Origin of the sequence: Duganella rivi (genome assembly GCF_009857435.1) — a bacterium.
Lineage (GTDB): Bacteria > Pseudomonadota > Gammaproteobacteria > Burkholderiales > Burkholderiaceae_D > Rugamonas > Rugamonas rivi.
In genome coordinates, this window is record NZ_WWCK01000008.1 from 57,672 (window position 1) to 115,342 (window position 57,671).

Here is a 57,671-nt window from a genome sequence, read left to right on the forward strand (position 1 = left end):
GTGCGGCCGGTGCTGACAAACTGAGCGGCGGTGTCGGCGACGATACCTACTACATCCAAGACGCGGGCGACCTGGTTACCGAGCTGGCGGGCGAAGGCAAAGACACAGCACTGGTGTCGATTAACAGCTACACGCTGGCCGCCAATGTGGAGAACTTGAGCAGCACTGGTAGCCTTGCCTTTACCGGTATCGGCAACACGCTGAACAACGTAATGGAAGGCGGCGACTACAACGCCAAGTTGGACGGCGGCGCCGGCAACGATACGCTGATCGGCGGCGACGGCAGCGACAGCCTGACCGGCGGCCTCGGCGACGACCGCTTCGAGTCTGGCGGCGTCGGCAAAGACACCGTGGACGGCGGCGACGGCATCGACACACTGGTGCTGGAAAGCGGCTTTGACGACTACACCATCACCCGCCCAACCGCTACCGACACCGTGCTGACCGACGGTAGCGGCAACAGCATCACCGTGCGCGGCGTGGAGAACTTTAGTTTTGGCGGCGACATCAAGACGCTGATGCAAGTGCAGGACAACATCGCCAGCATCGGCAACGACAGCCTGTTCGGCGAAGCCGGCAATGACACGCTGAACGGCGGTGCCGGCGCCGACACGCTGACCGGCCGCGAGGGCGACGATACCTACGTGGTGGATGTGGCCGGCGACACGATCATCGAAAACGCGGAAGAAGGCATCGACCTCGTACAAGTCGCTTTCACCGCAGCCGGCACTTATGTGCTGGGCGCGAACGTGGAAAACGCTACGGTGACCGCAGCGGCAGCCATCGCCGCCAGCATCACCGGCAATGCGCTGAACAATGAACTGACTGGCAACGCCGCCATCAACACCCTGACTGGCGGCGCTGGCGACGATACGCTGGACGGTGGTGCCGGCGCGGACAAACTGATTGGCGGCACCGGTAATGACATCTACTACGCCGACAACAGCGCCGACTTGGTAACCGAAGCCGCGGGCGAAGGCTACGACATGGTGCGCACCACCGCCGCCAGCTACGTGCTGACCGCCAACGTGGAAGCGCTGAGCTACTCCGGCACGGCCGCCTTTACCGGCACCGGCAACGCCAGCAACAACACCATTGCGGGCGGCGAATTCAACGCCAAGCTCGACGGTGGCGCCGGCAACGACACGCTGCTGGGCGGCGCCGGCAACGACAGCCTGATGGGTGGCCTCGGCGACGACTACATTATCAGCACGGGTGGCAAAGACACCATCGATGGCGGCGACGGCAATGACGAACTGCATGGCCTGGATACCTTTGAGAGCTACACCATCACCCGTCCGACCGCGGCCGACACCGTGCTGACCGGCACTGACGGCAAGGTCGTCACCGTGCGCAACGTTGAGAAATTTGAATTTAGCGGCGTTACCATGACGCTGGCGCAGGTGCAGGACAACATCGTCAGCCCCGGCAACGATAGTCTGCATGGCGGCGAGGGCAGCGAGAACGACACCCTCGACGGCGGCGTCGGCGCCGATACGCTGAGCGGTGGCAAGGGCAATGACACCTACGTGGTCGACAACGTGGGCGACGTGGTCATCGAAGCAAACAACGCCGGCACGGATCTGGTGCAGGTGGCGTTTGCAGCAGCCGGCACTTACGTGCTGGGCGATAACGTTGAAAACGGCACGGTCACCGCAGCGGCAGCGATTGCCGCCAACATCACCGGCAACGCGCTGGACAACAAACTGACCGGCAACGCCGCCGCCAACACCTTGCTCGGCGGTGCAGGCAACGACACGCTGGACGGCGGCGCCGGTGCCGACAAGCTGACCGGCGGCACCGGCGATGACACTTACATTGTTGACCTGGCCGGCGACACCATCACCGAGCTGGCTGGCGAAGGCAACGACACGGTACAAACCACGCTGGCCACCTACCTCTTGGCTGCCAATGTGGAAGCGCTGGTCTACACCGGTTCGGCGCTGTTCACCGGCACCGGCAACCTGCTGGACAACACCATCACCGCCGGCAGCGGCGGCAGCAAGATCGATGGCGGCGCCGGCAACGACAAGCTGATCGGCGGCGCTGGCGCGGACAGCCTGATCGGCGGCCTCGGCAACGACACCTTGGTCAGCGCGGCAGGCAAGGACACCATCGACGGCGGCGACGGCACCGACGTGCTGCAAGGCCTGGGCGCCTATGCCAACTACACCATCACACGCCCAACGGCGCTCGATACGGTGCTGACCGACAAGAGCGGCAACGTCATCACTGTGCGCGGCGTGGAGAGCTTTGTGTTCGACGGCGTCACCAAGACGCTGGAGCAAGTGCAAGACAACATCAGCAGCCCCGGCAACGACAGCCTGCACGGTGGTAGCGGCAATGACACCATCAATGGCGGCCTCGGCAACGACACCATGGCCGGCGGCAAGGGCGATGACACCTACGTGGCCGAGAGCGTTGGCGACGTGGCGGTTGAAGCCAGCAACGAGGGTACGGACCTGGTGCAAGTCGCACTGACAGCGGCGGGCACCTACGTGCTGGGCGATAACCTTGAAAACGGCACCGTCACCGCTGCTGCAACGATAGCCGCCAACATTACCGGAAATGCACTAGACAACAAACTGATCGGCAATGCGGCCGCCAACACCTTGCTCGGCGGCGCAGGCAATGACACGCTGGACGGCGGTGCTGGCGCAGACAAGCTGACCGGCGGGGTAGGCGACGACACCTACATCGTTGACGTGGCTGGCGATACTGTTACCGAGCTGGCCGGCGAAGGCAACGACACTGTGCAGACTTCGCTGACCACTTACCTCTTGGCCGCCAATGTGGAAGCACTGGTCTACACCGGCTCGGCGCTGTTCACCGGTACCGGCAACGCGCTGGACAACACCATCACGGTCGGCAGCGGCGGCAGCAAGATCGATGGCGGCGCCGGCAACGACAAGCTGACCGGCGGCGCTGGTGCAGACAGCCTGATCGGCGGCTTGGGCCATGACACCTTGGTCAGCGCGGTAGGCAAGGACACCATCGACGGCGGCGACGGCATCGACGTGCTGCAAGGCCTGGGCGCCCTCGCCAACTACACCATCACGCGTCCAACGGCGGCCGACACCGTGCTGACCGACAAGAGCGGCAACGTCATCACCGTGCGCGGCGTGGAGAGCTTTGTGTTCAACGGCGTCACCAAGACGCTGGCCGAAGTGCAAGACAACATCAGCAGCCCGGGCAACGACAACCTGCACGGCGAAGATGGCGATGACCTGCTCAACGGCGGTCTCGGCAACGACACCATGGCCGGCGGCAAGGGCGACGATATTTACGTGGCCGAAAGCGTGGGCGACGTGGTGGTTGAAGCCAGCAACGAGGGCACGGACCTGGTGCAAGTTGCGCTGACGGCGGCGGGCACCTACGTGCTCGGTGATAACGTTGAAAACGGCACCGTCACCGCTGCTGCAACGATAGCCGCCAACATCACCGGTAATGCGCTCGACAACAAGCTGGTCGGCAACGCCGCCGCCAATGTTTTGATCGGCGGCGCCGGCAACGACACGCTGGACGGCGGCCTCGGCGTCGACAAGATGAGCGGCGGCACCGGCAACGACCTGTACTACGTGCGCGACGGCGGCGACGCGGTGGTTGAACTGGCGGGCGAAGGCAAGGACGTGGTGCAGACCACGGTGGCCGCGTACACGCTGACCGCCAACGTGGAAGAGTTGCGCTACACCGGCTCGGCCATCTTCACCGGCACCGGCAACGAGTTGGACAACACGCTTTACGGCGGCACCGGCAACAACAAGCTCGACGGCGGTGCCGGCAATGACACGCTGTACGGCGGCATCCTCAACGATGCCCTGATCGGCGGCGCCGGCGATGATGAATTCCATGCCGGTACCGGCACCGATGATGTGGACGGCGGCGCCGGCTACAACACCATCGTGCTGGACAAGGCTTACAGCAAGTACACGGTGTCGCGCCCGACCGCCAACGATACCGTGCTGACCGATGACGTCGGCAACCGTGTCACCGTGCGCAATGTGCAGAAGTTTATCTTCGCGGACGATGAGCGCGGACTCGAGGAACTGCAGTACAACATCGCCAGCCCCGGCAACGACTCGCTGACCGGCGACTCGGGCAATGACACCCTGGATGGCGCGGCTGGCGCCGATACGCTGGTGGGCAAGGGCGGCGACGATGTCTACTACATCGACAACGCCGGCGACGTGGTGGTCGAGGGCGAGGAGGGCGGCGACGATACGCTGCTGATCACCGCGCCGGGCAACTACGTGATGGCGGCCAACGTGGAGACTGCCATCGGCAATTCCACGCCAAGCGGCGTGGTCAACATCACCGGCAATGCGCTCAACAACAATATTCAGGGCAATAGCGCGGCCAACTTGCTGATCGGCGGCGCCGGCAATGACTCGCTGGTTGGCTACGCCGGCAACGATACCTTCAAGGGCGGCGCTGGCGACGATTTCTACTACGTCACCGACGGCGGCGATGTGGTGGTGGAGGATGCCAACGAGGGCTACGACTCCATCTCCACCACGCTGACCACTTACCTCATGACTGCCAACACCGAGCGGCTGCAAGCCAGCGGCACGGGAGTATTCACCGGCACTGGCAACGCTGGCGACAACTACATGCTGCTGGGATCGGGCGGCGGCAAGCTGGACGGCGCGGCAGGCAACGACACGCTGTATGGCAGCAGCACTGCTGACACGCTGCTCGGCGGCCTTGGCGACGATGAAATCCGAGGCAACGGCGGCAAGGACTCGGTGGACGGCGGCGACGGCAACGACGTGCTGGTCATGGCCGGCAGCTTGAGCGACTACGCCATCACCCGCGCCAATGCGACCGACTGGACCTTCACCGGCACCGGCGCGTTCGCCAGCATCGTGCTGAGCATGCGCAATGTGGAAGTGCTGAAGTTTGGCGACACCGAGGTTGCACTCGCCTCCCTGCAGCTCCTGTACGGCGCGCCAACCAATGACGTGGTCAACGGCACCGAGCTGAACGACACCATCAACGGCGGCCTCGGTAACGACACCATGAATGGCGGCGTGGGCGACGACACTTACATCCTTTCCGCCGCCACCGACGTGGTGGTGGAGCAGGCTGGCGCCGGTAATGACACGGCGCTGCTGGAGTTCACGGCGGCAGCCACCTACGTGATGGCGGCCAACCTGGAAAACGCCAAGGTCACGGCGGCCAATACGGTAGCGGTGAGCATCACCGGCAACGACCTCGACAACACACTGACCGGCAACGGCGCGGCCAATACTCTGCGCGGTGGGCTGGGCAACGATACGCTGGATGGCAACCTCGGCAACGACACCCTGATCGGTGGCGCGGGCGACGACCACTATACCGTCAGCAACGCCGGCGTGACCGTGACCGAGCTGGCCAACGAGGGCACGGACACGGTGCACACGACGCTGGCGGCCTACACGTTGGGCGCCAATATCGAGAAGCTGATTTACGAGGGAGAAGGCGCCTTCGCTGGCACAGGTAATGCCTTGAATAACGAGCTGCGTTACGAGGGCAGCGCCAATGTCGTTTTCGACGGCGGTGCCGGCAACGATACGCTGGTGGGCGGCTCCGGTAACGACCGCCTGGCGGGTGGCGCGGGCGATGACCGCATCAATATCGCCCTCGGCGGTGTCGATACGGTGGACGGCGGCGACGGCGCGGATGTGCTGGAGCTCGGCGGCGCCCTAGCCGGATACACCGTGGTGCTCCTCAACGCCACCGATGTGCTGCTGACGGCTGCCTACGGCGAAAGCGAAACGTCGGTCGTGGTGCGCAAGGTCGAAACCTTCAAGTTCGGCAATAGCGCGCCGCTGGATCTGGCCACGCTGACGGCCAACGCTTTCGGCCCGGGGGGCGACAGCGTGGAGGGTACGTCGGGCAACGACCTGCTCGACGGCGGTCCCGGCGCCGACACCCTCGCCGGTGGCGCCGGCTACGACATTTACTTTGTCGATAACGTGGACGATGTGGTGGTGGAGCTGGACAACCAGGGCTACGACACCATCCGCGTGAACCTGGCAGCAGGCAGCACTTATACCGTGCCGGCGCATATCGAAGACGCGAGACTGTCCGGCCACAACGCCGTCAACCTGCTGGTCGGCGCCGATAACACCGGCTGCACCCTGACCGGCAATGATGCTGCCAACCTGTTGACTGGTGGCAGCGCCGGCGATTACCTGCGGGGCGGCGGCGGCGCCGATACGCTGGACGGTGCGGGCGGCTTCGATATCGTGGGCGGGCTGGATAACGTTGGCGATTACACGATCGTGCAGGGCGAAGATGGTGCGTTCTTGCTGACCAGTGTGTTCAGTGGTGCGACCATTACGGCCCGCAATATCGAGAGCTTCCAGTTTAGCGATGCGACCTACCTGGCGGCAGACTTGGCAACAATGATTGGCGTGCAACTAAGCTGAATTTGGGGGCGCGCGGTGGTTGCGTAACTGCCGCGTTTGTAACGGCTTTTTAGCGAATTGTATCTAAATGTGACAGGAAGTGAATTTTTAGGATTGGCGCCATGATAGGATAATCCGTTATCAAAATTGCCAGAGGTGCCGATCATGAGCAACACTGTTGTTTCGACAAAAGCCCGCATCGTCAGCGCCCTGCAAGCCATCGGCAACGATGGCGATGACACGCTCAACGGCAGCACCACGGCCGATACGCTCGATGGCGGCCTCGGCAACGACACGCTGGATGGCAAGGCCGGCGCTGACAAAATGACCGGCGGCCTCGGCAACGACGTCTACTACGTCGACAACACCGGCGACCAGGTGATCGAGCTCGCCGACCAAGGCTCGGATACGGTCAACACCACGCTGGCCACCTACACGCTGGGCGCCAACGTCGAGAACCTGAAATACACCGGCACGGTGGCCTTCACCGGCACCGGCAACGCGCTCAACAACAAAATCACCGGCGGCAACGGCGGCGCCAACAAGCTCGACGGCGGCGCCGGCGACGACTTGCTGCAAGGCGGCTGGGGCGACGACAGCCTGCAAGGCGGGCTGGGCGATGACGGCTTCATTGTCACCGTCGGCAAGGACACCATCGACGGCGGCGCCGGCAACGACGGCGCGCTGATTCTCGGCCTGACCCGGGCCGCATTCAGCGTGCACCGCCCGAACGCGACCGACATCGTGCTGACCTACGTCGGCGGTGACACGGAAATCCCGCCCATCGTGACGACCTACCGCAACGTTGAGAGCATCACCTTTTCCGATGGCACCTACACGCTGGCCGAGTTGCAAGCCAAGAGCTCGACCACCGGCAACGACAGCCTGACCGGCAGCGACGGCAACGACATCCTGAACGGCTACGCCGGCGTCGACACCCTGGCCGGCGGCCTTGGCGACGACAGCTACGTGGTCGACGTGCCGACCGACGTGGTTACCGAGGCGGCCGATGAAGGCACGGATACAGTGCAGGTGGCGCTGGCGGCGGCCGGCACTTACACGCTGGGCGCCAACGTCGAAAACGGCACGGTCACGGCGGCCGCCGCGATTGCGGCCAACATCACCGGCAATGCGCTGGCCAACAAGCTGGTCGGCAACGCCGCCGCCAACACCCTGCTCGGCGGCGCAGGCAACGACACGCTGGACGGCGGCGCCGGCGCCGACAAGCTCAGCGGCGGCACCGGCGACGATACCTACATCGTGGACAACGCCACGGACGTGGTGACCGAGGCGGCGGGCGAGGGCACGGACACGGTGCTGACCGCGCTGGCCACCTACACGCTGGGCGCCAATCTCGAAGGCCTGACCTTTACCGGCACGGCCGCCGTGACCGGCACCGGCAATGCGCTGAACAACACCATCAAGGCCGGCAGCGGCGGCTCCAAGATCGACGGCGGCGCGGGCAATGACAGCCTGTACGGCGGTGCGGGGGCCGACAGCCTGGCCGGCGGCTTGGACAACGACACCGTCTACATCAGCGCCGGCAAGGACACGATCGACGGCGGCGCCGGCACCGATACCGTGACCGGCTTTAGCGCGTTCGAAAATTACACCGTCAGCCGCCCCAACGCGGCCGACACCGTGCTGACCGACAAGAGCGGCAACGTGACCACCGTGCGCAGCGTGGAAGCGCTGGTGTTCGACGGCGTTGAGCTGTCGCTGGAACAAGTGCAGGACAACGTCGCCAGTATCAGCAACGATAGCCTGATCGGCACGGATCTCAACGACACCATGAACGGCGGCCTCGGCGCCGACACCATGGCCGGCGGCCTCGGCAACGATACCTATGTGATCGACAATCTGCTGGACGTGGTGGTGGAGCAGGAAGGTTCAGGCACCGACTTGCTGCAAGTCGGGCTGACCGCAGCGGGCACTTACACGCTGGCCGCCAACGTGGAAAACGCCACCGTCACGGCGGCCGCCGCGATCGCCGTCAACCTGACCGGCAATGCGCTTGATAACAAGCTGGCCGGCAACGCCGCCGCCAACACGCTGCTGGGCGGCGCCGGCAACGACACGCTGGACGGCGGCGCCGGTGCGGACAAGCTGACCGGCGGCATGGGCAACGACACCTACATCGTGGACGTCGCCGGCGACGTGGTCACCGAGGCCGTAGGCGAGGGCACGGACAGCGTGGAAACCAGCGTCGCTACCTATGTGCTGGGCGCCAACGTCGAGAACCTGACCTACACCGGCGCGGCCGCTTTCACCGGCACCGGCAACACCGGCAATAACTACATCATCGGCGGCAACGGCGGCAACAAGATCGACGGCGGCGCCGGCAACGACACCGTCCTCGGCGGCAGCGGCGCCGACAGCCTGGCCGGCGGCGCCGGCGATGACTTTATCGGCGTCCAGCCGGGCGGTAAGGACACTATCGACGGCGGCGACGGCAACGACGTGCTGCAGCTGGCGGAGTCCTTCCTGTACGTCGCCACCCGCGTCAGCGCCACCGATACCTTGCTGACCCACATCGACGGCAAGAGCAGCATCCTGGTGCGCAACGTGGAGAGTTTTGCGTTTGACGACGGCACCAAGACCTTGGCCGAGGTGCGCGACAACACCGCCAGCGGCGGCAACGACAGCATCAGCGGCAGCGACAACGGCGACATGCTTGACGGCGGCGTCGGCGCCGATACGCTTTCCGGCGGCAAGGGCGACGATAGCTACATTCTGGACAATCCGCTGGACGTGGTGATCGAGGATGTAGACCAAGGCTACGACACGGCCATTATCAAGGGCGCAGGCACTTTCGTCATGGCGGCCAACCTGGAGCAGGCCGACGCCCGCGACAGCGGCTCGCTGGCCATCAACATCAGCGGCAATGCACTCGATAACACCATCTACGGCAACGCCGGCGCCAACACCATCATTGGCGGCGCTGGTGGCGATACGCTGATCGGCGGGGCCGGTGCCGACAAGCTCAGCGGGGGCGCCGGCGACGACTTCCTGTACGTACAAGACGCCGGCGACGTGCTCACCGAGGCGGTGGGCGAAGGCACGGACACGGCGATCTTGATGACCGCCACCTATACGCTGGCGGCCAACGTAGAAAATCTGCTGTACGCCGGCACGGTAGCCTTCACTGCTACCGGCAACGCCTTGAACAACAAGATGACTGCGGTGGACTTCGCCGGCAAGATGGATGGCGCGGCCGGCAATGACACGCTGATCGGCGGTAACGGCAACGACAGCCTGATCGGCGGCCTCGGCGACGACAGCTTCGAAACCCACAAGGGCAAGGACACCATCGAAGGCGGTGACGGTACTGACACGCTGACCGTGGACGGTACGTTCGCCGCCTACACCATCACCCGCCCAACCGCCACCGACACCGTGCTGACCGACGGCGCGGGCAATAGCTACACTGTGCGCGGCGTGGAGAACGTCGTCTTCAGCGACACCAGCAAGACGCTGTCGGAAGTACAGAACAATGTCGCCAGCATCGGCAACGACGTCATCAAAGGCGGTTCCAGCGCGGACACCTTGAACGGTGGAACCGGCGTGGACACCATGATAGGCGGCGATGGCAACGACACCTACGTGGTCGATGTCGCGGGCGACGTCATCACCGAGAACCCCGACGAAGGCACGGACCTTGCCCAAGTGGCCTTCACTGCGGCTGGCACCTATGTGCTGGGCGCGAACGTGGAGAACGGCACCGTCACGGCTGCCGCCGCCATTGCCGCCAACATCACCGGTAACGCGCTGGCGAACAAGCTGGTCGGCAATGCCGCCGCCAACACCTTGATTGGCGGCGCGGGCAATGACACGCTGGACGGTGGCGCAGGCGCAGATAAACTGACCGGCGGCACCGGCGACGATACCTACGTGGTCGACATCGCCACCGACGCGATCACCGAGGCGGCAGGCGAGGGCACGGACACGGTGCAAACCGCGCTGGCCACCTACCTGCTGGCGGCCAATGTGGAAGTGCTGGCCTACACCGGCAGCGCGGCGTTCACCGGCACCGGTAACGCGCTGGACAACACCATCACCGGCGGCAATGGCGGCAACAAGATCGATGGCGGCGCCGGCGCAGACAAGCTAACCGGCGGCACCGGCGCCGACAGCCTGATCGGCGGCCTCGGCAACGACACTTTAACGGCTGGCGGCGGCAAGGACACCATTGACGGCGGCGACGGCACCGACGTGCTGCAAGGATTGAGCACCTTCGACAGCTACACCATCACGCGCCCAACGGTGACCGATACCGTGCTGACCGACAAGAGCGGCAATATCATCACCGTGCGCGGCGTGGAGAGTTTTGTATTCGACGGTGTCACCAAAACGCTGGCCGAGGTGCAGGACAATGTCACCAGCCCCGGCAACGACAACCTGCACGGCGATACCGGCCCCGATACCCTGAACGGCGGCCTCGGTAGCGATACGCTGGCCGGCGGTGAAGGTGACGACACCTACGTGGTCGACGTTGCCGGCGACGTGATCACCGAGCTGGCCGATCAGGGAACCGACCTCGCGCAAGTAGCCTTCACTGCCGCCGGCACCTACGTGCTGGGCGATAACGTGGAAAACGGCACCGTCACCGCAGCGGCGATGATAGCCGCCAACATCACCGGCAATGCGCTGAGCAACAAGCTGGTCGGCAACGCCGCCGCGAACACGCTGATCGGCGGCGCCGGCGACGACACGCTGGATGGCGGCGCCGGCGCCGACAAACTCACCGGCGGCGCCGGCGACGACACCTACGTGGTCGACATCGCCACCGACGCGGTGACCGAGGCCATGGGCGAAGGCCTGGATACGGTACAGACCGCGCTGGCTACCTACGTGCTGGCCGCCAATGTGGAAGTGCTGAACTATACCGGCAGCGCTGCCTTCACCGGCACCGGCAATGCCGGCGACAACGTCATCACCGGCGGCAACGGCGGCAATAAGCTCGACGGCGGCGCCGGCAACGACTACCTGGCTGGCGGCAGCGGCGCGGACAGCCTGATCGGCGGCCTCGGCAACGACAGCTTCGCCGGTGGCGGCGGCAAGGACACCATCGACGGCGGCGACGGCGCCGACACGCTGGGCGGCCTCGACGCTTTCGAGAGCTATACCATTACCCGCCCGACTGCTACCGACACCGTGCTGACCGGCGCGGGCGGTGTAGTGATCACCGTGCGCGGCGTCGAGAGTTTTGATTTCGACGGTCAGATGTTCACGCTGGCGGAGTTGCAAGACAACATCGCCAGCCCCGGCAACGACAACCTGCACGGCGAGGAGGGCGACGTCAACGACACCATCAACGGCGGCCTCGGCAACGACACCATGGCTGGCGGGCTCGGCAACGATACCTACGTGGCCGAAAGTGTCGGCGATGTGGTGGTTGAGCTGGAGGACGAAGGCATCGACCTGGTACAGGTTGCGCTGACGGCGGCCGGCACCTACGTGCTGGGTGCGAACGTTGAGAACGGCACGGTCACGGCGGCGGCCGCGATCGCCGCCAACATCACCGGCAACGCACTCGATAACAAGCTGACCGGCAATGCCGCCGCCAACACGCTGACCGGTGGCGCGGGCAACGACACGCTGGATGGCGGCGCCGGCGCGGACAAGCTCATTGGCGGTACCGGCAACGACACCTATTACATCGACGTGGCCGGCGACACCATCACCGAAGCCGCCGGCGAAGGCACGGATGTGGTGGTGACCACGGCCGCCACTTACACCCTGGCGGCCAACGTGGAAGGGTTGAACTTCATCGGCTCGGGGGCGTTCACCGGCATCGGTAACGCCCTCGACAACAGCCTCGACGGCGGCAACGGTGGCAGCAAGCTCGACGGCGCCGCCGGCAACGATTCGCTGCACGGCGGCGGCGGCACGGACAGCTTGACCGGTGGCGTAGGCGATGACATCGCCTACGGCTTTAAAGGCAAGGATACCTTCGACGGCGGCGACGGCACGGACGTGCTGGACGGGCTGGATAGCTTCGACCAGTACACCGTCACGCGCCCAACCGCTACCGACACCGTGCTGACCGACAAGAGCGGCAACTCGATCACCGTGCGCAACGTTGAGAACTTCAACTTTGACGGCGACCTCCTGTCGCTGGCCGAGGTGCAAGACAATATCGCCAGCCCCGGCAACGACAACCTGCATGGCAGTGACGACGGCGACACCCTCAACGGCGGACTTGGCGCCGACACCATGGCCGGCCGGCTCGGCGACGATACCTACGTGGCCGAGAACATCGGCGACGTGGCGGTCGAGCTCGAGAATGAAGGCCATGACGTGGTGCAAGTGGCGCTGACCGCCGCCGGCACCTACGTGCTGGGCGCGAATGTTGAGGACGGCGTGGTGACTGCCGCCGCCTCCATCGCCGCCAACATCACGGGCAACGCGCTCGACAACAAGCTGGTCGGCAACGCGGCCGTCAATACCCTGATCGGCGGTGCCGGCAACGACACGCTGGACGGCGGCGCCGGCGCGGACAAGCTCAGCGGCGGCCTTGGCGACGACACCTACATCGTCGACATCGCCACCGACACCATCACCGAGGCGGCGGACGAGGGCTATGACACGCTCAAGACCGGCCTGGCCACGCACACGCTGGGCGCCAACGTGGAAGAACTGCTGTACACCGGCAGCGCCGCATTCACCGGCATCGGCAATGCGCTGGACAACTTCATCGACGGCGGCAACGGCGGCAGCAAGCTCGATGGCGGCGCCGGCAGCGACACGCTGCAAGGCGGCACCGGCGCCGACAGCCTGGTAGGCGGCCTCGGCGACGATACCTTGGTCAACAGCGCCGGCAAGGACACCATTGACGGCGGCGCCGGCGACGATATCCTGGCGGCGCTCGATATCCGCGACAACTACACCGTCACCCGCCCGAACGCCACCGACGTGGTGCTGACCCACACCAGCGGCCAGGTTCTCACCGTGCGCAATGTCGAGGAATTCGGCTTCGATGACGGTCCGCTGTCGTTTGCCGAGGTGGTCGATAACATCGCCAGCACCGGCAACGATGTCTTGCACGGCGGCGATGGCGACGCGAACGACACCATCAACGGCGGCCTGGGCAACGACACCATGGACGGTGGCCTCGGCGACGACGTCTACGTGGTCGACAACCCCAACGACGTCATCATCGAGCTGCCGGATCAGGGCGACGACACGGTGCAAGTGGCGTTCACCGCTGCCGGCACTTTTGTGATGGCGGACAACCTGGACAACGCCGTCATCACGGCCGCCGCCACAGTGGCGGCCAACGTCACCGGCAATGAGCTCGACAACGCGATCACCGGCAACGCCGCCGCCAACACCCTGCTTGGCGGCGCGGGCAACGACAGCCTGAACGGCGGCGCCGGCGCCGACAAAATGAACGGCGGCGCCGGCGACGACCTCTACCTGGTCGACAATGCCGGCGACGCGGTCAACGAGCTGGAAGAGGACGGCATCGACAAGGTCGAGACCACGCTGGCCACTTATACGATGACGGCCAACGTGGAGCAGCTGACCTTCATAGGCTCGGCTGCCGTCACCGGCACCGGCAACGCGCTGGACAACGAAATCCACGGCGGCACCGGCGCCAACAAGCTTGACGGCGGGGCCGGCAACGACACGCTATACGGCGCCGACGGTGCGGACAGCCTGACCGGCGGGGCCGGCGATGACACCTTCTACGTTGCCGCCGGCAAGGACACGGTGGATGGCGGCGCGGGCCTCAACATCGTGGTGGTGGTCGGCGCGCTCGAGGACTACCAGGTCACGCGGCCAAACGCCACCGATACTGTCATCACCAACGGCAGCAATGTGGTCACCCTGCGCAGCGTCAGCGAGGTGCACTTTGATGGCGGCGACATCCAGACCATCGAGGAACTCCAGTACAACATCCGCAGCGACGGCAACGATCACCTGTTTGGCGACGACGGCAACAACACCATCGACGGCGGCCTCGGCGCCGACACCATGACCGGCAACGGCGGCGACGACACCTACGTGCTGGACAACGTGGGCGACGTGGTCATGGAGATCCCCGGCAATGGCCACGACCTGGTGCAGGTCACCAAGTCCGGTGCCTACGTGCTGGCCGATTTCGTCGAGGACGGCATCATCACCAGCACCGCCACCGCGCCGGTCAGCCTGACCGGCAACATGGAGGACAATCTGCTGACCGGCAACGCGCTGGCCAACACGCTGGCGGGCGGCGAGGGCAACGACACGCTGGTCGGCGGCGCCGGCAATGACACCCTGCGCGGCGGCATGGGCGACGATGTCTACAACGTGGATGTGTCTGCCGACAGCGTGGTTGAGCTGGAGGACGAGGGCATCGACACGGTCACCACCACGGCGGGCATTTACACGCTGGCCGCCAACGTCGAGAACCTGCACTTCATAGCCAGCACTGGCGCTTTCACCGGCACCGGCAATGCGCTCGATAACGCGATCACGGCCGCCAATGGCGGCAGCAAGCTCGATGGTGGCCTCGGCAACGACACGCTGACCGGCGGCAACGGCGCCGACAGCCTGATCGGCGGCGCGGGCGATGACTACCTGTCTGCCGGCGCGGGCAAGGATACGGTCGACGGCGGCGCCGGTGAAATGGATACCGTCGCCTTGAGCGGCGAGTTCTTCGATTACAGCATCGTGCGCGCCACGGCCACCGACTGGGTGTTTACCGATGCGGCGGGCGTCGTCACCACGGTGCGCAACGTCGAGCAGTTCGAGTTTGCCGGCATGCCGGTGTCGCTGGAAGAATTGCAGGAGTCGGTGGGTGGCAGCGGCGCGGACGAGCTATTCGGCACGCCGGGCGACGACAAGCTCGACGGCGGCCTCGGCAACGACACCATGACCGGCGACATGGGCGACGATACCTACGTCCTGTCCGCCATCGGCGACGTGGTGCACGAAGACCCGGGCGGCGGCGAGGATACCGTGTTGCTCAATTTCACCGCCGCCGCCGTCTACGTGATGGCGGACGAAGTGGAGAAAGCGGTGGTGACAGCAGCGAATACAGTCGCAGTCAGCGTCACCGGCAATGACAGCGACAACGAGATCATGGGCAACGGCGCCGCCAACACCCTGCGCGGCGGCGGCGGCAACGATAGCCTGTTCGGCACCGGCGGCAACGACACCATGTTCGGCGGCGATGGCGACGATTCCTACCAGGTCAGCGAGGCCGGCGACGTGGTCACCGAGCTGGCTGACGAAGGCATGATGGACCGGGTCTACGTGCAGGGCGTGCTGACCAGCTACACGCTGGGCGCCAATGTCGAGGAATTGTCCTTCGATGGTACGGTAGCCTTCACCGGCACCGGCAATGCGCTGAACAACTACCTGGGCACCGAGGGCGGAGTCAACGTCAAGTTCGACGGCGCAGCGGGCGATGACTTGCTGGTTGGCGGCTACGGCGACGATAGCCTGATTGGCGGCCTTGGCGACGATATGCTGGACGTCAGCCTGGGCGGCGTCGATACGGTGGACGGCGGCAGCGGCGAGGACGAACTCAGGCTGGGTCACGATTTCGGCCTGTACACCGTGGTACGCCTGAACAGCACCGACGTGATGCTGACGCTGGCCGTGTTCGAAGAAGAAACCAGCGTGGTGGTGCGCAATGTCGAGAGTTTCATGTTCTTCGACGGCACCACCAAGACGCTGGAAGAACTGACGACCGATATCCCCGGCGCCGGCGCCGACACTTTGACCGGCACGCCCGGCCCGGACTTCCTCAACGGCGGCCCTGGCGCCGACTCCATGACCGGCGGCGACGGCGACGATATCTACTTCGTCGACAATGCCGGCGACGTGGTGGTGGAGGCGGTGGAGGAGGGCGAGGACAAGGTCTACGTCACCTTGGCCAGCGGCACCTATACCGCGCCGGCCAACGTCGAGTATGTGCAGTTGCTGGGCCACGGCGCTGCCAGCCTGGTTGGCTCGGCGTTCGATGACAAGCTGGTCGGCAACGACGCGGCCAACAAGCTGACCGGCGGCGCCGGCAACGACACGCTGGACGGCGGCGGCGGGCTTGATACCTTGCTCGGCGGCGCCGGCAATGATCTCTACGAGATCAAGTCAGCCTTGGCCGTGGTCACCGAGGCGGTGGGCGAAGGGCATGACGTGATCGCCATCATGGACCTGGCCAGCTACACCCTGCCGACCAACGTCGAGGTGCTGGATTACACCGGCAACGGCGCCTTCAGCGGCACTGGCAACGCGCAGAATAACAATCTGGCGGCGATGTTTGCGAGCAGCAGTGTGCTCAACGGCGGCGCCGGCAACGACACCTTGCAGGGCGGCGACGGCGACGATTCGATACTGGGCGGCCTGGGCGACGACGAGCTGTGGGCCGGGGTGATGGGCACCGACGTGCTGGACGGCGGCGCCGGCACCGACTTGGCCATGCTGGGCATGCTCGGCGACTACGACATCAAGCAGGTCGGCACCGACCTGCAGTTCAAGCGCTTCATGGACGACTCGGTGATCACCGTGCGCAACGTCGAGAACTTTGATCTGGACGGCGAACTGTTCACGCTGGCGGAACTGATCGCGGTGATCACTCCGCCGATGTGAGCGGCTTAGGGCTCGACGAAGCGCAGCAGCGCCGGCATGCAGTGCTGCTGCATGTCGTAGCGGTCGATGATGGTCTGGCGGGCGGCGTCGCGCAGGTGTTGCAGGCTGGCGCGGCGCTCCAGCGCATCGGCCACCGTGGCCGCGAATGCTTGCGGGTCGAAGAAATCGACCAGCAGGCCGTTTTTGCCATGTTCGATCACTTCCTCCACCGGCGCGGTCTTCGAGGCCACGATCAGGCAGCCGGTGCTCATCGCCTCCATCAGCGACCATGACAGCACGAACGGGTAGGTCAGGTAGGTGTACACCGCCGATACCTGCATCAGCTGCGTCAGCACCGTGTGCGGCACCTTGCCGACGAAGTGGATGCGCTTCATGTCGATCCCGCCCTTGACCTCGTCGAGGAAGATCTGCTTCCAGCTCTTGCCGGCCGGCGGCGCCGCGCCGTAGCTGACGCCGTCGCCGCCGACGATCACCACGCGCGCATTGGGACGCTGCTTCATCAGCGCCGGCAGCGAGCGCATGAAGATGTGGTAGCCGCGATACGGCTCCAGCTGGCGCGCCACGAACACCACCACCTCGTCGCCGGGCCGCAGCGTGATGCCGGCCGTTTGCAGCTGCACATAGGCGGCCGGATCGGGACGGAAGCGCTGGGTGTCGATGCCGTCGTGGATGACGGTAATGCGGTCGCGGAACCATGCCGGATGGCGGTCGCGCTGGAATTCGGTCGGCGACAGTGCGCCGTCGGCTACCGACATCGCGTGCAGCAAGTGGGTGTTACGGATCCGCAGGCGCTGCAGGGCGGCGCTGCTGGGCTGGGAGAATTCCGGGTCGAAGAATGCATCGCCGCCTTCGCCGGCGTAGTAGTACTCGGCGTAAATCAGCAGCTTGGCCTTGGGGAACACGTCGCGCACGAACAGCGCCTCGCCCCAGCCGGGATGGACGAAGATCACGTCCGGCTCGAAACCCTGCGCCTTCAGCCATTCCATCCGTGCGGCCGCCGATTCGGCACGCAGCACCTTGCCGTACAAATCCTTGAGCTGGGCCGGCGGACGCGGGCCGTGCGGCATGGCGCCCACGTCGTGGCGGAAATAGCTCACGCCGGGCAGCGGCACGGTGGGCTGATTCATGCCCAGGCCGACCACCTCATGTCCCTGCGCCGCCAGCACCGGAGCGATGTGCTTGAATTGTCCAGGGAAGTTCTGGTGAATGAACAGGTATTTGGTGCGCGCGGTCAAGAAAACTCTCCATGTTGCTAAGAAAGTCATTGTGCCTCAAAAATACAACAGTCGGCAGGTAATTAGAGGGAATTTTCTTTTTGGCAATGTGATAGTATCGCGCATTGGTAAAAAACCATCCAAATATTCTTTCTGGCAACTGCCACCAGGATTCATACATGCCGACTACTGTCCAAGAAGTACAAAAACTCTACATTGAATATTTCGGCCGTCCAGCCGATCCTGCCGGCCTGGCCTTTTGGGCGGGCAAATTGGACAGTGGTACGGTGACAGTTGTCGCGATCCGGGCAGAACTTTCGGCGGCGGCGGAATTCACTTTCGCATTTGCCGGCCTGTCGGCCGAGGAAATGGTCGACAAAGTCTATTTGAGCTTATTCAACCGCCATGCCGACGATGCGGGGCGGATGTACTGGTCGACACAGCTTCAGGCCGGCACTATCACGCTGAACGACCTCGTCACCACTGTTGGCGGTGCCGCCCAAGGAAGCGACCACGCCGTGCTGTCGAATAAAATCGCGGCCGCGCAAGCGTTCACTGCCGCGCTGGACCGGGATGCTGAAATCCATGGCTACGGCAATGCGGAAACGGCCGGCCTGGCCAAGGCCTACATCGCAGCGATTTCGGACGATGCCTCCTTGGCTGCCGCGCTTGCGGCGCTGCCTGAAACCATCACGCAGATCACCGGCGTGCCTGCCGATCATGCGCCTACCGGGTCCGTCACCATCAGCGGCACGGCCGCTGAAGGCCAGGTGCTGAGTGCATCGAATACCCTCGCCGATGCCGACGGCACCGGCGTCATCACCTACCAGTGGCAGGCTGGCGGCGTCAACATCGCTGGCGCGACCGGCGCCACCTTCACGCTGACGGCGGCGCAGACCGGCAAGCCGATCACGGTGGTGGCCAGCTACGTCGACGGCTTCGGTGCGCACGAATCGTTTAGCAGCAATACCATTGCCTCCGGCAACGATACCCTCAAGGGCAGCGCCGGCGCCGACCAGCTGGCCGGCGGCACCGGCAACGACACCTACATCGTCAACGTGAGCGGCGACGTGGTCACCGAGAACGCGAACGAGGGCATCGATCAGGTCAATGTCGCTTACACGGTGGCTGGCAGCTACACGCTGACGGCCAACGTGGAAAACGCGACGGTAACGTCGGCGGCTGCCATCGCGGTCAACTTGACCGGCAACGAACTGGATAACGCGTTGACCGGCAACGGCGCAGCCAACATCCTGGCCGGCGCGGCAGGCAACGACACGCTGGACGGCGGCGCCGGCGCCGACAAGCTCGTCGGCGGAACGGGCAACGACACCTACGTGGTCGACCATGCTGGCGACGTGGTCACCGAGCTGCCCGGCGAGGGCACGGACACCGTGTTGACCTCGCTGGCCAAATACACCTTGGCCGATAACGTCGAGCAGCTGGTCTACACCGGCACGGTGCAATTTACCGGCACCGGCAATGCGCTGGCCAATAGCATCACCGGCGGCGCGGGCAACGACAGTCTTTCTGGTGGTCTGGGTAACGATACCCTTGCCGGAGGCTACGGCAAGGACACCATCGACGGCGGCGATGGCAGCGACGTGGTAAAGCTGGCTGGCAAGTTTTCCGACTACACGGTGACCCGCCTGAATGCGACCGACACGGTGCTGACAAGCCGGGCCGGACTGGACCTCAACGTCGTTACCGTGCGCAATGTTGAAAGCTTCGCCTTTGCCGATGGCGACAAGACGCTGGACCAGGTGCTGTACAACGTCATCAGCACCAGCAACGACAAGCTGTACGGTGGTGACGGCAACGATAGCCTGGATGGCGGCGCGGGCGCCGACACCATGGCCGGGGGCCTGGGTAATGATATCTACGTCATCGACAACGTGGGCGACACGATTGTTGAAAAGGCCGGCGAAGGCATCGACCTGGCGCAAGTCGGCCTGGCCGCCGCCAATGCCACCTACGTGCTGGCGGACAACGTCGAGAACGCGACGGTCACGTCCGCGGCCGCAGTCAACCTGACCGGCAACAGCATGGATAACACCTTGACTGGCAATGGCGCGGCCAACACGCTGACCGGCGGCGGCGGCAACGATACGCTGGATGGTGGCGCGGGCGCCGACAAGCTGGCCGGCGGCAGCGGCGATGACGTCTACTTCGTCGATAACTCGGGCGACACGGTGGGCGAGGCGCTGAACGAGGGCAATGACACGGTGAATACGTCGCTGTCCACCTACACGCTGGCAGCCAATGTCGAAACGCTGGTCTATACCGGCAAGGCCGCATTCGCCGGCACCGGCAATGCGCTGGGCAACGTCATCACCGGCGGTAGCCTCGGCAACAAGATCGACGGCGGCGCGGGCAATGACAGTATCACCGGCGGCAACGGCGCGGACAGCCTGATGGGCGGCCTCGGCAACGACACCATTGCGGCCGGCCCGGGCAAGGACAGCATTGACGGCGGCGACGGCAGCGACGTGCTGCAAGTAGTAGGCAAGTTCGGCGACTACACCATCACCCGTCCAAGCGTCACCGACACGGTGTTGACCGACAAGGCCGGCAACGTGCTTACCGTGCGCAACGTGGAGAGCTTCGTCTTCGCCGACGGTACGCAGTCGCTGGAAGCGGTGCAGTACAACATCGCCAGCGTGGGCAACGACAAGCTGTTCGGCGGTGACGGCAACGATACCTTGAATGGCGGCGCCGGTGCTGATACCTTGAGCGGCGGCCTGGGTAACGATACCTATGTGGTCGACAATGTCGGCGACACTATCATTGAAGGCAGCGGCGAGGGCGCGGATCTGGTGCAGGTAGCGCTGGCCACGGCCAACGCCACTTATGTGCTGGCCGATAACGTCGAGAACGCCACGGTGACTGCCTCGGTGGCGGTCAACGTCACCGGCAACGCCATGGCCAACACCTTGACCGGCAATGGCGCGGCCAACACGCTGACCGGCGGCGCCGGCAACGACACGCTGGATGGCGGCGCGGGCGCCGACAAGCTGGCCGGTGGCAGCGGCGATGACGTCTACTTCGTCGACAACTCGGGCGACACGGTGGGCGAGGCGCTGAACGAGGGCAATGACACGGTGAATACGTCGCTGTCCATCTACACGCTGGCAGCCAATGTCGAAACGCTGGTCTATACCGGCAAGGCCGCATTCGCCGGCACCGGCAATGCGCTGGATAACGTCATTACCGGCAGCATTGCCGGCAACAAGATCGACGGTGGCGCGGGCAATGACAGCATCACCGGCGGCGACGGCGCGGACAGCCTGTTGGGCGGCCTCGGCAACGACACCATTGTGGCCGGCCTGGGCAAGGACACCATCGACGGCGGCAATGGCATCGACGTGCTGCAATTAGCAGGCAAGTTCGGTGACTACACTATCACCCGTCCAAGCGTCACTGACACCGTGTTGAGCGACAAGGCCGGCAACGTGCTTACCGTGCGCAACGTGGAGAGTTTCGTCTTCGCCGGCGACACCTACTCGCTGGAGCAGGTGCAGTACAACATCGCCAGCGCGGGCAATGAACAATTATTTGGCGGCGACGGCAACGACACGCTGAACGGCGGCGCCGGCGCCGACACCTTGAGCGGCGGCCTCGGCAACGACACCTACGTAGTCGACAACGTCGGTGACGTTATCGTCGAGGGCGGCAACGAGGGCATGGACCAGGTGCAGGTGGCGCTGACCGTAGCCAACGCTACCTACACCCTGTCTGACAGCGTCGAGAATGCGACGGTAACGTCCACGGTGGCGGTCAACGTGACCGGCAACGATCAGGATAACGCATTGACCGGCAATGCCGCCGCCAACACGCTGACCGGTGGCGCAGGCAACGATACGCTGGATGGCGGCGCGGGTGGCGACAAGCTGATCGGCGGCAGCGGCGACGACGTCTACATCATCGACAGCGCCAGCGACGTGGTGGTCGAAGCGCTGAACGATGGCAGTGACACGGTGCGCACCTCGCTGGCCGCCTACACGCTGGCGGCCAACGTCGAAACGCTGGTCTACACCGGCAAGGCGGCCTTCACCGGCATAGGTAATGCGCTGGACAATGTCATCACCGGCGCTAACTTCGGCAACAAGATCGATGGTGGCGCAGGCAATGACAGCATCACCGGCGGCAACGGCGCGGACAGCCTGGTGGGCGGCCTCGGCGACGACACCATCGCGGCGGGCCTGGGCAAGGACACGATCGACGGCGGTAATGGCAACGACCTGCTGCAAGTGGTGGGTAAGTTTGGCGATTACGCTGTCACCCGCCCGAGCGCCACCGACACCGTGCTGACCGACAAGGCCGGCAACGTGCTCACCGTGCGCAACATCGAAAGCTTCGAGTTCGCCGATGGCACGCAGTCGCTGGAGGCAGTGCAGTACAACATTGCCAGCGCGGGCAACGACAAGCTGTTCGGCGGTGATAGCCATGACACGCTGAACGGCGGCGCCGGCGCCGATACCATGACCGGCGGACGCGGCAACGACACTTATGTGGTCGACAACGTCGGCGACACCGTCGTTGAGGGCTACGACGAGGGCGCCGACCTGGTGCAGGTGGCGTTGACCACCGCCAACGCCACCTACATGCTGGCCGACAACGTCGAGACCGCGACGGTAACGTCCGCGGCCGCAGTGAACGTGGCCGGCAACGATCTGGCTAACGCGCTGACCGGCAACGGTGCCGCCAACACGCTGACCGGCGGCGCCGGCAACGATACGCTGGACGGTGGCGCGGGCGCCGATAAACTGGCAGGCGGCAGTGGCAATGACATCTACTTCGTCGACAACACGGGCGACGTGGTAACCGAGGCGCTGAATGATGGCTACGATACCGTGTATACCTCGTTGGGCGCCTACACGCTGGCCCTCAACGTCGAGAGCGTGGAGTACACCGGCGTGTCGTCCTTCTCCGGTACCGGCAACGCGCTCGATAACCGCATCAACGGCGGCGTGGGCAACAATGTCCTGCTGGGCGGCGCCGGCAACGACACGCTGACCGGCCACGGCGGCAACGATAGCCTGAACGGCGGTGACGGCGATGACGTGCTCGCCGCTGGTAACGGCAGGGATACGGTCGACGGCGGCGCCGGCAGCGACGTGCTGATCGGGATGAGAAATTATGCCGACTACGTTATTACCCGCCCGAACGCGGTCGACACTGTCTTGACCGACAAATTCGGTAGCGTGATCACCGTGCGCAACGTTGAGTACATCAACTTTGCCGACGGCGCCAAGACGGCAGAAGAGTACCAGTCCAACATCCCGAGTGCCGGCAGCGACCACCTGTACGGCACCTCGAAGGCCGACGTGCTCGACGGCGGCGCCGGCATCGACACCATGGAAGGTGGATTGGGCAACGACGTGTATGTGCTGTCCAGCCCGGACGATGTGGTGATCGAGGGCGCCAATGCCGGCATGGACTCGGTCGGCCTGGGCTTTACCAAGGCCGGCACCTACATCATGCCCGACAACGTTGAAAACGCCGTCGTCGCGGCGGCCGACAGCATCGCGGTCAACATCACCGGCAACGAGCTGGCCAACTACTTCATCGGCAGCGGCGGCGCCAATATCATGAATGGCGCCGGCGGCAACGACACCTTGCAGGGCCTGGGCGGCGCCGACACGCTGATCGGCGGCTCGGGCGACGATGTCTACATCCTCGATGGCGCGGCCAGCAAGGCCGTGGTGATCGAAGACGCCGGCGCGGGCATCGACAGGGTCGTGACCGACTTGACATATTTCAAGCTGCCGGACAATGTCGAAAACCTGTTCGGTCGGAGCCAGACGGTCCCGATGACCTTCACCGGCGTCGGCAACGCGCTCGACAACGTGATCAACGCCTTCTTCAACGTTACCAGCGCCAAGCTGGATGGCGGCGCCGGCAACGACACGCTGATCAGCGCGAGCGGTAACGACACCTTGCTTGGCGGCGATGGCGACGACCGTATCGAAGCCAGCTATGGCAAGGACTATATCGACGGCGGCAATGGCTTTGATACGCTGGTCCTGGCCTACCCCCTGGGAGCGCTCTCGACTTTCAAAGTGAAGAAAATCAACGGCACCGATATTCAGCTCAGCGATACCAGCGGCTATTCGGCGACGGTGCGCGGCGTGGAAAGTTTTGTTTTCGCCGATGTCACGGTAACGTTGGAAAAGCTGATCCAGATCGCTACCTTGACGGGATCGCCAAGCATGGACGCCGCGGGCGAGCACTTCGCTGGTTGATGCAAGTCATTGTTTTTGCTTGATTATTTTCTGAGGCGGAAAGTTGGGCTCGGTGGCCGGGCAATATCACTGTTGGAAAATTAACAGTGATGTTGCTGGTATAATCGCCGGATTGCCTGCTTTACCCCTACACTAGAAAATACTCTTCATGGCTTCTTCCAACGAAAACGTCAGCATGGCGCTGTTCTGCGATTTTGAGAACGTGGCGCTCGGCGTGCGTGACGCTAACTACGAAAAATTCGATATCAAGCCGGTGCTGGAGCGCTTGCTGCTCAAAGGCAGCATTGTGGTCAAGAAGGCGTATTGCGATTGGGACCGTTACAAGTCGTTCAAGGCGCCGATGCATGAAGCGAACTTCGAGCTGATCGAAATTCCCCATGTGCGCCAGTCGGGCAAGAACTCGGCCGACATCCGCATGGTGGTCGATGCGCTGGACCTGTGCTACACCAAGTCCCATGTTGACACCTTCGTGATTATTTCGGGCGACTCCGATTTTTCGCCGCTGGTGTCCAAGCTGCGCGAGAACGCGAAGAAGGTGATCGGCGTGGGCGTCAAGCAGTCGACTTCCGATCTGCTGGTAGCCAACTGCGACGAGTTCATTTTCTACGATGACCTGGTGCGCGAGAGCCGCCGCGCGCGCCGCGAGGCAAGCAACGAGAAGCCGCAGGTGAAGCGTACCCCGGAAGAGGAACGCGCGCGCCGCGAGGAGATGGAGAAGCGCCGCAATCAGGCAGTGGAAATCGCCGTCAATACCTTCGAGGCGCTGGTGCTGGAGCGTGGCGATAGCGGCAAGATCTGGGCCTCGGTGTTGAAAGAGGCGATCAAGCGCCGCAAGCCGGACTTCAGCGAGTCGTACTACGGCTTCCGCACCTTCGGCAACTTGATCGAGGAATGCAAGGCGCGCGGCCACCTGGAGTTTGGCCGCGATGAGAAGTCGGGTGCGTATGTGTACCGTGGCAGCGGTGTGCCGTCGCCGGTGGTGCCGCAGGGCGAGAGCCTGGGCGCTGCTGAAGGCGCGGCTGTGCCGGCAGAAGGCGGCCAGCAGGAATCGCGCCGTAGCCGCAACCGTGGCCGTACTGCCGCCGAGCGTTTCGCCGAGCGCCAAGCCCAGCGCCTCGCGCAGCAACAGCGCGGCGCACAAGGCGGCTCCGGCGCCGATGCTGTTGGCGCTGACGCCTCGGATGCCGCCATCGTCGACGCCGGAACGGCCGCAGCCGATGCAGCGCTGCCAGCCGCCACCGAGTCCGCACCGGCCGCCGCATCGGGCGCATGGTGGGACGCCGCGCCATCCGAAACGAACGCAGGCGATGCTGCTGAAGCGGCACTAGCCGCTGCATCGGGCGAAGCGCCAGCCAAGAAGAAAAACGGCACCAAGCCGCCAGCACGCAAGCTGAAGGAGCAGGCCAAGAAAGGCAAGGCGCCAGAAGCTGCTGCCGCCGCGCCGGAAGCCGCTCCAGCCCCGGTTGAAGCGCCGGTCGCCGCACCGGTGGCGAGTGAGCCGGCCGTGGCAGCCGAGAGTGAGGCGGTCGCCAAGCCAGCCAAGGCCGCAAAAGGCAAGCCGCAAGGTAAGCCGAAAGCCAAGCCTGCCGCAGCCAAGCAAGCCGCCGATAAACCGGCGGCCGACAAGCCGGTTGATGCCAAGCCTGCTGCCGACAAGCCTGCGCGCAAGCCGCGTCCACCGAAAGCCAAAGCCGCAGCCGCCCCAACCGAGGAGTAACGATGCCCACCTTGTCCGCCATCACGCTGTACCCGATCAAATCCTGCGCCGGCCTGTCGCTGGAGGAAGCTACGCTGACTCCGCTCGGTCTGATGACCGCGCAGATTTATGATCGTGAATGGATGGTGGTGGACGAAAACGGCGTCGCACTGACCCAGCGCGAACATCCGCGCATGGCACTGATCAAGCCGACGCTGAAAGGCAGCACGCTGGAACTGCAAGCCCCCGGCATGCTGCGCCTCGAAATCCCGCTCGGCCTGCCGGATCCGCAAACTGCGCCAACGCTGCAAACCCAGGTCTGGGACGACAGCGTGCTGGCCTACGATTGCGACGCCCTGACCGCTGAATGGTTCACCAAGGCCATCGGCGTGCCATGCCGCCTCGCGCGCTTCCACGCCAACGCCGAACGGGCCGTCAGCACCACCTGGACTAAGGGCGTGCAAGCGACCACCATGTTCTCCGACGGCTATCCTATTCTGGTGGCCGGCAATGCCTCGCTGGACGACCTGAATCAGAAACTGGTCGCTGCCGGCCGTAGCGCCATCCCGATGAACCGCTTCCGCCCGAATCTCGTGATCGACGGCATCGAAGCTTTCGAGGAAGACTACGCCGAATCGTTCCAACTGGGCGACGCCGTGCTGCAGCCGGTCAAACCGTGCCCGCGCTGCCCAATGCCGTCGATCGACCAAGCCACTGGCGAATTCGGCCCGGATCCGCTCGACATCATGCAAAGCTACCGCGCCAAGCCGGAACTGGAAGGCGCGCTATGCTTCGGCATGAACAGCATCCTGGTTTCCGGCGCAGACCAGCGCGTGCGCGTAGGTCAAGAAATTGAAGTTGCATTGGCTTTTTAACACCGCCAAGCATTCACAACCGCCGCAACTTAGCGTAAGGTAAGCGTACGCAAGAAAGGGCCATCATGACGCAATCCGCAACCGGGAAACTTCCGCCTCAGACCGATCAACATGATCTGGCGGCCGAGAACCGGGCATTGCGCGCGCGCATGGCTTACCTGCTGGAGCAGGCCGAGCGCAATCACTCCATCATGACCCGCCACCAGGCGTTCGACCTGGAGATCGTCGGCGCCAGTAATTTCCCTGAATTGATCGGCACCATCTTCCGCGTGCTGCCGGTGATTTCCGAGCTCGATAGCGTGACGCTGACGCTGATCGACGAGGATGCCGATATCCGCACCGTCATGCTCAAGCTGGACGTGGTGTTTGAGGATTTCCCCGGCCTGATTTTCGTAGAAACGCTGGATGAACTGGGCTTCGACCTGGGCCGCCGCAACGTGTATTCGCCGACGCCCAAGCCGCTGCTGGGCATGTACGACAAGCAGCGTCACGCGGAATCGTTCCCGAATGCGCCGGCCGGTTTGCAGAGTGTGGCGCTGGTGCCGCTGCTGCGCAACAAGCGCATTATTGGCAGCTTGAATTTGGGCAGCTGCGATCCGACCCGTTTCACGCCTAGCCTGGGCACCGACTTTATCGAGCATATGGCGTCGATTATTGCCATCTGCCTGGAGAACGTAATTTCCAACGAGATGCTCAAGTACATTGGGCTGACTGATTCGCTGACCGGCGTGTATAACCGCCGCTACATCGACCGCCGCCTGCTGGAAGAAATTGCGCGGGCGCGCCGCCAGCAGTATCCGATTTCCTTCATGTACATCGACATTGACCACTTCAAGCGCGTCAATGACACGGTGGGCCATGGCGGCGGTGACGAAGTGCTGCGCGAGGTGGCGGGGCGCATCAAGAACGAGCTGCGGACGTCGGACGCGCTGGCGCGCTTTGGCGGCGAGGAATTCGTGGTGCTGCTGATTGATGCGAATCTGGAGAGTGCGGCGTTTGTGGCCGAGCGGATTCGCGCCAGTGTGGCGGGCAGCATGATTGCGTTGTCGCCGGAGTTGCAGTTGTCGGTGACGGTGTCGATTGGCGTGGCTTGCCTGGAGGTGGGCACGGCGGAAGGCGAGCCGGAAGCCATCGCCCGCGCGCTGATCGAGCGTGCTGACGATTTGTTGTACTACGCCAAGGAGCACGGACGTAATCGTGTGGTGAGCGTGGTTGAGGATTGATCTTGCGGGGTGAGTCGTCGCGTTGCCGCTGCGCTCGACTAATGCATCGCTATTAGTACCCCGAACGAAAGGGTCTGACCCCGTACAGGGTCAGACCCTGGCCGCAGCGGTGTGCGGGTTGGGTTGGTGCCGCGCATTTTTACGACGACACGCAGCGTCAAACCCGTTACCGCGTCAGGCGCTGCTCGGCGCGGTTGACGGCCTCGGCGCCGCCGCGCAAGACCACCACGTCGCCGGCCTGCAAGGTGGTATCCGGCGTCACTTCCACGCCGCCTTTGCCGCGGCGGATGCTGGCCACTTCGGCCCCCGATGCATTCACATCCAGCGACCCCAGCGAACGGCCCACGCACGGCGCGCTGCCATTCAGCGTGACCGAATGCAGGCGCTCCATGTCCGCTTCCTCCGCTGCATCGCTCATGCCGTGGAAGTAGCCGCGCAGCGAGGCATAACGCTCCTCGCGCGCTGCCTGTACCCGGTGCACCACGCGCCGCAGTGGCACGCCCAGCATCACCAAGGCGTGCGAGGCCAGCATCAGGCTGCCTTCCATCAATTCCGGCACCACTTCCGCCGCGCCGGCCTGCTTGAGGCGGTCCAGATCCGTATCGTCATGCGAGCGCACGATCACCGGCAGCGCCGGCGTCAGCTCGTGCACCAGGTGCAGCACGCGCAGGGCAGAGCGCGTGTCGGCATAGGTAATCACAACCGCACTGGCGCGGTAGATGCCGGCCGCCACCAAACTCTCGCGCCTTGCCGCGTCGCCGTAGGACACGCTGGCCCCGGCCAGTTGCGCTTCCTGCACGCGCTCCGGGTCGAGATCCAGCGCGTGGTAATCGATCTTTTCCTCGGCCAGCAAGGTGGCAAGACTTTGCCCGCTGCGGCCGAAACCGCATACGATGACGTGCTTGTTGGTGGCCATGGTGCGGCTGGCGATTTTGGTCAGCGCCAGCGACTGCATCATCCACTCGTTGCTGGAGACCTTCATCACGATCTTGTCCGACTGCGCGATGATGAACGGCGCCAGCAGCATCGACAGCACCATCGACGCCAGCACCACCTGCACCACGTAGGAATCCATCAGGTTGTGCCCGGCCGCGAGATTGAGCAGCACGAAGCCGAACTCGCCCGCCTGCGCCAGCGCCAGGCCGGTGCGCATCGACACGCCGTCCGAGGCGCCGAACAATTTCGCCAGGCCGGCAATCAGCGCAAACTTCATCAGTACCGGCGCGCACAGCAACAGCAGCACCAGCCACCAGTTGGCCGCCACCAGCTTCACATTGAGCAGCATGCCGATGGTGATGAAGAACAGCCCCAGCAGTACGTCGCGGAACGGCTTGATGTCTTCTTCCACCTGGTGCTTGTACTCGGTCTCGGAAATCAGCATGCCGGCCACGAAGGCGCCCAGGGCCAGCGACAGGCCGGCGCGCTCGGTGATCCAGGCCGCGCCCAGCGTAATCAGCAGCAGGTTCAGCATGAACAGCTCCTGCGAACGGCGCTTGACCACGATGGTGAACCAGGTACGCATCATTTTTTGGCCAAAGAACAGCAGCAGGGCCAGCACGATGACGGCCTTCAAACCGGCCCATGCCAGTGTCTCGACCAGCTTGTCCGGGCTCTCGCCCAGCGAAGGAATCAAGATCAGCAGCGGCACCACGGCCAAGTCCTGGAACAGCAGGATGCCGACAATTTTGCGGCCATGCTCGCTTTCGAGTTCCAGCCGTTCAGTGAGCATTTTGACCACGATGGCGGTCGAGGACATGGCCAGCGCGCCGCCCAAGGCAAATGCGGCTTGCCAGCTGATTTGCAGGTTGGCGGGCAGTTGGGTGGCGATCGTCCAGCCAAAGATCATGGTTGCGACGATAGTGAGCACTACCTGCGCCAGCCCCAGCCCGAACACGATGGCGCGCATGGCCTTGAGCTTGGCCAGCGAAAATTCCAGCCCGATGGAGAACATCAGGAACACTACGCCGAATTCGGCCAGGCCGTGGGTGGTCTCGCTTTGCTCGGCCATGCCCAGCGCATGAGGGCCGATCAGGATGCCGACCGCAAGGTAGCCCAGCATCGGCGGCAGATGCATCATGCGGAATGCAACCACGCCCAGCACGGCGCTGCCCAGTAGCAACAAGGTCAATTCGAGTGGGGAAAACGTCATTTTGTTGTGACTGGCAAGTTTTTTGCTTTCTTAATTCGGCTATACTTGGGCATGAGTGTAACCCATGAAAAAACAATGCTGAAAGCTTTTGATGCAAAAACGGCACTGCGTCTTGCCCAAGACACGCTGCAGAACGAAGCGGATGCCATCAATGCCCTGAACGCGCGTCTCGCCAATGACGATAGCGTGGTGCGGGCCATCTCCCTGCTGCTGAACTGCACGGGGCGCGTTGTCGTGTCCGGCATTGGCAAATCCGGTCACATCGGCCGCAAGATCGCTGCGACGCTGGCTTCGACCGGCACCCCGGCGCTGTTCGTGCACCCGGCCGAGGCCGCGCACGGCGACCTCGGCATGGTCACCGCCGATGATGCATTTATTGCTATTTCCTACTCCGGCGAAAGCTCGGAACTGATGACCATCCTGCCTGTGGTGAAACGCATGGGCAGCAAGGTGATCGCCATGACCGGCAAGCCGGGCTCCAGCCTGGCCACCATTGCCGACGTCCACCTGAACGTGGCCGTCGCCAAGGAAGCGTGCCCGATGAATCTGGCGCCGACCACCTCCACCACCGTCACCTTGGCCTTGGGCGATGCGCTGGCCGTGGCGCTGCTCGATCTGCGCGGTTTCAAGGAAGAAGACTTTGCCCGTTCGCACCCGGGCGGCGCGCTGGGCCGCCGTTTGCTGACCCACGTGAAAGACGTGATGCGCAGCGGCGCCGACGTACCGAGCGTGACCGCCGATGTGAAGCTGACCGATGCGCTGCTGGAAATTACGCAGAAGGGCATGGGCATGACCGCCATCGTCGATGCCGAGCACAAGCCAATCGGCGTGTTCACCGACGGCGACTTGCGCCGCATGATTGAAAAAGTGCAGGACTTCAGCAAGGTCGTGATCGGCGACGTGATGCACGCCAACCCGCGCACCATCTCGCCAGAAAAAATGGCGGTGGATGCGGTGGCGATCATGGAACACTTCCGCATCAACCAGATGCTGGTGACCGATGCCGGCGGCAAGCTGGTCGGCGCGCTGCACATCCACGATCTGACGCGCGCAAAAGTAATCTAATGAGTGATCTAATGAGCGAACTGACCTACGTGGAACGCGCCGCGCGCGTCAAGCTGATGATCTTCGACGTGGATGGCGTGCTGACCGACGGCAGCCTGCATTACGGCGCCGAGGGCGAAGCATTGAAAACCTTCAATGTGCAGGACGGCCTCGGCATCAAGCTGATCCAGGAAGCCGGCATCCAGACCGCCATCATCAGCGCGCGCACCTCGCCGCAGGTGATCAAGCGCGCGGCCGACCTCGGCATCAGCCATTTGCACCAGGGCGGCCACGACAAGCTGACGCCGTTCAACGCCCTGCTGGAAAAGACCGGCCTCACGGTGGATCAAGTTGGTTTCATCGGCGACGACGTGGTGGATTTGCCGATTCTGGCGCGCGTCGGTTTTGCCGTCGCCGTGCCGAACGGCCGCAAGGAAGTATTGGAGCGCGCCCATCACACCACGGTGGCCTTTGGCGGCCGCGGCGCGGTGCGCGAGGTCTGCGAGCTGGTGCTGCACGCGCAAGGCTTGTACGAGCGCGTGATGGCGCAATTCCTCGTTTGATGGGGATCAATCATGCGTAAAAGAACAGCACACCGTTGGCAGCTTACCCTGATCATGATGGTCGGCGTGTTCGTGGCCGTCGGCAGCTTCTGGCTGGTGCAGGTGGTCAATCAGGCCGGGCAGGAAGCCGAGGCGGATAAATTCCGCGAGGAGCCCGATTACATCATTGACCGCTTCAGCACCGTACGCATGAGCAAGGAAGGCCAGCCGGCTTACATTATTTCCGGCGACAAGCTGACGCACCATCCGGTTGAGGACACTTCGGTGATCGACAAGCCGTTTGTGCACGGCCTCGCCAGCGGCCAGCCGCCGATGAGTATCCACGCGCAGACCGCGTATGTCGATCAGGGCAATACGCGCGTCAGGCTCAGTGGTAATGTGGACGTGGTGCGACCCGCCACCAAGCAAGCGCAGGAATTGCGCCTGAAGACCAGTACGCTAACCGTGTACCCGGATGAAGAACGGATGGAGACCGACGCCAAGGTCGAGATGCTGGCTGGCCGCACGACCGCCACCGGCACCGGCATGAAGGCGAACAACGCCACCCGCCAGATCGAACTGGGCGGACGCGGAACGATTACGATGCCGCCGCGCGCGGCACACTGAAGGAACGAAACATGAAGATGACCAAACTGATTTTGTCGGCCGCACTGCTGCTGGCCGCCTGCGTGGCGCAAGCCGAGAAGGCCGATTCCAGCAAGCCGACCCAGATTACCTTCGATCAGCTGGAGTCCGACGACGTCAAGCAGATCAAGACCTTCACCGGCAACGTGGTGCTGACCCGCGGCACGCTGCTGATGAAGTCGCCGAAGGCGGTGGTGACGGAAGACCCGGAAGGCTACCAGTTCGTGGTGCTGAACAGCGCGCCGGGCGTGCAGGCGACCTTCCGCCAGAAGCTGGACGGCGCCGGCGACCAGTGGGTTGAAGGCCAGGCCGACCGCATCGAATACGATAACAAGACCGAGCTGGTGAAGCTGTATGCCAAGGCGCAGATCAAGCGCCTGGAAGGCGCCAAGGCCGCCAGCCAGGTCGATGGCGAATTCATTTCCTACGACAGCCGCAAGGAGTTCTTCGCCGTGAAGAACACGCCGAGCGGCGAGAGCAAGCCGGGCGCGGGCCGCAGCACCATGGTGATCCAGCCGTCGAGCAAGCTGGCCGTGCCGGCGCCTGCCACCCAACCAGCGCCGGGGAAATAAGATGGAATCATCCTGCGGTAGCACCCTGATCGTTAAAGGCCTGCAAAAGACTTACGGCAAGCGCCAGGTGGTGCATGACGTGTCGCTGCAAGTGGAATGCGGCGAAGTGGTCGGCTTGCTGGGCCCGAACGGCGCCGGCAAGACCACCTCGTTCTACATGATCGTCGGCCTGGTGCCGTCGGATGCGGGCAGCATCGATATCAGCGGCACCGATATCTCCTCGCTGCCGATCCACCGCCGCGCCACCATGGGCTTGTCCTACCTGCCGCAAGAAGCGTCGGTGTTCCGCAAGCTGACCGTGGAAGAAAATATACGCGCCGTCCTCGAAATCCAGAAAGTGGACGGCAAGCCTTTATCCAAGGCGGAAATTGATGAACGGCTCAATACCCTGCTGGCCGATTTGCAAATCGAAAAGCTGCGCGAGAACCAGGCGCTGTCGCTCTCGGGCGGCGAACGTCGCCGGGTCGAGATCGCGCGTGCACTGGCGACCAACCCGCGCTTCGTGCTGCTCGATGAACCATTCGCCGGGGTCGACCCGATTGCCGTGATTGAGATCCAGCGCATTGTGCGCTTCCTCAAGGAACGCGGCATCGGCGTCCTCATTACCGATCACAATGTGCGCGAGACGCTGGGCATTTGCGACCGCGCATATATCATCAACCAGGGGACGGTGCTCGCTTCCGGCCGTCCAGACGACATCATCGCCAATGAGTCGGTGCGTCGCGTCTATCTGGGTGAACACTTCCGTATGTAATCCCTAATGAAACAGTCTTTGCAACTGCGCACGTCGCAGCACCTCGCGTTGACGCCACAACTGCAACAGTCGATCCGCCTGTTGCAGCTGTCGACGCTGGAGCTGCATCAGGAATTGGAACAGCTGCTGACCGATAACCCGCTGCTGGAACGTTTGGACGATCCTTTGGATCACTCGCTGCGGCTGCTGGCCGATGGCGCCATCAGCCAGCAGGCACCGGCAGGGGAAGCGCCTGCAGAAGGCCCGCCGGGCGAGGCTCCGGCTGCCGAAGCCGACAACTACGAAGCGCCCGGCGCCGACACGGAAAGCACCACGCCCGATGCCGACATGGACTGGGGCGATTCGGGCCGCAGCAAGAACAATGACGACGAGGAATCGCGGCCGCAACTCGAAGCCCATCACTGCACGCTGCGCGAGCACTTGATGGAACAGATGCGCGTGACGGTGCTGGAGACGCGCGACCGCGCGCTGGTGGAACTGATCATCGACGCGCTCGATGAAAATGGCTACCTCGAAGAAGCGCTGGAAGAAATCCACGCGCGCTTGCCGGAAGAATTGGAAGTGGAAATCGAAGAGTTGCAGACGGCGCTGAAGCTGCTGCAAAGTTTCGATCCCATGGGCGTGGGCGCGCGCAATGCATCCGAGTGCCTGGCGATCCAGATTCGCCGCCTGCCCGGCGTGCCGATGGTGACGCGCCGCATGGCGCTGGCCATCGTTGAAAATCACCTGACGTGGTTCGCGCAGCGCGACTTCAACAAGCTCAAGAAAACCCTGCTGTGCGATGACGAAGATTTGCGTGAAGCGCAAGCGGTGATTCGCCAGTGCAATCCGCATCCGGGCGCCGCGTTTGCGTCGGACGTGTCGGACTACGTGGTGCCGGATGTGATCGTGAAAAAATCGCGCAACGGCTGGCAGGTCAGCCTCAACAACGACGTCATGCCGCGCCTGCGCGTGAACGCCATGTACGCCAACCTGCTCAAGCAGGGCAAGGGTGAAGGCGCCATGGGCGCGCAATTGCAAGAGGCCAAATGGCTGATTAAAAATATGCGCCAGCGCTTCGATACGATTCTCCGCGTGGCACAGGCGATAGTAGAAAGACAAAAGAACTTTTTCTCGCACGGCGCGGTTGCCATGCGCCCCCTTGTGCTTCGCGAAATTGCTGATACACTGGGACTACACGAGAGCACTATTTCTCGCGTAACAACTCAAAAATATATGCTGACCCCGCACGGCATGTTTGAGCTGAAATATTTCTTTGGTAGCCATGTCGCCACCGAAGCTGGCGGGGAAGCAAGTTCGACGGCGATACGCGCATTGATCGTGCAATTGACAGGAGCAGAAGACCCGAAAAATCCTTTATCCGATAGTAAGATTGCGGACATGCTGGGAGAACAAGGCATGGTGATTGCGCGGCGCACTGTTGCCAAGTATCGCGAGGCCTTAAAGATCCCACCAGTCAGTCTCCGCAAGTCTTTGTAGTTTGTTGGTTCCTGCGCGCTCGGCTGCAAGGAGCAGCGCACTAACCGGTAGAAGCGACATATCTTTAGGAGTGTGTATGAATCTGACCATCAGTGGACATCATCTCGAAGTGACCGCAGCGATTCGCGAGTACGTGCAGAATAAGCTGGAACGTGTCACCCGCCACTTTGATCAAGTGATTGATATTGCGGTCATCCTGACCGTGGATAACCTTAAAGAGAAAGATAAACGTCAAAAGGCTGAAATCAACCTGCGTATGTCCGGCAAGACCGTGTACGTGGAAAGCCTGTCGCAAGACTTGTACGCCGCTATCGATACCTTGATCGACAAGCTGGATCGTCAAGTCATGAAATACAAAGCCAAAGTCCAATCTTACGGGCACGATGCGATCAAGCATATCCCGGATAGCTACGAACCCGCTGCCGCCGCCCTATAACAACGGCGCCGGCACATCAAACTAAGGGCGCACGAGGGCGCCCTTTTTGAGGAGCATATGGTTAAACGTTTAACTTGTATTTTACTGGTGCTGGCGAGCAGCGCCTCCTACGCGTGTGACGCGCCGCCACCGGCCCGCAGCGATATCGATGCCAACAGCTACTACTCGGACAAGCACCACTCGGTGATCGACCCGGCGCTGCGGGCGCGCAATATCGCGAACACCAAACCGATTGAAGACTTCCTGTCGCAGGTGGCGCGGGACGCCAACGGGCAGGGCGATGCCGCCTGCGCGCTGACCTGGCTATCCAGCTGGGCCGAGCAGAAAGCCATGCTGGGCAAGATGTCGAGCGAGCAGGCTTACTACGTGCGCAAGTGGACGCTGGGCGGCATGGCCTTGAGCTATGCGCGCATACAGCAGCAGGCCACGCCCTCGCAGCGCGCATTGATCGAAGGCTGGTTCAAGGCGCTGGCCGACGCTACCATCGCGCACTCGGACGCCAAGCAGGGCGGGCGCAATAATCATTACTACTGGGAAGGCTTGGCGGTAACGGCAGTGGGCGGCGTCACCGGCGAAGCGCGCTACCTCGATTGGGGCCGCAAGGTGCTTTACCACGCACTGGGCCAGATGGAAGCCGACGGCGCGCTGCCGGCCGAGATGGAGCGTGCCGGCAAGGCGCTGCATTACCAGGTCTATGCGGCCACGCCGCTGGCGCTGATGGCCTCCATTCTCGACGTGCATGATGCCCGGCTTGATACGCTGGTGGCGTTCACCGTGGCCAGCTCGGCCGATCCGTCGGGCATTGCCAAGCGCACAGGCTTTGAACAGGAGCCGGTTGGCAGCCGCGAAGTGACCGTGGCCTACAACCGCCACGAGGGCAAGCCGCCGACGGTGGGCAAGGCGCTGTGGCAGCCGCGCCTGGGCGGTTCGCTCGATGTGCCGAATCCGCTCGAGCATCTGAAGTAGAATTGGAGGCATGAGCGAATACATCCACACCAGCGTAAGCAACGGCACCGGCTTGATCGTATTGGATCGGCCCAAGGCATTGAACTCCCTTTCCCTCGACATGGTGCGCGCGATTACGCAAGCGCTGCTGGCGTGGCGCGATGACGCGGCGGTCGGCGCTGTGGTCATCCGCAGCAGCAGCGAGAAAGCGTTCTGCGCCGGTGGCGACATCCGCTTCTTCTACGAAGCGGGCCGCACCACGCCGCAAAACGGCAGCGCGCTGGTGGAAGATTTCTTCACCGAGGAATATTCGCTAAATCATTTAGTTCATTTCTATCCCAAACCTTACATCGCGCTGATGGATGGCGTGGTGATGGGCGGCGGCATGGGCGTGGCGCAGGGTGGTGTGCGCATCGTTACCGATAAAACCAAGATGGCCATGCCCGAAGTGAACATCGGCTTGTTCCCGGATGTGGGCGGCAGCTACTTCCTGTCGCGCGCGCCTGGCGCATTGGGCTTTTACCTTGGTGTAACCGGCGTTACCATCAACGCTGCCGACGCGCTTTACACTGGCCTGGCCGATCACTACGCGCCGCTGTCAGATCGCACCGCCCTGGATGCCTTGCTGACCGCCACGCCGGGCGCTGGGCTGCCTGGCGCGCTGTCTGCCTACGCCGCAGGCCATAACGCCGGCGATAGCACGCTGGCCGCCAACCGCGCCGCCATCGACCGCCACTTCCGTGCCGGCTCCGTGCCCGCCATCGTCGCCTCGCTGAAAACCGATAGCAGCGACTTTGCTGTTAAAACGCTGGAAGTGATGGCGACCCGCTCGCCGTTGATGATGTGCGTCACCCACGAACTGATCAAGCGCGGCGCGGCACTGGACGTCGCCGACTGCCTGCGCATGGAACGCGCGCTAGTCCGCCGCAACTTCGAAAACGGCGAAGTCATCGAAGGCGTCCGCGCACTGGTGATCGACAAAGACAACCAGCCCAAGTGGAATCCCGCCACACTGGAAGCCGTCACCGAAGAAATGGTGCAGGCCATGTTCGCCCCGGTGTGGCCGGACTACGCCCATCCACTGCGCCACCTGGGGTGAGCGAGGGTAAAGCTTACTGCTCGCGGTGGCGCAGGACGACGCGTTCGTTGGCGTTGAAGTAGGCCGCGAGTTTTTCGGCCATGTAGACGGAGCGGTGCTGGCCGCCGGTGCAGCCCAGGGCCACGGTCAGGTAGCTGCGGTTGTCGCCCTTGAAGGACGGCAGCCATTTCTCCACGAAGGCGCGGATGTCGTTCAGCATTTCGCCGGCGCTCGGCTGGGCGTCGAGGAATTCGATTACCGGCGCGTCGCGGCCGGTCAGCGGCCGCAGGGTCAGATCGTAGTAGGGATTCGGCAGCGCCCGCACGTCGAACACGAAGTCCGCATCCATCGGCACGCCCAGCTTGAAGGCGAACGATTCAAAGAACAGCGTCAGCGGCGCATGTTCAGTTACCACCAAGTCCTTGACCCAGCAGCGCAGTTTATTGGCGCTTAGCTCGGAGGTGTCGATCACGTGGCCCAGCTGCTCAATTGCCGACAGCCGCTCGCGCTCTTCCATGATGCATTCGATCAGGGTGCGGCGCGCCGCTGGATTTTGCCCCGGACGCAATTCGTGCGACAGCGGATGGCTGCGGCGCGTTTCCGAAAAACGCGCCACCAGCGAGTGGGTATTGGCGGTCAGGAACATGACTTTCACGTCATGCCCCTCGGCGCGCAGGCGTTGCACGTCGGCCGGCAGCGTGGCCAGCGACTCGGCGCTGCGCGCATCGACGGCGACAGCCAAGGCCTGCAAGCCTTCCTCCGTCAAGGTCTTGACCAAGCTGGAGAGCAGGGCGGGCGGCAGATTGTCGACGCAGTAGTGGCCTGTGTCTTCAAGCACGTTGAGGGCGACGGATTTGCCGGAACCGGAGATGCCAGTAATGATTACGATGCGCATGACAGCGATGATACCATCGACAGATCAATCCCCGCTCATGGCTTGTCTTTGTCGCTCCATGAATTCTTGCAGGGTGTCGATGCCGCGCAGTTGGAGGATGGTGTTGCGCACGGCGGCTTCCAGCAGCACCGCGATGTTGCGGCCGGCGGCGACGGGGATCACGACTTTGCGGATCGGCAGGCCCAGCACGTCCTCGGTCGGGAACTGGAACGGCAGGCGCTCCACTTCCTCGTCAGCCGCGCCGCGGCGCACCAGGTGCACGATCAGTTTCAAGCGCATCTTGCGGCGCACTGCGGTCTCGCCGAAGATGGCCTTGATGTCCAGCAAGCCCAAGCCGCGCACTTCCAGCAGGTTTTGCAGCAGCGCCGGGCAGCGGCCCTCGATCATGTTCGGCGCGATGCGCGAAAACTCCACCGCATCGTCGGCCACCAAACCATGCGAACGCGAAATCAGTTCCAAGCCCAGCTCGCTCTTGCCTAGGCCGGAGTCGCCGGTAATCAGCACGCCCACGCCCAGCACGTCCATGAACACGCCGTGCATGATGATGCGCTGTGCCAGCTTCTTGGACAAATACACGCGCAAGAAGTCGATCACTTGCGCGGCGGGCAGCGGGGTGGAGAACAGCGGGATATTTTTCTCGTCGCAGATGGCGAGGATGTCGGGCGGCGTTTCCAGCCCCTGCGCAATGATCAGCGCTGGCGGGCCGCCGGCAATCAGCTCGCCGATCACATGCGCGCGGGTCAGCGACTTGAGGCGCTGGTAGTAGTTGATTTCCTGGTGGCCGAAGACCTGAATCCGGCCCGGGTGGATGGTGTTCAAGTGGCCGACCTGGTCGGCGGCCGATGCAACGTCGCCGGAAATCAGGCGCTCGCCGCCGGGAAAGCCGGCGAACCAGCCTAGCTGCAAACTTTCGCGATTGTCGTCGTAAAGCCTTTGTATCGTCAGCGGAGTTTGCAGCATGGAGCAGTTACCAGGTTAGTTGATCTAACCTTAGTGTAACTCCATCGCTGCCGCTCAGCCAGCAGCTTGCAGGCTAGGCAGCCAATTGATGATGCGTGTATGCACCGATTTCGGATCGGTGTCCGTGCTCAGCGCGGTGCGGAAAGCGTCGTCGGAGAACATCTCGGCGATTTCCGACAGGATTTCGAGGTGCTGCTGGGTGACATGATCCGGGATCAACAGGAAGAACAGCAGGTTCACCGGCTTGCCGTCCGGCGACTCGAACGGAATCGGCTCGGCCAGGCGCACGAAGGCGGCCAGCGGCGACTTCAGGCTCTTCATGCCCTTGATGCGGCCGTGCGGCACGGCGACGCCATGGCCCAAGCCGGTCGAACCGAGGCGCTCACGCGCGAACAGGTTGTCCGAGACGGTGGAGCGGGCGATGCCGCAGTTGTTTTCGAAGATCAGGCCAGCTTGCTCGAAAGCGCGCTTTTTACTGGAGACTTCCAGGTCGAGCAGCACGTTTTCCAGAGAGAGTATTTTGCTAAGGTTGTTCATAGTACGACGTCAAATGTTGCAACGCACAAGGGTGTCACGCGAGCAGAATTATAGGCTTGTTTCTGTGCCGTGTAACATGAAATCGCTATGCCACCGTTGTATTGGCGTTGGCCGGCGCAGCAGTAAAAATGCACTCCAGAAAGGAATCGCTATTTCTGCACCGTATTCGTCGAAAACACCGGTATTTGCTTGGAGACCGGGCCGTTTTTCCGTTTTTTTACGCGTTTCCGGCCGGGTGGGCCGTAGAGCGTGAGAATTCACGCTAGCCCGCCCATCATACGCCGGTTTTTTACTCTTTGATTGAAAAAATTATTACGGTTATTGACGTGCGCCACGCAGGTTGGCCGGCTTCTGCGCGCTGCTGAAGTTGCTGCGCCATGGATTGATATCTAGGCCGCCGCGGCGGGTGTAGCGCGCGTACACGGCCAGCTGCTGCGGCTGGCACTGGCGCAGGATGTCAACGAAGATGCGCTCGACGCACTGCTCGTGGAATTCGTTGTGCTCGCGGAAACCAATCAGGTACTTGAGCAGGCTTTCCTGGTCGATTTGCGGGCCGCTGTAGTGGATTTGCACGCTGGCCCAGTCCGGCTGGCCGGTGACCAGGCAGTTGGATTTCAGCAGGTGCGAGATCAGTTTTTCTTCGACCGGTTCCTCGTCCAGCGCAGCCTTGAGGATGGAAGGCGACGGGCTGTAGTTGTCGACCTCGATATCGAGGCGATCCAGCAGCAGGCCGTCCAGCTCGCCCATCTCGACCATGCCGAATTCTTCCGGCTGGGTCAGGGTGACGTGGACGCTGCCGCCCGAGGCAGCCGACAGGTCTTGTTGCAGCAGCGTTTTCAGCGCGGCCACGTTGTCCAGCTTGGTCTGGTTGAACGAGTTCAGGTACAGCTTGAAGGACTTCGACTCGATGATGTTGGGCGTATCGGCCGGGAAGGTGATGCGGGCGATCGCCACCTGCGGCTTGCCGCGCTGGTTGAGCCACGAGATTTCGTAGGCGTTCCAGATATCGACGCCGAAGAAGGGCATGGTGCCCGACAAGCCCAGCTCGTCGCGCTTGCCCTGGCGCGGAATCGGGAACAGCAGTTCCGGCGCGTAATCGGTGCGGTAGGCGGAGGTTTTCCCGAGTGGGGACTGGTCGGCGGTGTTGGTGGTCATGGCGATATTTTACCCCAAAGCGACACAGGGTCTGACCCCTGCGGGGTCAGACCCTTAAGCGACGGAGCTGGATCTGTCACTTAAGGTTATGGGGTTAGCCTAGGAACAGTTTGTAGACTGGGTTCTGGCTTTCATCCCAGTAGCGGTAGCCCAGCGTCGCCAGGAATTGCGCGAAGTCGCTCATTTCCTCCGGCGGCACTTGCAGGCCGATCACGATGCGGCCGACGTCGCCGCCTTGGCTGCGATAGTGGCACAGAGAGATATTCCAGTTCGGCGCCATCGAGTCAAGGAAGCGCATCAGCGCGCCCGGACGCTCTGGGAACTCGAAGCGGTACAGCAACTCGTTGTCCGCCAGCGCGCTCTTGCCGCCCACCAGATGGCGCAAGTGGGTCTTGGCCAGTTCGTCGTGGGTCAGGTCGAGCGCCTTGAAACCGTGCTCCTCGAAGCGCCGCGCCAGCGCGCTCGACTCGCTGCGGTCGGCAATCTGCACGCCGCAGAATACGTGGGCATCGTCCTTGTCGCTGATGCGATAGGTGAACTCGGTGACGTTGCGCGCGCCGACCAGCTTGCACAGGCGCTTGAAGCTGCCGCGCTGCTCCGGCAAGGTGACGGCAAACAGCGCCTCGCGCGCTTCGCCCAGCTCGGCGCGTTCGGCCACAAAGCGCAGGCGGTCGAAGTTCATGTTGGCGCCGCAGGCGATGGTGATCAGGGTTTCGTTCTTGATCGGATCCTTGGTCAGCGCGGCGCGCTCGATGTACGCCTTGGCGCCGGCAATGGCCAGCGCGCCGGCCGGTTCCAGAATGCTGCGGGTATCGGTGAACACATCCTTGATGGCGGCGCTGATGGCGTCGGTATCGACGATGATGATGTCGTCTACGTATTGCTGCGTCAGGCGGAAGGTCTCCTCGCCCACCAGGCGCACTGCGGTGCCGTCCGAGAACAGGCCGACGTCGGTCAGCGTCACCCGTTCGCCAGCCTTGATGCTGCGCGCCATGGCGTCCGAATCGAGGGTTTGCACGCCGATGATCTTGATGTCGGGACGGATCGCCTTGACGTAGGCGGCCACGCCGGAGATCAGGCCGCCGCCGCCGATGGCGACAAAGATGGCGTGGATCGGGCCCGAGTGCTGGCGCAGGATTTCCATGCCGATGGTGCCCTGGCCGGCGATCACGTCCGGGTCGTCGAATGGGTGGACGAAAGTCAGCGCCTGTTCTTTTTCCAGAGTCAGGGCGTGGTTGTAGGCGTCGGTGTAGGACTCGCCGTGCAGCACCACCTCGACGTCGGCGCCGCCGCGCGCCTTGACGGCGTCGATCTTCACTTGCGGCGTGGTGGTCGGCATGACGATCAGCGCGCGGCAGCCGAGCTTGGCGGCGGACAGCGCCACGCCTTGCGCGTGGTTGCCGGCCGAGGCGCAAATCACGCCGCGCTTGCGTTGCGCGTCGCTCAAGTGGGCCATCTTGTTGTAGGCGCCGCGAATCTTGAAGCTGAACACGCTCTGCATGTCCTCGCGCTTGAAATAAATTCGGTTTTCGTAGCGCTGCGACAGGGTCGGCGCCAGTTCCAGCGGGGTTTCATCAGCCACGTCGTAGACGCGGGCGGTCAGTATTTTCTTCAGATAGTCGGTAGTCATAGTCTGCAAACAGGGTTACAAGGGGGAGTTGCGATGCTAACTAGCCGGCTGGTGACCGGGTGGAGCAGGGAGACACGGATTCAGGCGGGTGTGCCGGATCGGGCTGACTCATTATAATGGCAGCTTTCCTCCTGCGCCCACTAACAGATGATCGAATCTGCAATTACCTGGCTGCTGCACGTGCTGGCCGCGCCCAAGGTCGGTTTGACGTCGGTGTTTCTGATCAGCCTGGTGTCAGCCACCCTGGTGCCGCTCGGTTCGGAGCCGGCGGTGTTTGCCGTCATCAAGGCCAACCCGGCCATGTTCTGGAGCGCCATCTTCGTCGCCACCGTCGGCAACACGCTGGGCGGCGCCATCGATTACTACATCGGCTGGCAGGCCAAGCAGAGCTTTGCGAAGGAGCGCCAGAGCCGCTGGTTCCACTGGCTGGAACGCTACGGCGCCAAGACCATGCTGCTGGCCTGGCTGCCCGGCATCGGCGACCCGCTGTGCACCCTGGGCGGCTGGCTCAGGCTGCCGTTCTGGCCCAGCCTTGCCTACATGGCGGTCGGCAAGTTCCTGCGCTACCTCACCATGACCACGCTGCTGTTGTACGTCCCGGACGGAGTGTGGCATCGGATCGGACAAATGATGGGCTAGTTTGGTGCATCTAATCATATTGCCGCATAAGCTTATGCATAAATTTCATTCAGTTTGAAACAGCAGATTGGCATGAAATTGCTCGGCAGGCGGCCGAATTTCGAATTTTTAGGACGTTTTGCGCTTTCTGAGTATCCTTTGCTGCACTAAGGCTGTTCCCGCGTGGTGCGCCGCAATAGGCTAGAATGGCCCTCCCGGGTACTGTCTATAGTCTGAAACGCACAATGAACGCCCCTGCACAAATCCAAGCTTTGCTGGCGGAAACGCCCCACGGCCCCGAGGCTACGCGCCTGCGGGAAATTCCGTACAACTACACGTCGTTTTCTGATCGCGAGATCGTGATCCGGCTGCTAGGTGAGGAATCGTGGTCGCTGCTGGATGCACTGCGCGGCGCGCGTCAGACCGGCCGTTCGGCGCGCATGTTGTATGAAGTGCTGGGCGATATTTGGGCGGTGCGCCGCAATCCGTATCTGCAAGACGACTTGCTGGATAACCCGAAGCGCCGCCAGGAATTGATCAACGCGCTGCACCACCGCCTGGCCGAAGTCGACAAGCGCCGCCTCAGCGTGGACGAGGCCGAAAAAGATGACGCCTCGCGCCAGCGCAGCGCCAACGTGGTCAAGCTGCTGCAAGCGGCTGGCAAGGCCGTGGCTGATTTCGGCGAAGAATTTAAACAGGTTTACGATCTGCGCAAGCGCACCTACAAGGTGCTGGGCCGCTACACCGACAAGCACAATATCTGCTTCGACGGCATGAAGCGCATCAGCCACGTGACCGATGCGACCGACTGGCGCGTTGAGTATCCATTCGTGGTGCTGACCCCGGACAGCGAAGAGGAAATGGCCGGCCTGGTCAAGGGCTGTATCGAACTCGGCCTGACCATTATCCCGCGCGGCGGCGGCACCGGCTACACCGGCGGCGCAATTCCGCTGACGCCGATGTCGGCCGTTATCAACACCGAGAAACTGCTCAACATGGGCGCGGTGGAGATGAAGGTGTTGCCGGGCCTCGATAAAGAGTACGCCACCATCTACACCGGCGCCGGCGTCATCACCAACAAAGTTTCTGAGGCCGCTGAAAAAGCTGGCTTCGTGTTCGCGGTCGACCCGACCTCGGCCCACGCATCCTGCATCGGCGGCAATATCGCCATGAACGCGGGCGGCAAGAAGGCTGTGCTGTGGGGCACGGCGCTGGACAACCTGGCCTCGTGGCGCATGGTCGATCCGAACGGCGATTGGCTGGAAGTCACGCGCCTTGATCACAACCTGTCGAAAATCCACGATACGCCGCTGGCCCGCTTCAAGCTGGAGTGGACGCATCCGACTGCCAAGGGCGAAGCCAAGGGCGCGCCATTCAAGACCGAGATCCTGGAAATCGCCGGCCGCGTATTCCGCAAGGAAGGCCTGGGCAAGGATGTGACCGACAAATTCCTCGCCGGCCTGCCGGGCATTCAGAAAGAGGGCACCGACGGCCTGATTACGTCGTCGCGCTGGATTCTGCACAAAATGCCGAAGTTCACCCGCACCGTTTGCCTTGAATTCTTCGGCCAGGCGCGCGATGCGATTCCATCGATCGTGGAAATCAAGGATTACCTCGACGGCCTGCCAGCCAAGGGCGAACAATTCTCGACCCTGCGCCTCGCCGGCCTGGAGCACCTGGACGAGCGCTACCTGCGCGCAGTCGGCTATGCCACCAAATCGAAACGCGGCGTGCTGCCGAAGATGGCGCTGTTCGGCGACATCGTCGGCGATGATGAAAACGCCGTGGCGCAAGCCGCCTCGGAAGTGGTGCGCCTGGCGAACACCCGCGTCGGCGAAGGCTTTATTGCCGTCAGCCCGGAGACCCGCAAGAAATTCTGGCTGGATCGCGCCCGTACCGCCGCCATCGCCAAGCACACCAACGCCTTCAAGATCAACGAAGACGTGGTGATTCCGCTTAACCGCATGGGCGAGTATACCGACGGCATCGAGCGCATCAACATCGAACTGTCGATCAAGAACAAGCTGCAGCTGGTGGAAGAGTTGCAGGACTTCTTCGCCGCCGGCAATCTGCCGATCGGCAAGAGCGACGATGCCGATGACAGCGTCGGCGATGCCGAAATGCTGGGCGACCGCCAGCAGCAAGCCGAAACGCTGCTGTCGCAAGTGCACGCGCGCTGGACTTATCTGCTGGCCGAGCTGGACAAGCCGCTGGCCTCGATCACCGCGCAACTGTCCGAGCTGGGCCTTGAGCGTCTGCTGCCGGTATTTGAAGAACGCCTGAAAACCCAGCCGAACGCCACCCTGTTCGACGTAGTGCAAGACCGCACCATCCGCGTGACGTGGAAGCAGGAAATCCGCGCCCAGCTGCGCCAGATTTTCAACGGCGCCGCCTACAAGCTGATCCTCGACGAAAGCACCGCCATCCACAAGCGCGTGCTGCGTGGCCGCGTGTTCGTGGCGCTGCACATGCACGCAGGCGACGGCAATGTGCACACCAACTTGCCGGTCAACTCGGATCATTACGAGATGCTGCAATTGGCGCACCAAGCCGTGGCGCGCATTATGAAGCTGGCCCGTTCGCTAAACGGCGTAATCTCAGGCGAGCACGGCATCGGCATCACCAAGCTGGAGTTCTTGCAGGAAGACGAGATCGGCCCGTTCCGCGAATACAAGCTGCGCGTCGACCCGGAAGGCCGCTTCAACAAGGGCAAGTTGCTGAATCTGGACGGCATGGAAGCCGACCTGCGCAACGCCTACACGCCGTCGTTCGGCCTGATGGGCCACGAATCGCTGATCATGCAGCAGAGCGATATCGGCGCGATTGCCAACAGCGTCAAGGACTGCCTGCGCTGCGGCAAGTGCAAGCCGGTGTGCTCGACGCACGTGCCGCGCGCCAACCTGCTGTACTCGCCGCGCGACAAGATTCTGGCGACCTCGTCGCTGATCGAAGCGTTCCTGTACGAAGAGCAGACCCGCCGCGGCATCTCGATCAAGCACTGGGAAGAATTTGAGGACGTGGCGGATCACTGCACCGTCTGCCATAAATGCGTGACGCCCTGTCCGGTCAACATCGACTTCGGCGACGTGTCGATGAATATGCGCAACCTGCTGCGCAAGATGGACAAGAAGTCCTTCAATCCGGGCAAGGCGGCGGCCATGTTCTACCTGAACGCCACCGATCCGGCCACCATCAACGCCACCCGCGCGGCGATGATCGGCATCGGCTACAAGGCGCAGCGCCTCGGTAATGATTTGCTGAAGAAATTCGCCAAGAAGCAAACCAAGGCGCCGCCGCCGAGCGTCGGCAAGCCGGCTGTGCGCGAGCAGGTGATCCACTTCATCAACAAGAAAATGCCGGGCAACCTGCCGAAGAAAACCGCGCGCGCCTTGCTGGATATCGAGGACGACAAAGTCATCCCGATCATCCGCAATCCGAAGACCACCAATGCCGATACGGAAGCGGTGTTCTACTTCCCGGGCTGCGGTTCGGAGCGCCTGTTCTCGCAAGTGGGCCTGGCCACGCAGGCGATGCTGTGGGAAGTGGGCGTGCAGACCGTGCTGCCGCCGGGCTATCTGTGCTGCGGTTATCCGCAACGCGGCTCGGGCCAGTACGACAAGGCCGACAAGATGATGACCGATAACCGCGTGCTGTTCCACCGCATGGCCAACACGCTCAACTATCTGGACATCAAGACCGTGCTGGTATCGTGCGGTACGTGCTACGACCAGCTGGCGACCTATGAGTTCGAGAAGATCTTCCCGGGCTGCCGCATCATGGATATTCACGAATATCTGAATGAGAAGGGCGTCAAGCTGGAAGGCGTGACCGGTACCCGTTATATGTACCACGAGCCGTGCCACACGCCAATGAAGCTGCAAGAGGCGACCAAGACCGTCAACTCGCTGATCCAGACGCACGACAACGTCAAGATCGAGAAAAACGACCGCTGCTGCGGCGACTCGGGCACGCTGATGGTGGCGCGTCCAGACATCTCGACGCAGGTGCGCTTCCGCAAGGAAGAGGAGGTCATCAAGGGCGCCGACAAACTGCGCGCCGACGGCTTCGATGGCGAGGTCAAGATCCTGACCAGCTGCCCGGCCTGCCTGGGCGGCGTGTCGCGCTACAGCGAGGATGCCGGCACCACCGCCGATTACATCGTGGTGGAGATTGCCAAGCATCTGCTGGGCGAGAACTGGATGCCGGACTATGTGAAACGCGCCAATGACGGCGGCATTGAACGGGTGCTGGTGTAATTATGGCTTGCGATCTGTGTAACTTGCTCAGTGCGCCGGGTGCGGCCTTGGTCTGGGGTGATGACCGTGTGTCGGTGGTCGCCGTGGATGAGGCCGAGTATCCCGGCTTCACGCGCGTGGTGTGGAATGCCCACGTCAAGGAAATGACCGATCTGCCGGCCGAAGAGCGCGTGCGCGTGATGGACGTGGTGTGGGCGGTGGAATCCGCGCAGCGCGAAATTCTGGCGCCGGAAAAAATCAATCTCGCGAGTTTTGGTAATATGACGCCGCACGTGCATTGGCACGTTATCCCGCGTTACCGCGACGATGCGCATTTCCCCAACCCGACATGGGCTGTGGCGCAGCGTGCGTCGTCGGCGGAAGTGTTGGCGGCGCGCCGGGCGCTGCTGCCGGCGCTGCACGCAGCCATCGTTGAGAAAGTAAAAGCATTATGAGCAACAAACCTGTCCCTACCGGCCTGACCGTTCACAACAAATCGAAAGTGCTGGACGTTGAATTTAACGACGGTGCGTCGTTTTCGATCCCGTTTGAACTGCTGCGCGTGTATTCGCCGTCGGCGGAGGTGATGGGCCATGGCCCGGGGCAGGAAGTGCTGCAAGTCGGCAAACGTGAGGTAGGCATTGCCGGCATTGAGCCGGTCGGCAACTACGCCGTGCAGCCGACCTTCAGCGATGGCCACAACACCGGCATCTTCACCTGGGAATATCTGTACAAGCTGGGCAGCCAAAAAGACGCGCTGTGGGCGACCTACATGGATCGCCTCCACGCCTCCGGCTTCGAAGGCGACAGCGGCCGCGAAACCGGCGTCTCCTTGACGGGCCCATCAACCCACCAGCATGGCGGCGGCGGTTGCGGCAGCGGCGGCTGCAAGCACTAATCCGTCACCTGCTCACTGAAAGCATAAAGCACCTTTGCGCGAGCTAACGGATCCAGCTTGCGTAGTAGGCTGATGCTGATCTTTATTCGTTCGGAGCTAGGCATTGAGTCATGCATGCCGAACCCATGATCTTTGCGGAATCCTGCCTTTACCTCATTAATTTCCGCAATCGTTTCAGCGTTCAGTTTCGGTATATCGATGTCCTCAGGAATTTCGACGCCATTCAGTTTCATAGCTGCACTCCATTAGCTCAAAAGGTGTTATTAGTTCAGGTAGCACGTACTCGCCGTCATCCACTAACATACGCAGCAATTTGAGTTTTAGTGCATTTGCGATCTCGGCACAGTTCCATGTCAGCAAAATTTCGCAATGATTGAATGTTGCGCATGCAATATGCTCGGCAGCCCGACGTGCATTGGCATTTAGACCTCCTCCAAAGATTAAAAGTTCCCCCATACTTTCGATTCTCTCTTTTTTTGGATGCTGAACGAGGTCTTGGGTGACTCGCATACGGTGGATTGCTCGCAGCGGATCGCCATCGCGGATCTCATCGTTGACATATTTTGAAATGCACGTCTGCTCTAGATTGCAGCGTGTGTGCCACCACAACTGCGTTAATTGCTGGCAGGCGCGGGTGATGGGATTGGGGCTTGGCGGGTCTGTCAGGTGACAGATGATGGAGGTTTCCAGGTAGACGGTTGGCATGATGGCCTCGCTGGTTGAGCTGCCAGCGTAGGCGGCTCAGTTAACGAGGGCTTATGATGCATCAAACGTGTGCTACTTCGGTTGCCATGTCCACACGCGGCTGGCGATGTTGACGGACTTGGGGATCAGTTTTTGTTGGTAGAACAAGTCTGCCACGCGCTGCTGGTTGGCGATGATCTCTGGTGTGACCGGCGTCGCGCCGAAGCGGGAGCGTTGCATCCACGTCGCCACGATGTCGGCTGGCACGCCGGTCTGCTGCGTCAATACGGTGCTGACTTCTTTTTGATGCTCACTGGCCCACTTACCGGCCAGGCGCACTTGCTCCAACAGGGACGAAACCAAGGCCGGCGACTGCTCTACAAATTTGCGCGAGGCGAGGTAGAAGCCATTCGCCAGTGGCAGCCCGGTGTAGTCGCTCAACACGCGTACTTGATACGCTTTCTGCGCCGATGCGAAGTAGGGATCCCACACCACCCACGCATCAATGCCGCCGCTGACGAACGCCGCACGCGCATCCGATGGCGATAAATAAATCGGCGTAATGTCGCGGAACTTCAATCCCGCCTTCTGCAGTGCTGAAGCCAGCAGGAAGTGCGAGCCGGAGCCTTTTTGAAATGCCACGCGCTTGCCTTTTAAATCCGCCACCGTGCGGATCGGCGAATCCTTCGGCACGAACAGCGCTTCGCTATTCACCGGCGCAGGTTCCGCGCCCACGTACAGCAAATCCACGCCGCCTGCCTGCGCAAATACCGGCGGCGGTGCACCGGTGCTGCCAAAATCGATACTGCCTGCGTTGAGCGCCTCCAGCATCTGCGGGCCGGCTGGGAACTCAATCCATTTGATCTGATGGCCGGCCAGCGATTTCTCCAGCGTGCCCTGCGTCTTCATCATGCTGAGTAAGCCAGCGCTTTTTTGAAAACCAATTTTGATTTCGGCCGCCGACGACAGCAGCGGCGCCACGAGCAATAAGCAAATCCATTTCTTCATCATCTTCCTTACGCGCTTTCGCGCTCTATCAATTCGCAGGCCAGCAGGTTCAAACGCGAATCCTGTGCTGATGCGGGCAGTACGCCCAGTTGTTCAAGTATGCGTAGCGCGGCGATTTCGCCGATCTCGCGGCTGGGCGGACGGATCGTGGTGAGGCTAGGCATCAGCAGCGGCGAGAAGGCGTAGTCGCCAAAGCCTACGATGGCGCATTGCTGTGGGATCTTTAAGCCCGCGCGCTGGCCCGCCAGCAAAGCGCCTGCGGCCAAGTTATCGTTGGCGAAGATAATGGCCTCCACGGGCCGCGCGCGGCGGGCAGGGGATAGCGCCAGCGCTTCAATCGCCTGTTTGCCAGCATCGAACGGTGCTTCCGCTGTCGGCGCGTAGATGATCGGCTCAAGGCCATGTTCGCGCATGACGGCCTCGTAGCCGTCGCTGCGATCCACCGCGCTTAAGTCGCCCGCAAGGCTGTTCTGCACGAAGGCGATGCGGCGATAGCCCTTGCCGTACAAGTAGCGCGCCGCTTGCTCGCCGACTGAAGGGTTGGAGTAGCCGACTTGTATCGGTTTACGGCGCGGCTGATAGTCCCACGTCTCCACCACAGGAATGCCGGCAGTGGACAGCAGCTTCTCGGTAGCGCGATTGTGGAAGCGTCCCACCACCGCCAGCGCTGCTGGCTTCCAGCCGAGGAAAGCCCGCACTGCGCTTTCTTCCCGCTTGGCCGAGAAGTAGCTAGAGGCCAGCAACAACTGGTAGCCATAGCGGTTTAGCGTGTCGCTAAAAGTCTGAATCGTGTTGGCGAAAATCGGCCCGGAGATATTCGGGATCACCATGCCGACTACGCGGCCATGCGCGGAGGCGAGGCCGCTGGCGGCCAGATTCGGCACATAGCCCAACTCCTTCACCGCCGCCGCAATGCGCGCGCTGCGCTCCGCCGCCACCCGTCCCGGCTCGATGAAATAGCGCGATACGGTAATGGAGCCGACGCCGGCCAGCCGCGCCACATCGTGGACGGTGGCGCGGCCTGACCCTCTGCGTTTTCTTGGTGCTGCTGTTTCACTCATCTGCGCATATTCCGAAAAAACATATCGATGATTTTTTTAATTCTTTGACTTCAATCCGGCCCGCCGCGACACTAAAAAAAGGGTACCGGTACCACTTCATTGTAGCGAACGACCTGGCGAGCACTAAGCTGGTTCTTCGATGAAGAAAGCAGGTTTTCCGTATATCGCGCAAGGAGCGCTTTCAAATCAAGGGATCAGTAAATGAAGAGCAATGTGAGATTTTTCGGCGCACTGACCATCGGTGCTTTGCTGGTGAATACCGCCTACGCGGAGGCGGAATCGACGCCGATCAAGGAGCGTGACGATAGCGCCTCCGTGCCTAGCGTGACCGTTAGCGCCACGCGCCGCAACGCTTCGCTGCAATCGGTGCCAGTGGCGGTATCGGTGCTGGACGGCGACGCGCTGACGCAAGCCAACCGCACCAGCATCGACACCATCGTGCAGGAAGTGCCTAGCGTGACCTTCCGCCAGCAGGGCGGCAACAAGGACACCACCATCTTTGTACGCGGTATCGGTACCATCTCCACCTCGCCGGGTGTAGAGCCAACCGTATCGACCGTGATTGACGGCGTGGTGTACGCGCGTCCGGGCCAAGCTACGCTGGATCTGCTGGACATTGAACACATTGAAATCCTGCGCGGCCCGCAAGGTACGCTATTCGGCAAAAACGCTTCGTCGGGCGTGCTGAATGTGATCGGCCGCAAATCGTCGCAAGCGACCACAGGCTTCGTGGATGCGGCCTACTACGAAGGGAATGAGAAGCGTGTGCGTGCCGGCGTGTCGGGCGCAATCCAGCCGGGGGTTGTGGCGGCATCCGTCACCGGCCTGTATGCGGACTTCAACGGCAACGTCGATAACGTGCACGCTGGCGGCGGCAAGCTGAATGGCTACGACCGCAAAGGCGTGCGTGCCCGCGTCGACATCACACCGACCAAGGATTTGGATATCGCGCTGATCGCAGATTACGTGCGTTCCAAGTCTTCGCCTACCTTCACTGCCTATAAATCAACGGCGGCCACCTTTAACGCAGGCATCGCGCCAGTCGTGGCAGCCCCGGAGAACCGCCAGGTCAACGCGGATATCCCCGCCGATATCCGCGACAAGAACAAAGGCCTGTCGGCGCAAGTGGATTACCGCTTCAACGGCTACACGCTGACCTCCATCAGCGCCGTGCGCGATTGGGACAACACCCAGTACACCAGCACTTCGGCCATCGGCAACGCAGCGGAAGTAGCGCGCATCACGGCCGCTTTCCCGGCCACGCGCGATATCGGCACGGTGGAATTCAGTCAAGCCTCGCAAGAGCTGCGTCTCGCATCGCCGAAAGGTGAATTCGCAGACTATGTGGTCGGCGCCTACTATCTGCACGGCAAGGATCGCGAGACCTATCAGCGTATCGTCAACAACGGTGCGGCCATCAACTCCGGCCGCGCGGATTACGGCGTCAAGAGCGACAGCTACTCGCTGTTCGGTGAAAGCACTTTGAACTTCTCGCCAGTGTGGCGCGCCATTGCCGGGGCGCGCTGGACTAAGGACGAACTGTCTTACGACCACAAACGCACCTCGACGCAAACCGTGGCCTTCCCCGGTGTGCAACCTGGAGTACAGAACGCCGGTTCCACCAACGAAGACGGCTACTCGGGCCGCGTCGGTCTGCAATACGATATCTCGCGTGACGTAAGCACTTACGGTACCTACTCGCGCGGCTACAAAGGCCCGGCCTACAACGTTTTCTTCAACATGCTGAGCCGCGATACGCTGGCGCTGAAACCAGAGACCTCGGATTCGTTTGAACTGGGCCTGAAAGCCAGCGCTTTCGATCGCAAGCTGACCGCCAACCTGGCCGTGTTCAACACCAAGTACAAGAACTACCAAGCCAACTTCTACGACACCGTGGCTGGCGCCGTGGTTACGCGCCTGATTAACGCTGGCGATGTATCGACCAAGGGTGTGGAGCTGGATCTGAACGCCCGTCCAACCCGCGAACTGACCTTGAGCGCATCGCTGGCCTACACCGACGCCACCATCGACAATTTCAACTGCCCGCCGGCTGCTGCCGCATCGTGCAACCTGAATGGCAAGCCGCTGCCGTTCTCGCCGAAGTGGAAGTCCTTCACCCGCGCCAACTACGCGCTACCGCTGGAGAATGGTTTTATCGTCGATCTGTCGGCTGACTACAGCTGGCAGGCCAAGACCCAGTATGACTTGTTCCAATCGGCTGATGCGATTCAAGGTGCGTATGGCGTGATCAATGCCGGCATCGCGCTGTCGTCGCCGGTCGGTGGCTGGCGCATTGCGCTGGTGGGTAAGAACTTGGCGAACAAATCGTACGCCACCAACTTGGTCGCGTCCACCGGCTACGTCACCCGCGCCGTGCCGCGTGATGATGAGCGCTACTTCGGTATCACCGCGCGCAAGGAGTTTTGATGTCTAAGCAGTTGAGTATCGCTGCATTCATGATGCGCTACGGCCACCACGTTGCGGCCTGGCGGCACCCGGACACGGATCTGTTGTCGAACCCTTTCAAAGTGTTTCGCGATCAGGTACGCAGTGCGGAACGCGCGTGTCTGGATGCGGTGTTCTTTGCCGATAGCGTGGCGCTGACTGGTGCGCCTTCGCTGGAGCCTTTGACGTTATTGTCGGCGCTGGCCGCATCGACCGAGCGGATTGGCTTGATCGCTACCGCCACCACCACCTACAACGAGCCGTACACGGTGGCGCGCCAGTTTGCGTCGCTGGATTTGCTGTCGGATGGGCGGGCAGGGTGGAATCTGGTCACGTCGGATAACGCGGCGGAAGCGGCTAACTTCGGCCGCGAGCAGCATGTGGCACACGCCGACCGCTATGCGCGGGCGCGGGAATTTCATCAAGTTGTCACAGGACTGTGGAATAGTTGGGACGCCGGTGCGCTGCTCGACGATAAGAGCGGATCGCTGCCTTACGATCCGGCCAAGCTGCATAAGCTGAATCATCGCGGCGAGCATTTCGGCGTTGCTGGCCCGCTGAACGTGGTGCGCAGTCCGCAGGGCCGGCCGGTGGTGGTGCAGGCCGGCGGTTCGGAGACTGGCCGCGATCTGGCGGCAGGGACGGCGGAGGTAGTGTTCACCGCGCAGCCTACACTGGCCAAGGCCCAAGCCTTCTACAGCGATATCAAGCGGCGCGTGGTGGAGAAGGGCCGCAAGCCGGAATCGGTGAAGGTGATGCCTGGATTGTTTGCGGTGGTTGGCCGCACGCAGGAGGAGGCGGACAAGAAGTTCGCTGAACTGCAAGCGCTGATTGAGCCGAAGGCGGGCCTGGCGCTGTTGGGCCGCATGATCGGTAACTTTGATTTGTCAGGCTATCCATTGGATGGCCCGCTGCCCGAGCTGCCGCAAACGCAAGATGGCCAGCGTAGCCGCCAGCAGCTGTTGACCGATCTGGCGCAGGGCGAGAATTTGACGATACGCCAGCTGTACGAACGCATCGCCGGTGGCCGTGGTCATTTCACGGTGGTCGGCACGGCGGAGAAGGTGGCGGATCAAATGCAGGAATGGTTCGAGCAGGGCGCGGCCGATGGTTTCAATTTCATGGCGCCCGCGTTGCCGGGCGGTTTGGATGATTTCCTCGCGCTGGTGATTCCTGAGTTGCAGCGTCGCGGTTTATTCCGCACGTCGTATGAAGGGAGCACTTTGCGCGATCACTTGGGTTTATAGGAGAAGGCATGTTAGGCAGGATGTTGGTATTGGCCGTTGCGCTGGCAGCGGGGCAGGTGAGTGCGCAGGACTATTTTGGCGATGCGCGTCCCGATGCGCCGGAGCTGGCGGCGCGCGGTTCGCTGCAAGTGGGCGTGCGCACGCTGGCGGTGGAGAACAAAGACCAATTCGACATTCTGCGTTACAGCGCCGAGCAGCAGGATCCTCGCTACAGCCGCAAGCTGACGCTGGAAGTGTGGTATCCGGCGAAGCTGGCGGCGGGGCAAAAAGAACATACGGTTTATACCGATGTCCTAGGCTCGGGCCCGAACGATCCCAAGCGTCCCAACACGCCGTTCCAGTTCAACGGCCGCGCCGCGCGCGATGCGGCTCCGGTGGGGGAGCGCTACCCGCTCGTGATCGTCTCGCACGGCTATCCCGGTTCGCGGCTGCAAATGTCTTACCTGACCGAGAACCTGGCATCGAAAGGCTACGTCGTCGTCGCCATCGACCATCTTGAATCCACGCGCGCCGACAAGGCGGCCTTTCCCAGCACCTTGCTGAACCGCCGCTTTGACGACCTGTTCGTGCTGAACACCGTTGCCGCGTGGGCCAAGCCGGGCAGCGGCAACTTTCTGTCGGGCGTGGTGGACGCCGACAAAACCGCGCTGGTCGGCTACTCCATGGGCGGCTACGGCGCACTGAACACGGTTGGGGCAGGCATCAGCACATCGGCCGTCGCCTTCTTCCCCGGCGGCAAGCTTGCCGTCAACCAGCAAGGCAATCCGCAATACGAAGCCCAGCGCGACCCGCGCATCAAGGCCGTGGTGGCCTTCGCCCCATGGGGCGGTGCGCACAAGGTGTGGGACGACGCCGGCCTGGCCGGCGTGCGCACGCCGCTGCTGTTCATCACCGGCGACCAGGACGATGTGGCCGGCTACCAGGATGGCGTCAAGCAGCTATTCGAAAAAACCATCCACGCCGACCGCTACCTGCTGACCTACGTCGGCGGCCGCCACAATTCCGCACCGAATCCGCCATCGCCAGCCCACTGGAGCAACCCGGACGACTTCCAGTCCTACTCCGAGCCGGTATGGGACAGCCGCCGCATCAACAACATCAACCAGCACTATGTGACGGCCTTCCTTGGCATCCACCTGAAAGCCGCGCCGCTGCAAGATTATCTGAACGATAACTGGAAGGGTTTTCCCGCGCGCGCGCAGCTGGGATTAGAGTGGCGTCATCTTAAGGAACTATAAAGAGTGTCTTGTATAATGCTGGCAAATTAACAGGCCTGCATATCATGACCAACACCACTCACTTCGGTTACAAGACTGTCGCGGAAGAAGATAAAGTCCGCGAGGTTGCCAAGGTTTTCCACTCCGTCGCCGCCAAGTACGACATCATGAACGACGTCATGTCGGCTGGCCTGCACCGCCTGTGGAAGACCTTCACCATCGCCAATGCCGCTGTGCGTCCGGGTTTCAAGTGCCTCGACATCGCCGGCGGCACCGGTGACTTGGCCAAGGTGTTTGCCAAGCAGGCCGGCCCAACCGGCGAAGTCTGGCTGACCGACATCAATGAATCGATGCTGCGCGTGGGCCGTGACCGCCTCTTGAATCGCGGCCTGCTGACCCCCACCTTGTTGTGTGATGCAGAAAAGCTACCATTCCCGGACAATTATTTCGACCGCGTCAGTGTGGCCTTCGGCCTGCGCAACATGACCCACAAGGATCAGGCGCTGAAGGAAATGCGCCGCGTGCTGAAGCCGGGCGGCAAGCTGCTGGTGCTGGAATTCTCGAAAGTGGCGGCGCCGCTGCAAAAGCCGTACGATATTTATTCGTTCAAGATTCTGCCTTGGATGGGCGAGAAAATCGCCAACGACGCTGACAGCTATCGCTACCTCGCCGAATCCATTCGCATGCATCCAGACCAAGAGACGCTGAAGACGATGATGGAAGAAGCAGGCCTCGAGCGCGTAACGTATTACAACCTGACGGCAGGTGTGGCCGCTTTACACACTGGTATCAAAATGTGATGACTGGAATGACCATGAACCTGAAGAAAATCCTGATTGGCGCTGTAATTGCTGTCTCCGCCATGTCCATGCTGACGGAAGCCATCGCGCGTCCGGCCGGCGGTGGCCGTTCGATTGGCCGCCAGTCGCAAAACGTCAGCCGCATGCCGGCCCAGCCTGCGCCGCAGCCAGCGCCGCGCCAGGCGCAGCCTGCACCAGCTCCGGCACAGATGCCGCCGGCTGCTGCGCCGAAGAAACCTAGCATGTGGAAGGGCATTCTCGGCGGCGCGCTGCTGGGTCTGGGCCTGGGCGCACTGTTCTCGCACTTCGGTCTGGGTGGCGCACTGGGTGGCGCGATCGGCTCGATCATCATGCTGGCGCTGTTGGCTGGCGTGGTGTTCTTCATCTTCCGCCTGATCCGCAGCAAGTCGC

At 62.6% G+C, this 57,671-nt stretch carries 35 protein-coding genes (2 of these 35 cut by a window edge); 24 read left to right on the top strand and 11 right to left on the bottom strand.

Going from position 1 to position 57,671, the window contains the following annotated elements:
• Positions 1 to 6,413: the 3' portion of a calcium-binding protein gene (locus GTP45_RS29220; protein ID WP_308494623.1), read on the top strand. It extends 2,794 nt beyond the left edge of the window; 6,413 of the gene's 9,207 nt are visible here — the last part of the coding sequence; its start codon lies off the left edge, out of view; its stop codon occupies positions 6,411 to 6,413.
• 144 nt (positions 6,414 to 6,557) lie between these two features.
• On the top strand, positions 6,558 to 16,973 hold the full coding sequence (locus tag GTP45_RS29225; RefSeq protein ID WP_217363390.1) for a calcium-binding protein: 10,416 nt from the start codon (positions 6,558 to 6,560) through the stop codon (positions 16,971 to 16,973).
• 5 nt (positions 16,974 to 16,978) lie between these two features.
• Here the strand turns inward: GTP45_RS29225 and GTP45_RS25370 are convergent, their stop codons facing one another.
• On the bottom strand, positions 16,979 to 18,208 hold the full coding sequence (locus tag GTP45_RS25370) for a glycosyltransferase (RefSeq protein WP_229258638.1): 1,230 nt from the start codon (positions 18,206 to 18,208) through the stop codon (positions 16,979 to 16,981).
• Positions 18,209 to 18,366: 158 nt separating this feature from the next.
• Between GTP45_RS25370 and GTP45_RS25375 the strand changes: the two genes are divergently transcribed.
• The 4 genes from GTP45_RS25375 to GTP45_RS25390 all read left to right on the top strand — a co-directional run bounded on the left by GTP45_RS25375 (position 18,367) and on the right by GTP45_RS25390 (position 28,226).
• A complete protein-coding gene (locus GTP45_RS25375; RefSeq protein WP_161016616.1) occupies positions 18,367 to 24,432 on the top strand; it encodes a DUF4214 domain-containing protein in 6,066 nt (2,021 codons plus the stop codon).
• Positions 24,433 to 24,580: 148 nt separating this feature from the next.
• The gene (locus GTP45_RS25380; protein WP_161016617.1) at positions 24,581 to 26,149 is read left to right on the top strand and encodes an NYN domain-containing protein; all 1,569 of its coding nucleotides are present in this window, start codon (positions 24,581 to 24,583) and stop codon (positions 26,147 to 26,149) included.
• A gap of 2 nt (positions 26,150 to 26,151) precedes the next feature.
• A complete protein-coding gene (locus GTP45_RS25385) occupies positions 26,152 to 27,003 on the top strand; it encodes an MOSC domain-containing protein (protein ID WP_161016618.1) in 852 nt (283 codons plus the stop codon).
• Between the two features lie 65 nt (positions 27,004 to 27,068).
• The gene (locus GTP45_RS25390) at positions 27,069 to 28,226 is read left to right on the top strand and encodes a GGDEF domain-containing protein (RefSeq protein WP_161016619.1); all 1,158 of its coding nucleotides are present in this window, start codon (positions 27,069 to 27,071) and stop codon (positions 28,224 to 28,226) included.
• 166 nt (positions 28,227 to 28,392) lie between these two features.
• Here the strand turns inward: GTP45_RS25390 and GTP45_RS25395 are convergent, their stop codons facing one another.
• Positions 28,393 to 30,375: a monovalent cation:proton antiporter family protein gene (locus GTP45_RS25395; protein WP_161016620.1), complete on the bottom strand. Its 1,983-nt coding sequence runs from the start codon at positions 30,373 to 30,375 to the stop codon at positions 28,393 to 28,395.
• Positions 30,376 to 30,450: 75 nt separating this feature from the next.
• On the opposite strand from GTP45_RS25395, the gene GTP45_RS25400 reads away from it, so the two are divergent.
• From GTP45_RS25400 to GTP45_RS25440, 9 genes are all read left to right on the top strand, one after another.
• Entirely contained in the window at positions 30,451 to 31,440 is a 990-nt protein-coding gene (locus tag GTP45_RS25400; RefSeq protein WP_161016621.1) for a KpsF/GutQ family sugar-phosphate isomerase, read from the top strand.
• 11 nt (positions 31,441 to 31,451) lie between these two features.
• The gene (locus GTP45_RS25405) at positions 31,452 to 31,982 is read left to right on the top strand and encodes a KdsC family phosphatase (protein ID WP_161016622.1); all 531 of its coding nucleotides are present in this window, start codon (positions 31,452 to 31,454) and stop codon (positions 31,980 to 31,982) included.
• Between the two features lie 12 nt (positions 31,983 to 31,994).
• Positions 31,995 to 32,588, top strand: a complete 594-nt coding sequence (lptC, locus tag GTP45_RS25410; protein ID WP_161016623.1) for an LPS export ABC transporter periplasmic protein LptC — start codon at positions 31,995 to 31,997, stop codon at positions 32,586 to 32,588.
• An 11-nt stretch (positions 32,589 to 32,599) separates the two neighbouring features.
• Positions 32,600 to 33,178 (top strand): lipopolysaccharide transport periplasmic protein LptA, encoded by a 579-nt coding sequence (gene lptA / locus GTP45_RS25415; protein WP_166454743.1) that lies wholly within the window; start codon positions 32,600 to 32,602, stop codon positions 33,176 to 33,178.
• Position 33,179: 1 nt separating this feature from the next.
• A complete protein-coding gene (gene lptB, locus GTP45_RS25420; RefSeq protein ID WP_161016624.1) occupies positions 33,180 to 33,932 on the top strand; it encodes an LPS export ABC transporter ATP-binding protein in 753 nt (250 codons plus the stop codon).
• A 6-nt stretch (positions 33,933 to 33,938) separates the two neighbouring features.
• Positions 33,939 to 35,411, top strand: coding sequence for an RNA polymerase factor sigma-54 (locus tag GTP45_RS25425; RefSeq protein WP_161016625.1), 1,473 nt, complete (start codon positions 33,939 to 33,941; stop codon positions 35,409 to 35,411).
• A gap of 76 nt (positions 35,412 to 35,487) precedes the next feature.
• Positions 35,488 to 35,847, top strand: a complete 360-nt coding sequence (hpf, locus tag GTP45_RS25430) for a ribosome hibernation-promoting factor, HPF/YfiA family (RefSeq protein WP_161016626.1) — start codon at positions 35,488 to 35,490, stop codon at positions 35,845 to 35,847.
• A gap of 57 nt (positions 35,848 to 35,904) precedes the next feature.
• Positions 35,905 to 36,813, top strand: coding sequence for an alginate lyase family protein (locus tag GTP45_RS25435; RefSeq protein ID WP_161016627.1), 909 nt, complete (start codon positions 35,905 to 35,907; stop codon positions 36,811 to 36,813).
• Positions 36,814 to 36,823: 10 nt separating this feature from the next.
• Positions 36,824 to 37,891 (top strand): enoyl-CoA hydratase/isomerase family protein, encoded by a 1,068-nt coding sequence (locus tag GTP45_RS25440; RefSeq protein WP_161016628.1) that lies wholly within the window; start codon positions 36,824 to 36,826, stop codon positions 37,889 to 37,891.
• Between the two features lie 13 nt (positions 37,892 to 37,904).
• Here GTP45_RS25440 and rapZ read toward each other — a convergent pair whose 3' ends face one another.
• The 5 genes from rapZ to ilvA all read right to left on the bottom strand — a co-directional run bounded on the left by rapZ (position 37,905) and on the right by ilvA (position 43,047).
• Positions 37,905 to 38,765, bottom strand: coding sequence for an RNase adapter RapZ (rapZ, locus tag GTP45_RS25445; protein ID WP_161016629.1), 861 nt, complete (start codon positions 38,763 to 38,765; stop codon positions 37,905 to 37,907).
• Positions 38,766 to 38,789: 24 nt separating this feature from the next.
• Entirely contained in the window at positions 38,790 to 39,725 is a 936-nt protein-coding gene (gene hprK / locus GTP45_RS25450; protein ID WP_008444515.1) for an HPr(Ser) kinase/phosphatase, read from the bottom strand.
• Positions 39,726 to 39,779: 54 nt separating this feature from the next.
• Positions 39,780 to 40,262, bottom strand: a complete 483-nt coding sequence (locus GTP45_RS25455; RefSeq protein ID WP_161016630.1) for a PTS sugar transporter subunit IIA — start codon at positions 40,260 to 40,262, stop codon at positions 39,780 to 39,782.
• A 318-nt stretch (positions 40,263 to 40,580) separates the two neighbouring features.
• Positions 40,581 to 41,417, bottom strand: a complete 837-nt coding sequence (gene queF / locus GTP45_RS25460) for an NADPH-dependent 7-cyano-7-deazaguanine reductase QueF (RefSeq protein ID WP_161016631.1) — start codon at positions 41,415 to 41,417, stop codon at positions 40,581 to 40,583.
• 94 nt (positions 41,418 to 41,511) lie between these two features.
• The gene (gene ilvA / locus GTP45_RS25465) at positions 41,512 to 43,047 is read right to left on the bottom strand and encodes a threonine ammonia-lyase, biosynthetic (protein ID WP_161016632.1); all 1,536 of its coding nucleotides are present in this window, start codon (positions 43,045 to 43,047) and stop codon (positions 41,512 to 41,514) included.
• A 147-nt stretch (positions 43,048 to 43,194) separates the two neighbouring features.
• On the opposite strand from ilvA, the gene GTP45_RS25470 reads away from it, so the two are divergent.
• From GTP45_RS25470 to GTP45_RS25485, 4 genes are all read left to right on the top strand, one after another.
• Positions 43,195 to 43,686, top strand: coding sequence for a YqaA family protein (locus GTP45_RS25470; RefSeq protein ID WP_161016633.1), 492 nt, complete (start codon positions 43,195 to 43,197; stop codon positions 43,684 to 43,686).
• A gap of 224 nt (positions 43,687 to 43,910) precedes the next feature.
• Positions 43,911 to 47,921 (top strand): DUF3683 domain-containing protein, encoded by a 4,011-nt coding sequence (locus GTP45_RS25475; RefSeq protein ID WP_161016634.1) that lies wholly within the window; start codon positions 43,911 to 43,913, stop codon positions 47,919 to 47,921.
• Between the two features lie 2 nt (positions 47,922 to 47,923).
• Positions 47,924 to 48,355: an HIT family protein gene (locus tag GTP45_RS25480; RefSeq protein ID WP_161016635.1), complete on the top strand. Its 432-nt coding sequence runs from the start codon at positions 47,924 to 47,926 to the stop codon at positions 48,353 to 48,355.
• Positions 48,352 to 48,798 carry a gamma-butyrobetaine hydroxylase family protein gene (locus GTP45_RS25485; protein WP_161016636.1) on the top strand — a complete coding sequence of 149 codons (447 nt, stop codon included), beginning with the start codon at positions 48,352 to 48,354 and terminating at the stop codon, positions 48,796 to 48,798. The genes GTP45_RS25480 and GTP45_RS25485 overlap by 4 nt, the downstream gene beginning before the upstream one ends.
• On the opposite strand, the gene GTP45_RS25490 is transcribed toward GTP45_RS25485, so the two are convergent.
• From GTP45_RS25490 to GTP45_RS25505, 4 genes are all read right to left on the bottom strand, one after another.
• Positions 48,795 to 49,031, bottom strand: coding sequence for a hypothetical protein (locus GTP45_RS25490; RefSeq protein ID WP_161016637.1), 237 nt, complete (start codon positions 49,029 to 49,031; stop codon positions 48,795 to 48,797). The two genes, GTP45_RS25485 and GTP45_RS25490, sit on opposite strands and share 4 nt — an antisense overlap.
• Positions 49,003 to 49,503: a PIN domain-containing protein gene (locus GTP45_RS25495; RefSeq protein WP_161016638.1), complete on the bottom strand. Its 501-nt coding sequence runs from the start codon at positions 49,501 to 49,503 to the stop codon at positions 49,003 to 49,005. Before GTP45_RS25495 ends, GTP45_RS25490 begins: the two co-directional genes overlap by 29 nt.
• Positions 49,504 to 49,575: 72 nt before the next feature.
• Entirely contained in the window at positions 49,576 to 50,490 is a 915-nt protein-coding gene (locus GTP45_RS25500) for a sulfonate ABC transporter substrate-binding protein (RefSeq protein WP_161016819.1), read from the bottom strand.
• Between the two features lie 8 nt (positions 50,491 to 50,498).
• Positions 50,499 to 51,551 (bottom strand): LacI family DNA-binding transcriptional regulator, encoded by a 1,053-nt coding sequence (locus GTP45_RS25505; RefSeq protein ID WP_161016639.1) that lies wholly within the window; start codon positions 51,549 to 51,551, stop codon positions 50,499 to 50,501.
• A 201-nt stretch (positions 51,552 to 51,752) separates the two neighbouring features.
• Between GTP45_RS25505 and GTP45_RS25510 the strand changes: the two genes are divergently transcribed.
• The 5 genes in view from GTP45_RS25510 to GTP45_RS25530 are tightly spaced (at most 44 nt apart) and all read left to right on the top strand, a layout consistent with a single transcriptional unit that may run on beyond the window.
• Entirely contained in the window at positions 51,753 to 53,978 is a 2,226-nt protein-coding gene (locus tag GTP45_RS25510) for a TonB-dependent receptor (RefSeq protein ID WP_161016640.1), read from the top strand.
• Positions 53,978 to 55,243: an LLM class flavin-dependent oxidoreductase gene (locus tag GTP45_RS25515; protein ID WP_161016641.1), complete on the top strand. Its 1,266-nt coding sequence runs from the start codon at positions 53,978 to 53,980 to the stop codon at positions 55,241 to 55,243. Before GTP45_RS25510 ends, GTP45_RS25515 begins: the two co-directional genes overlap by 1 nt.
• Positions 55,244 to 55,251: 8 nt before the next feature.
• Positions 55,252 to 56,481, top strand: coding sequence for an alpha/beta hydrolase family protein (locus GTP45_RS25520; RefSeq protein WP_161016642.1), 1,230 nt, complete (start codon positions 55,252 to 55,254; stop codon positions 56,479 to 56,481).
• A 44-nt stretch (positions 56,482 to 56,525) separates the two neighbouring features.
• On the top strand, positions 56,526 to 57,260 hold the full coding sequence (gene ubiE, locus GTP45_RS25525) for a bifunctional demethylmenaquinone methyltransferase/2-methoxy-6-polyprenyl-1,4-benzoquinol methylase UbiE (protein WP_161016643.1): 735 nt from the start codon (positions 56,526 to 56,528) through the stop codon (positions 57,258 to 57,260).
• 14 nt (positions 57,261 to 57,274) lie between these two features.
• Positions 57,275 to 57,671, top strand: partial view of a Tim44 domain-containing protein gene (locus GTP45_RS25530; RefSeq protein ID WP_161016644.1) — the 5' end (the start) only. It continues 524 nt past the right edge of the window; the window shows 397 of its 921 coding nt (coding positions 1-397); the start codon lies at positions 57,275 to 57,277; the stop codon falls past the right edge of the window.

What these genes read in the sequence shown, in the direction of transcription:
- GTP45_RS25390 (WP_161016619.1), top strand. Translation starts at nt 27,069, where the DNA reads ATGACGCAATCCGCAACCGGGAAACTTCCGCCTCAGACCGATCAACAT.
- lptA (WP_166454743.1), top strand. Translation starts at nt 32,600, where the DNA reads ATGAAGATGACCAAACTGATTTTGTCGGCCGCACTGCTGCTGGCCGCC.
- GTP45_RS25510 (WP_161016640.1), top strand. Translation starts at nt 51,753, where the DNA reads ATGAAGAGCAATGTGAGATTTTTCGGCGCACTGACCATCGGTGCTTTG.
- ilvA (WP_161016632.1), bottom strand. Translation starts at nt 43,047, where the DNA reads ATGACTACCGACTATCTGAAGAAAATACTGACCGCCCGCGTCTACGAC.
- GTP45_RS25380 (WP_161016617.1), top strand. Translation starts at nt 24,581, where the DNA reads ATGGCTTCTTCCAACGAAAACGTCAGCATGGCGCTGTTCTGCGATTTT.
- GTP45_RS25470 (WP_161016633.1), top strand. Translation starts at nt 43,195, where the DNA reads ATGATCGAATCTGCAATTACCTGGCTGCTGCACGTGCTGGCCGCGCCC.
- GTP45_RS25425 (WP_161016625.1), top strand. Translation starts at nt 33,939, where the DNA reads ATGAAACAGTCTTTGCAACTGCGCACGTCGCAGCACCTCGCGTTGACG.
- rapZ (WP_161016629.1), bottom strand. Translation starts at nt 38,765, where the DNA reads ATGCGCATCGTAATCATTACTGGCATCTCCGGTTCCGGCAAATCCGTC.
- GTP45_RS25435 (WP_161016627.1), top strand. Translation starts at nt 35,905, where the DNA reads ATGGTTAAACGTTTAACTTGTATTTTACTGGTGCTGGCGAGCAGCGCC.
- GTP45_RS25505 (WP_161016639.1), bottom strand. Translation starts at nt 51,551, where the DNA reads ATGAGTGAAACAGCAGCACCAAGAAAACGCAGAGGGTCAGGCCGCGCC.
- GTP45_RS25400 (WP_161016621.1), top strand. Translation starts at nt 30,451, where the DNA reads ATGCTGAAAGCTTTTGATGCAAAAACGGCACTGCGTCTTGCCCAAGAC.
- GTP45_RS25495 (WP_161016638.1), bottom strand. Translation starts at nt 49,503, where the DNA reads ATGCCAACCGTCTACCTGGAAACCTCCATCATCTGTCACCTGACAGAC.
- queF (WP_161016631.1), bottom strand. Translation starts at nt 41,417, where the DNA reads ATGACCACCAACACCGCCGACCAGTCCCCACTCGGGAAAACCTCCGCC.
- GTP45_RS25515 (WP_161016641.1), top strand. Translation starts at nt 53,978, where the DNA reads ATGTCTAAGCAGTTGAGTATCGCTGCATTCATGATGCGCTACGGCCAC.
- ubiE (WP_161016643.1), top strand. Translation starts at nt 56,526, where the DNA reads ATGACCAACACCACTCACTTCGGTTACAAGACTGTCGCGGAAGAAGAT.
- GTP45_RS25455 (WP_161016630.1), bottom strand. Translation starts at nt 40,262, where the DNA reads ATGAACAACCTTAGCAAAATACTCTCTCTGGAAAACGTGCTGCTCGAC.
- GTP45_RS25440 (WP_161016628.1), top strand. Translation starts at nt 36,824, where the DNA reads ATGAGCGAATACATCCACACCAGCGTAAGCAACGGCACCGGCTTGATC.
- lptB (WP_161016624.1), top strand. Translation starts at nt 33,180, where the DNA reads ATGGAATCATCCTGCGGTAGCACCCTGATCGTTAAAGGCCTGCAAAAG.
- GTP45_RS25485 (WP_161016636.1), top strand. Translation starts at nt 48,352, where the DNA reads ATGAGCAACAAACCTGTCCCTACCGGCCTGACCGTTCACAACAAATCG.
- GTP45_RS25520 (WP_161016642.1), top strand. Translation starts at nt 55,252, where the DNA reads ATGTTAGGCAGGATGTTGGTATTGGCCGTTGCGCTGGCAGCGGGGCAG.
- GTP45_RS25490 (WP_161016637.1), bottom strand. Translation starts at nt 49,031, where the DNA reads ATGAAACTGAATGGCGTCGAAATTCCTGAGGACATCGATATACCGAAA.
- GTP45_RS25385 (WP_161016618.1), top strand. Translation starts at nt 26,152, where the DNA reads ATGCCCACCTTGTCCGCCATCACGCTGTACCCGATCAAATCCTGCGCC.
- lptC (WP_161016623.1), top strand. Translation starts at nt 31,995, where the DNA reads ATGCGTAAAAGAACAGCACACCGTTGGCAGCTTACCCTGATCATGATG.
- hprK (WP_008444515.1), bottom strand. Translation starts at nt 39,725, where the DNA reads ATGCTGCAAACTCCGCTGACGATACAAAGGCTTTACGACGACAATCGC.
- GTP45_RS25480 (WP_161016635.1), top strand. Translation starts at nt 47,924, where the DNA reads ATGGCTTGCGATCTGTGTAACTTGCTCAGTGCGCCGGGTGCGGCCTTG.
- GTP45_RS25405 (WP_161016622.1), top strand. Translation starts at nt 31,452, where the DNA reads ATGAGCGAACTGACCTACGTGGAACGCGCCGCGCGCGTCAAGCTGATG.
- GTP45_RS25475 (WP_161016634.1), top strand. Translation starts at nt 43,911, where the DNA reads ATGAACGCCCCTGCACAAATCCAAGCTTTGCTGGCGGAAACGCCCCAC.
- hpf (WP_161016626.1), top strand. Translation starts at nt 35,488, where the DNA reads ATGAATCTGACCATCAGTGGACATCATCTCGAAGTGACCGCAGCGATT.
- GTP45_RS29225 (WP_217363390.1), top strand. Translation starts at nt 6,558, where the DNA reads ATGAGCAACACTGTTGTTTCGACAAAAGCCCGCATCGTCAGCGCCCTG.
- GTP45_RS25375 (WP_161016616.1), top strand. Translation starts at nt 18,367, where the DNA reads ATGCCGACTACTGTCCAAGAAGTACAAAAACTCTACATTGAATATTTC.
- GTP45_RS25395 (WP_161016620.1), bottom strand. Translation starts at nt 30,375, where the DNA reads ATGACGTTTTCCCCACTCGAATTGACCTTGTTGCTACTGGGCAGCGCC.
- GTP45_RS25500 (WP_161016819.1), bottom strand. Translation starts at nt 50,490, where the DNA reads ATGAAGAAATGGATTTGCTTATTGCTCGTGGCGCCGCTGCTGTCGTCG.